The 43,790-nt window shown below is 73.6% G+C and carries 40 protein-coding genes; 20 read left to right on the plus strand and 20 right to left on the minus strand.

Annotation, left to right across the window (positions count from 1 at the left end; genetic code table 11):
- The first annotated feature begins 113 nt into the window (after nucleotides 1–113).
- Both AB0F62_RS33715 and AB0F62_RS33720 read left to right on the plus strand, forming a co-directional pair.
- Nucleotides 114–2,678, plus strand: a complete 2,565-nt coding sequence (locus AB0F62_RS33715) for an ATP-binding protein (RefSeq protein WP_361808247.1) — start codon at nucleotides 114–116, stop codon at nucleotides 2,676–2,678.
- A complete protein-coding gene (locus tag AB0F62_RS33720; protein WP_361808250.1) occupies nucleotides 2,675–3,358 on the plus strand; it encodes a response regulator transcription factor in 684 nt (227 codons plus the stop codon). Before AB0F62_RS33715 ends, AB0F62_RS33720 begins: the two co-directional genes overlap by 4 nt.
- 235 nt (nucleotides 3,359–3,593) lie before the next feature.
- On the opposite strand, the gene AB0F62_RS33725 is transcribed toward AB0F62_RS33720, so the two are convergent.
- The 9 genes from AB0F62_RS33725 to AB0F62_RS33765 form a co-directional block, all read right to left on the minus strand.
- A complete protein-coding gene (locus AB0F62_RS33725) occupies nucleotides 3,594–4,376 on the minus strand; it encodes a GNAT family N-acetyltransferase (RefSeq protein ID WP_361808253.1) in 783 nt (260 codons plus the stop codon).
- 189 nt (nucleotides 4,377–4,565) lie between these two features.
- Nucleotides 4,566–5,384, minus strand: coding sequence for an SDR family NAD(P)-dependent oxidoreductase (locus AB0F62_RS33730; protein ID WP_361808256.1), 819 nt, complete (start codon nucleotides 5,382–5,384; stop codon nucleotides 4,566–4,568).
- 407 nt (nucleotides 5,385–5,791) lie between these two features.
- A complete protein-coding gene (locus AB0F62_RS33735; RefSeq protein WP_361808259.1) occupies nucleotides 5,792–7,063 on the minus strand; it encodes an MFS transporter in 1,272 nt (423 codons plus the stop codon).
- On the minus strand, nucleotides 7,060–8,181 hold the full coding sequence (locus AB0F62_RS33740; RefSeq protein WP_361808361.1) for a PLP-dependent cysteine synthase family protein: 1,122 nt from the start codon (nucleotides 8,179–8,181) through the stop codon (nucleotides 7,060–7,062). The genes AB0F62_RS33735 and AB0F62_RS33740 overlap by 4 nt, the downstream gene beginning before the upstream one ends.
- A gap of 135 nt (nucleotides 8,182–8,316) precedes the next feature.
- Entirely contained in the window at nucleotides 8,317–8,757 is a 441-nt protein-coding gene (locus AB0F62_RS33745; protein WP_361808262.1) for a hypothetical protein, read from the minus strand.
- Between the two features lie 155 nt (nucleotides 8,758–8,912).
- Nucleotides 8,913–9,929 carry a cation diffusion facilitator family transporter gene (locus tag AB0F62_RS33750; protein WP_361808265.1) on the minus strand — a complete coding sequence of 339 codons (1,017 nt, stop codon included), beginning with the start codon at nucleotides 9,927–9,929 and terminating at the stop codon, nucleotides 8,913–8,915.
- Between the two features lie 230 nt (nucleotides 9,930–10,159).
- Nucleotides 10,160–10,792, minus strand: coding sequence for a DUF305 domain-containing protein (locus AB0F62_RS33755; protein ID WP_361808268.1), 633 nt, complete (start codon nucleotides 10,790–10,792; stop codon nucleotides 10,160–10,162).
- A complete protein-coding gene (locus tag AB0F62_RS33760; protein ID WP_361808271.1) occupies nucleotides 10,789–11,433 on the minus strand; it encodes a DUF3105 domain-containing protein in 645 nt (214 codons plus the stop codon). Before AB0F62_RS33760 ends, AB0F62_RS33755 begins: the two co-directional genes overlap by 4 nt.
- A 97-nt stretch (nucleotides 11,434–11,530) precedes the next feature.
- Nucleotides 11,531–11,932 carry a hypothetical protein gene (locus tag AB0F62_RS33765; protein ID WP_361808274.1) on the minus strand — a complete coding sequence of 134 codons (402 nt, stop codon included), beginning with the start codon at nucleotides 11,930–11,932 and terminating at the stop codon, nucleotides 11,531–11,533.
- Nucleotides 11,933–12,075: 143 nt separating this feature from the next.
- On the opposite strand from AB0F62_RS33765, the gene AB0F62_RS33770 reads away from it, so the two are divergent.
- On the plus strand, nucleotides 12,076–12,600 hold the full coding sequence (locus AB0F62_RS33770) for a GNAT family N-acetyltransferase (protein WP_361808277.1): 525 nt from the start codon (nucleotides 12,076–12,078) through the stop codon (nucleotides 12,598–12,600).
- A gap of 80 nt (nucleotides 12,601–12,680) precedes the next feature.
- Here the strand turns inward: AB0F62_RS33770 and AB0F62_RS33775 are convergent, their stop codons facing one another.
- Both AB0F62_RS33775 and AB0F62_RS33780 read right to left on the minus strand, forming a co-directional pair.
- Nucleotides 12,681–12,923: a hypothetical protein gene (locus AB0F62_RS33775; RefSeq protein ID WP_361808280.1), complete on the minus strand. Its 243-nt coding sequence runs from the start codon at nucleotides 12,921–12,923 to the stop codon at nucleotides 12,681–12,683.
- Nucleotides 12,924–13,021: 98 nt separating this feature from the next.
- Entirely contained in the window at nucleotides 13,022–13,687 is a 666-nt protein-coding gene (locus AB0F62_RS33780) for a DUF1707 domain-containing protein (protein ID WP_361808283.1), read from the minus strand.
- A 242-nt stretch (nucleotides 13,688–13,929) separates the two neighbouring features.
- Here AB0F62_RS33780 and AB0F62_RS33785 point away from each other — a divergent pair, with 242 nt between their 5' ends.
- A complete protein-coding gene (locus tag AB0F62_RS33785) occupies nucleotides 13,930–15,501 on the plus strand; it encodes a Na+/H+ antiporter (protein WP_361808286.1) in 1,572 nt (523 codons plus the stop codon).
- Here AB0F62_RS33785 and AB0F62_RS33790 read toward each other — a convergent pair.
- The gene (locus AB0F62_RS33790) at nucleotides 15,491–16,039 is read right to left on the minus strand and encodes a universal stress protein (RefSeq protein WP_361808289.1); all 549 of its coding nucleotides are present in this window, start codon (nucleotides 16,037–16,039) and stop codon (nucleotides 15,491–15,493) included. The genes AB0F62_RS33785 and AB0F62_RS33790 overlap by 11 nt on opposite strands.
- A gap of 236 nt (nucleotides 16,040–16,275) precedes the next feature.
- Between AB0F62_RS33790 and AB0F62_RS33795 the strand changes: the two genes are divergently transcribed.
- From AB0F62_RS33795 to AB0F62_RS33820, 6 genes are all read left to right on the plus strand, one after another.
- The gene (locus AB0F62_RS33795; RefSeq protein WP_361808292.1) at nucleotides 16,276–16,683 is read left to right on the plus strand and encodes an SAV_915 family protein; all 408 of its coding nucleotides are present in this window, start codon (nucleotides 16,276–16,278) and stop codon (nucleotides 16,681–16,683) included.
- 13 nt (nucleotides 16,684–16,696) lie between these two features.
- Nucleotides 16,697–18,034: a diaminopimelate decarboxylase gene (gene lysA / locus AB0F62_RS33800; RefSeq protein WP_361808295.1), complete on the plus strand. Its 1,338-nt coding sequence runs from the start codon at nucleotides 16,697–16,699 to the stop codon at nucleotides 18,032–18,034.
- 213 nt (nucleotides 18,035–18,247) lie between these two features.
- Nucleotides 18,248–20,407 (plus strand): potassium-transporting ATPase subunit KdpB, encoded by a 2,160-nt coding sequence (gene kdpB / locus AB0F62_RS33805; RefSeq protein ID WP_361808298.1) that lies wholly within the window; start codon nucleotides 18,248–18,250, stop codon nucleotides 20,405–20,407.
- 2 nt (nucleotides 20,408–20,409) lie between these two features.
- The gene (locus AB0F62_RS33810) at nucleotides 20,410–21,252 is read left to right on the plus strand and encodes a potassium-transporting ATPase subunit C (RefSeq protein ID WP_361808301.1); all 843 of its coding nucleotides are present in this window, start codon (nucleotides 20,410–20,412) and stop codon (nucleotides 21,250–21,252) included.
- Nucleotides 21,253–21,260: 8 nt separating this feature from the next.
- The gene (gene kdpA / locus AB0F62_RS33815) at nucleotides 21,261–22,877 is read left to right on the plus strand and encodes a potassium-transporting ATPase subunit KdpA (protein ID WP_361808304.1); all 1,617 of its coding nucleotides are present in this window, start codon (nucleotides 21,261–21,263) and stop codon (nucleotides 22,875–22,877) included.
- Nucleotides 22,878–23,260: 383 nt separating this feature from the next.
- Nucleotides 23,261–23,413, plus strand: coding sequence for a hypothetical protein (locus AB0F62_RS33820; RefSeq protein ID WP_361808307.1), 153 nt, complete (start codon nucleotides 23,261–23,263; stop codon nucleotides 23,411–23,413).
- 70 nt (nucleotides 23,414–23,483) lie between these two features.
- Here the strand turns inward: AB0F62_RS33820 and AB0F62_RS33825 are convergent, their stop codons facing one another.
- Complete coding sequence (locus AB0F62_RS33825) at nucleotides 23,484–24,491, minus strand: CU044_5270 family protein (protein ID WP_361808310.1); 1,008 nt, start codon at nucleotides 24,489–24,491, stop codon at nucleotides 23,484–23,486.
- Nucleotides 24,484–25,053 carry a sigma-70 family RNA polymerase sigma factor gene (locus tag AB0F62_RS33830; RefSeq protein ID WP_361808313.1) on the minus strand — a complete coding sequence of 190 codons (570 nt, stop codon included), beginning with the start codon at nucleotides 25,051–25,053 and terminating at the stop codon, nucleotides 24,484–24,486. Before AB0F62_RS33830 ends, AB0F62_RS33825 begins: the two co-directional genes overlap by 8 nt.
- 371 nt (nucleotides 25,054–25,424) lie before the next feature.
- Here AB0F62_RS33830 and AB0F62_RS33835 point away from each other — a divergent pair, with 371 nt between their 5' ends.
- Nucleotides 25,425–25,868, plus strand: coding sequence for a VOC family protein (locus AB0F62_RS33835; protein ID WP_361808316.1), 444 nt, complete (start codon nucleotides 25,425–25,427; stop codon nucleotides 25,866–25,868).
- 100 nt (nucleotides 25,869–25,968) lie between these two features.
- On the opposite strand, the gene AB0F62_RS33840 is transcribed toward AB0F62_RS33835, so the two are convergent.
- A complete protein-coding gene (locus AB0F62_RS33840) occupies nucleotides 25,969–26,589 on the minus strand; it encodes a TetR/AcrR family transcriptional regulator (RefSeq protein WP_361808320.1) in 621 nt (206 codons plus the stop codon).
- Between the two features lie 272 nt (nucleotides 26,590–26,861).
- Between AB0F62_RS33840 and AB0F62_RS33845 the strand changes: the two genes are divergently transcribed.
- The 3 genes from AB0F62_RS33845 to AB0F62_RS33855 all read left to right on the plus strand — a co-directional run bounded on the left by AB0F62_RS33845 (nucleotide 26,862) and on the right by AB0F62_RS33855 (nucleotide 29,441).
- A complete protein-coding gene (locus AB0F62_RS33845) occupies nucleotides 26,862–27,785 on the plus strand; it encodes a LysR family transcriptional regulator (protein WP_361808323.1) in 924 nt (307 codons plus the stop codon).
- Between the two features lie 105 nt (nucleotides 27,786–27,890).
- The gene (locus tag AB0F62_RS33850) at nucleotides 27,891–28,604 is read left to right on the plus strand and encodes an SDR family oxidoreductase (RefSeq protein WP_361808326.1); all 714 of its coding nucleotides are present in this window, start codon (nucleotides 27,891–27,893) and stop codon (nucleotides 28,602–28,604) included.
- 201 nt (nucleotides 28,605–28,805) lie between these two features.
- On the plus strand, nucleotides 28,806–29,441 hold the full coding sequence (locus AB0F62_RS33855) for an ATP-binding protein (protein WP_361808329.1): 636 nt from the start codon (nucleotides 28,806–28,808) through the stop codon (nucleotides 29,439–29,441).
- Nucleotides 29,442–29,580: 139 nt separating this feature from the next.
- Here the strand turns inward: AB0F62_RS33855 and AB0F62_RS33860 are convergent, their stop codons facing one another.
- The 3 genes from AB0F62_RS33860 to AB0F62_RS33870 all read right to left on the minus strand — a co-directional run bounded on the left by AB0F62_RS33860 (nucleotide 29,581) and on the right by AB0F62_RS33870 (nucleotide 32,394).
- Nucleotides 29,581–30,117: a hypothetical protein gene (locus AB0F62_RS33860; protein WP_361808332.1), complete on the minus strand. Its 537-nt coding sequence runs from the start codon at nucleotides 30,115–30,117 to the stop codon at nucleotides 29,581–29,583.
- Between the two features lie 5 nt (nucleotides 30,118–30,122).
- A complete protein-coding gene (locus tag AB0F62_RS33865) occupies nucleotides 30,123–30,866 on the minus strand; it encodes a hypothetical protein (protein WP_361808335.1) in 744 nt (247 codons plus the stop codon).
- Between the two features lie 259 nt (nucleotides 30,867–31,125).
- Nucleotides 31,126–32,394: an MFS transporter gene (locus AB0F62_RS33870; RefSeq protein ID WP_361808338.1), complete on the minus strand. Its 1,269-nt coding sequence runs from the start codon at nucleotides 32,392–32,394 to the stop codon at nucleotides 31,126–31,128.
- Between the two features lie 181 nt (nucleotides 32,395–32,575).
- Here AB0F62_RS33870 and AB0F62_RS33875 point away from each other — a divergent pair, with 181 nt between their 5' ends.
- On the plus strand, nucleotides 32,576–33,334 hold the full coding sequence (locus AB0F62_RS33875) for a hypothetical protein (RefSeq protein ID WP_361808341.1): 759 nt from the start codon (nucleotides 32,576–32,578) through the stop codon (nucleotides 33,332–33,334).
- A 19-nt stretch (nucleotides 33,335–33,353) separates the two neighbouring features.
- Here AB0F62_RS33875 and AB0F62_RS33880 read toward each other — a convergent pair whose 3' ends face one another.
- Complete coding sequence (locus tag AB0F62_RS33880; protein WP_361808343.1) at nucleotides 33,354–34,187, minus strand: class II fructose-bisphosphate aldolase; 834 nt, start codon at nucleotides 34,185–34,187, stop codon at nucleotides 33,354–33,356.
- Between the two features lie 125 nt (nucleotides 34,188–34,312).
- Between AB0F62_RS33880 and AB0F62_RS33885 the strand changes: the two genes are divergently transcribed.
- Both AB0F62_RS33885 and AB0F62_RS33890 read left to right on the plus strand, forming a co-directional pair.
- Nucleotides 34,313–35,101, plus strand: coding sequence for a DeoR/GlpR family DNA-binding transcription regulator (locus AB0F62_RS33885; RefSeq protein WP_361808346.1), 789 nt, complete (start codon nucleotides 34,313–34,315; stop codon nucleotides 35,099–35,101).
- Nucleotides 35,102–35,332: 231 nt separating this feature from the next.
- Entirely contained in the window at nucleotides 35,333–36,247 is a 915-nt protein-coding gene (locus AB0F62_RS33890) for a sugar isomerase (protein WP_361808364.1), read from the plus strand.
- Nucleotides 36,248–36,330: 83 nt separating this feature from the next.
- Here the strand turns inward: AB0F62_RS33890 and AB0F62_RS33895 are convergent, their stop codons facing one another.
- Complete coding sequence (locus tag AB0F62_RS33895; RefSeq protein ID WP_361808349.1) at nucleotides 36,331–37,299, minus strand: RICIN domain-containing protein; 969 nt, start codon at nucleotides 37,297–37,299, stop codon at nucleotides 36,331–36,333.
- 173 nt (nucleotides 37,300–37,472) lie between these two features.
- Here AB0F62_RS33895 and AB0F62_RS33900 point away from each other — a divergent pair, with 173 nt between their 5' ends.
- The 3 genes from AB0F62_RS33900 to AB0F62_RS33910 are packed head-to-tail and all read left to right on the plus strand — an operon-like array spanning nucleotide 37,473 to nucleotide 43,757.
- Nucleotides 37,473–38,066, plus strand: a complete 594-nt coding sequence (locus tag AB0F62_RS33900) for a sigma-70 family RNA polymerase sigma factor (RefSeq protein ID WP_361808352.1) — start codon at nucleotides 37,473–37,475, stop codon at nucleotides 38,064–38,066.
- A complete protein-coding gene (locus tag AB0F62_RS33905; RefSeq protein WP_361808355.1) occupies nucleotides 38,063–39,238 on the plus strand; it encodes a hypothetical protein in 1,176 nt (391 codons plus the stop codon). The genes AB0F62_RS33900 and AB0F62_RS33905 overlap by 4 nt, the downstream gene beginning before the upstream one ends.
- 19 nt (nucleotides 39,239–39,257) lie before the next feature.
- Nucleotides 39,258–43,757, plus strand: a complete 4,500-nt coding sequence (locus tag AB0F62_RS33910) for an FtsK/SpoIIIE domain-containing protein (protein WP_361808358.1) — start codon at nucleotides 39,258–39,260, stop codon at nucleotides 43,755–43,757.
- The last annotated feature ends 33 nt before the right edge of the window (nucleotides 43,758–43,790 follow it).

Below are 43,790 nucleotides of genomic sequence, written 5' to 3' on the forward strand. Positions count from 1 at the left end.
GGCGAGGAGACCACCCCCGCCGCGACCGAGACCCCCTCGGCCACCGCCCCGGCCTCGGAGTCGGCCTCCGGCGCCGCCGGGCGGCGTGACACCCGCACAAGGAAGGACTCCCGGTGACGCAGCCAGTCGTCCCGGCCCCGGCCGGCACCCCCCACGGACGGCCCGGCAGACTCAAGGTCTTCCTCGGGGCGGCCCCCGGAGTCGGCAAGACCTACCGCATGCTCGACGAGGCCCGACGCAGAGCCGCCCGCGGTACCGACGTCGTCGTGGGGTACGTCGAGTGCCACAAAAGGCCGCGCACCGAGGAGATGCTCGACGGCCTGGAGGCCGTCCCGCGCGCCGAACGCGACTACCGCGGCACCGCCTTCACCGAGATGGACCTCGACGCCGTCCTCGCCCGCGCGCCGCAGGTGGCACTCGTCGACGAGATGGCCCACACCAACATCCCCGGCGGGCGCCACGCCAAGCGCTGGCAGGACATCGAGGTGCTGCTCAAGGCCGGCATCGACGTCATCACCGCCGTCAACATCCAGCACCTGGAGTCGCTCAACGACGTCGTCGAGAAGATAACGGGCGTACCGCAGCGGGAGACCGTCCCCGACGAGGTGGTCCGGCGCGCCGACCAGATCGAGCTGGTCGACATGCCCGCCGAGGCGCTGCGCCGCCGCATGGCCCACGGCAACGTCTACGCGCCGGAGAAGGTCGACGCGGCCCTGTCCAACTACTTCCGCGTCGGCAACCTCACCGCGCTGCGCGAACTGGCGTTGCTCTGGGTCGCCGGGCGGGTGGACGAGGCACTGCAGAAGTACCGCTCCGAGCACGGCATCGGGCGCGTCTGGGAGACCCGCGAGCGCGTCGTGGTCGCCGTGACCGGCGGCCCCGAGGGCGAGACCCTCATCCGCCGGGCCGCCCGGATCGCCGCCCGGTCCGCCGGTGGCGACCTGCTCGCCGTCCACATCGTGCGCAGCGACGGGCTGGCCGACACCTCACCCGCCGCCCTGGCCAAGCAGCGGGCGCTCGTGGAGAGCCTCGGCGGCAGCTTCCACTCCGTCGTCGGCGACCATGTCCCCGTCGCCCTGCTGGACTTCGCACGGGCCGAGAGCGCCACCCAGCTGGTGATGGGCACCAGCCGGCGCGGCCGGCTCGCGCAGTTCCTGACCGGGCGGGGCGTCGGCGAGACCATCGTGGAACGCTCCGGCGACATCGACGTCCACATGGTCACCCACGAGCGCGCGGGACGCGGGCGGCTCCTGCCCGCCACCGGCAGCTCGCTGCCCAGGGCGCGCAAGGTGGCGGGCCCCGTCGCCGGATTCGTCCTGCCCGTGCTGCTCACGACGTTCCTCGCCAACACCCGGGGCCATCTGAACCTCACCAGCGAGGCACTGCTCTTCCTGCTGACCGTCGTCGGCGTCGCCTGCATCGGCGGCGTCGCCTCCGCGATCCTGGCGTCCGTCACCGCGTCCCTGCTGCTGAACTACTACTTCATCCCGCCCATCGGCCGGTTCACCATCGGCGAGACCAACAACGTCCTGGCGCTCGCCGTCTTCGCGCTCGTCGCCGCCACGGTGGCGACGATCGTGGACCGCTCGCTGCGGCTGTCCAGACGCGCCGCCAACGCCACCGCCGAGGCCGAGACGCTGTCCTCCCTCGCCGGGAGCATCCTCCGCGGCGACCAGGCCGTCGAGGTCCTGCTGCACCGCACGCGGGAGGCCTTCGGCATGGAGTCGGCCGAGCTCCACCACCGTTCCGACGCGGCCGCGGCGACGGCGGACGACCCCGCCGACGGCGTGGTGGCCGTACCCGTCGGCCCGGACGACGTCCTCGTGCTGCGCGGGCGTCGCCTGGCGGCCTCGGAACGGCGGGTCCTCATCGCCTTCGCCGGGCACGTGGCCTCCGCGCTGGAACACGCCAGGCTGGCCGAGGCCGCGGCGGAGGTGGAGCCCGTCAAGGCGGCCGACCGCATGCGGACGGCACTGCTCGCGGCCGTCAGCCACGACCTGCGCACCCCGCTGGCCGGCGCCTGGGCGGCCGTCAGCTCGCTGCGCAGCCGGGAGGTGGAATTCTCCGCGGAGGACCAGGAGGAACTGCTGGCCACCGCGGAGGAGTCTCTCGACCGGCTGAACCGTCTGGTGGACAACCTGCTCGACATGAGCAGGCTGCAGGCCGGTGCGCTCAGCCTGGTCCTCGAACCGGCGTCCGTGGCCGAAGTGGCCTCGCTCGCCCTGGACAGCCTGGGGGAGAGCCCCGTCCGCGTGACCACCCGAGGTCTCGACGACATCCCGAATGCCCTGGCCGACCCGCCGCTCCTGGAGCGCGTCATCGCCAACCTGGTGACCAACGCCCAGCGTCACGCCCCCGAGGGAACCGACGTCCTGCTCAGCGCCAGCGCTCTCGGCCCGCGCATCGAGCTGCGTGTCGCGGACCGCGGCCCCGGCCTGCGTCCGGCCGACCGGGAAAGGGTCTTCGAACCCTTCCAGCGGCTCGGCGACACCGACAACACCACCGGCCTCGGTCTCGGACTCGCCCTCTCCCGCGGCCTGACCGAGGCGATGGGCGGCACCCTCACCCCCGAGGACACCCCCGGCGGAGGTCTCACCATGGTCCTGTCCCTGCCCACCGCCGGTGGTCCGGCCGAAGCCCCCGCCGCCCCCATCGGAGAGGAGCAGGCGCTGACATGAGGCGGGTCCTGGTCGTCGACGACGAACCGCAGATCCTCAAGGCGCTGGACATCAGCCTGTCCGCGCGTCACTACGCCGTCGCCACCGCCCCCGACGGCGCCACGGCGCTGCTCCTGGTCTCCCGCCAACCGCCCGACGCGCTCATTCTCGACCTCGGCCTGCCCGACATGGCCGGCACCGACATCATCCACGGCGTGCGCGCCTGGAGTCCGCTGCCCATCATCGTGCTCTCCGGGCGCACCGGCCTGGCCGACAAGGTGGAGGCCCTGGACGCGGGGGCCGACGACTTCGTCACCAAGCCGTTCTCCATGGACGAGCTGGCGGCCCGGCTGCGCGCCGTATTGCGCCGCCCGCCCGTCCTGGAAGAGCCGGAGAGGATCGCCATCGCGGACTACGTGGTCGATCTGGGCGCGTTCACCGTCGAGCGCCGCTCCGGCAAGGGGGCGGTCCCGCGGCTGACGCCCACCGAATGGCGGTTGCTCGCCCCGCTGCTGCGCAACCCCGGGCGCCTGATCACCGGGCGCGGGCTGCTGCGCGACGTGTGGGGTCCGGGCAACGAGAAGCGCACCAACTACCTGCGCGTCTACCTGGCCACCCTCCGGCACAAGCTGGAGCCGGACCCGGCCAACCCGCGGCACCTGATCACCGTGCCCGGCATGGGCTACCGCTTCGAGCCCTGAACGAACGCACGCGCCCCGCCCGGTCACCTCTCCGGGCGGGGCACACGGGCCGGTCCAGGCGGCGCGAAGCGGGGGCGGATGCCATCGGCTCCGCCGGCCACGGGGGCGATCGCCTCACCCCGGGTCGCCCGGACACCGCGGACCGTGGCGGCCGCCGTGCCGGCCGGGCCAGGGGATGCCGCGGCACGGGCGCGGGGCAGGCCGCCGGCCCGCGCGGAGCGCGCCCGGTCGGCGCTCACCGCGCCCTGAGGGCGGGCGTCATCCCGCCCGGGTGACCCCACCCGGCGGGGCGGCCGACGCCGTAGTGGACGTACTCGCCGAACAGCCGGAAACCCGCCGTCCAGGCCAGCCGCCGGCTGGGCCGGTTCCCGCGCGAGCACGTCCAGCCGGGAGTGCGGCCGCGGGCCGCGACGTCGCCGCACAGGCCCGACAGGCAGGCGAGCGCGAGGCCCTCGCGGCGATGGCCGCGGAGCGTGACGACCGCGAGGTCCTCGTAAGCGCCGCCGAGGAAGTAAGTGCACGCCAGGGAGACGACGCGGCCGGCGCGGAACGCGCCCCACGCGTGACCCGACGCGGCGAGGCCGTACGCGTCCCCCCAACTACGGGTGATCCACACGGCGTCGTCGCCCATGGCGGCCACGGCCGCGCCGTCACCGGGCGTCAGCCGGCGCACCACCACGTCCCCCGGCGGCCGCCTCCGCGGCACCGGTCGCGACTGCACCCAGATCATCCGCTCCCAGGGCACGATCCGGTCGAACGCCGCGCCCAGGACCGGCAGGAAACGGGTACGGGCCAGGACGTAGCCGTTGCCGAAGGGGGCAAGGGCGTCCGGGTCGACGTACCGGGGATCGCCCTCCAGCAGCACATGGTCGGCGCACGCCACGGCGACCGCCCGGGGCTCCACGGCCCGGTCGGCCCACCACTGCCCGTGCCCGGTGGCCCTGACGTGCTCCGCCAGCGCGGCGGGCCCCGGCACGCCGGAGGGGAACCAGCCGTCCAGGGAGGGGATTTCGATCACCGGTGACCACACTTTCCGCGTACGCCGTGGTACGCCGGGAGAACGGACGGCGGTGCGGACCCGGGCTCGTCCCGGTGGTCCGCACCGCCGTGGGGGATTCAGCGCTGGCCGGCCTTCTTGCCGTGGTTGGCGGCCTTCTTGCGCCTGGCCTTCTTCTTGCGGGAGCGCTTCGACATGGGGTCCCTCCCTTCAGGCGGTGACGAGCAGGTCGGCGACCTTGCACAGACGGCGTACGGTGCGGTCCTCGGCGGCCACCGGCGCGACCGGGGAGAGCGCGGTGCGGTCGTAGTAGCCGCCGGGGACCAGCTCGGTTCCGGGCTCGCACAGCCGTACGACGCGCGCGGCGCCGTCGGCGGCGGGCTCGCCCTCGTGCCCGTAGAGCGCGAGCAGCGGGGTCTCGCAGACCCCCGGGTGCACACTGACGGCCGTGGCGCCGGCCGGAGCGGCGGCCCGCGCGAAGACGGTGAGGGCGAGCTGCGACTGCGCGTACGCGGCGTGCCGCGAGTAGCGGCGCGCCCGGTTGAGGTCGCTCCAGGAGATCGAGGCGGTGCGGTGCATCGCCGACGACACGTTGATCACCCTGGCACCGGGGCGGGCCGACAGCGGCCCCGCGAGCTCGCGGGTGAGCAGGTAGGCCGCCAGGAAGTTGACCTGGAGCGAGAGTTCGTGGCCGTCCCCGGTGATCGTGTGCCTCTCGGGAGCGGCGACCGCGGCGTTGTTGACGAGGATGTCCAGCGCGGGGTGCAGGCCGCGCACTTCGGCCGCCAGCTCGCGGACCTCGGAGAGCCGGCTGAAGTCGGCCACCGCGAGCCGCAGGCGCGCGCGGTCCACGCCCGCCGCGACCAGGCGCTCCACCGCGTGGTGCGCCGACTCCGTGTCCGGGCCGTGGACGATGACGGTGCAGCCCCGCTCGGCGAGCAGCCGGGCGGTCTCCCACCCGATGCCGGAGGTGGCCCCGGTGACGAGGGCGGTGCGCGGGGGAAGCGCGGGGACGGTGGACTCGGACATGGTTCACTCCGGAAATCGGTACGCCGAAGCGCGCCTGCCACAAAGGTGGGGGCGCGCGCGTACGGGAGGACAAGCGGCCGCCCAGAGCGGGGGCCGCGAGACGCCGGTGTCTCAGAACACCGGCGGGTGGACAGCGCGCGGAACCGGCGACACCCGATGAGGTGGCCGGTCGTCATGGCGCGGACCGCTGTTCACACCCCTCATCCAAAACGGCCGCGGATCCGCGGGCAAGGACCCGCCGTGATTCCTGACGGCACTCTGACGCGCGGTCCCGGGCCGCCGCCCGGCAGGTCGACGGGGGTGTCAAGGCGTGCCGCAGCGTCAGGCGGGGCCCGGGCAGGCGGGGTCCTGGACGAGCTCGGGGGAGGGGCGGCCCCGGCAGGCTGCCGGGGTCGCCCCCCGGGGGTTCAGGCGAGGGCGGGTTCGCGTTGGACGGCGGGGAGTCCCCCGGCCCGGGACAGCAGGTGGACGCAGCCGGCGCACAGCAGGCCGGTCGCCGTCAGGGTCAGCCAGGGCAGCCAGGACACGCGGTGGTGGTCGGCGACGTCCCAGATGACGCCGGTGGCGAGGTTGCCCAGGGTGATGCCCAGTCCGGAGACGGTGTTGTACCAGCCGTAGTGCGTGGCCACGAGGCGTTCCCGGGAGAGGGTGACGATGGTGTCCATCTCGAACGGGTAGACCACCGCGGTGCCCACGGCCAGGAGCACCACGGCGACCACGAGCAGGGCCACCGCGACGACGGCCTCGAACGTCCCGCCGGAGGCGTCGGGGCTCAGGGCCAGGGGCGTGAAGGCCAGGCCCATCAGGAGGATTCCGCCGACGATGGCCTGGGGGCCGGTCCGCCGGGCGCGGACCCAGCCGGTGATGCGGAGCTGGCCGAGCACCGCGACCACGGCCGAGACGATGAACAGGCCGCTGGTCACGGCCTGCCCTCCGGTGCCGAGCAGTTTGTGGGCTTGCAGGGGCAGCGCCAGGTAGACCTGGAAGGACAGCACATACGAGCCGATCATGGCCAGGGAGAACAGCATGAACGGCCGGTTGCCCAGCACCTCCCGCCAGGAGCCCAGGATTCCCGTCGCCTTGCCGGATCCGGTGCCGCGTTCGGGCCGCCGGTCGGGCAGGGCCCGGCACTGCAGCACGGTGAGCACGGCGAAGACGGCCGCCGCCGTCATGCACACGGCGCGGAAGTCCAGCGCGAGGAGGGCCAGGCCCACCAGTGGCCCGATGAGGACTCCCGCCTGGTAGAAGACGTTGAACAGGGCGAAGCCCTCCACCCTCCGCTCGCCGGTCTCGACGGCCAGGTACGCGCGGACCGCCGGGTTGAACAGGGCGCCGGCGAACCCTGTGGCGGCCGAGGCCGCGATGAGCGCCGGCAGGGAGTCGACCAGGCCGAGCAGCGCGAATCCGAAGGTGCGCAGCGTGCAGCCGATGACGATGGGCGTCTTGTAGCCGAAGCGGTCGGCGATGGTGCCGCCGAGCACGAACATGCCCTGCTGGGAGAAGTTCCGTACCCCCAGGACGAGGCCGACGGCCCAGGCGGCCAGTCCCAGGCCGCCGGCGAGGTGGTCGGCGAGGTACGGCATGAGCATGTAGAAGCCCAGGTTGATGGCGAACTGATTGGCCATCAGCAGCCGGGCCGGGGTGTCGAAGGAGCGGACCTGCCGCCACAGCCCCCTCATCGGGCTGCCTCGAAGGACCGGCCGCCGTGCTCGCCGTCGGGCGTCCGGGCCAGTGGGTCCCGCACGGTGGTGCAGCGGGTCCACCGCTCGACGACGGCCTCACCGGGGTGGGCGATCACCTCGGGGTCGGCGGACGGTTCGTGGTGCAGCAGTCCGTGATCCCGGCAGTAGGCGTCGTCGAAGACGGTGCCGACGTAGCGCTGCGGGCCGTCGGGAAAGATCGTCACGATGCGGGTCTCGGCGGGCAGCGTCCGGGCCAGCCAGCGGGAGACCAGAGCGACCGAGCCGACACTCCAGCCGCCGCTGGCGTAGTGGTCGCGGGCCAGGCGCCGGCAGGCCCACACCGCCTCTCGGGCGGCGACCCAGTGCACCTCGTCGAAGGCCGGGTAGTCCACGTTGCGGGGGTGGATGCTGCTGCCCAGGCCGCGCATGAGCCGCGTCGCGGGCGGCTGGCCGAAGATCGTGGAGCCGGTGGTGTCGACGCCGACCAGCCGCAAGTGGGGGAAGAACCGCCGCAGCGGGCCGCTGACGCCGGCCGAGTGCCCTCCGGTGCCGACGCTGGCGACCAGGACGTCGATGCGGCCGAGCTGGGCGACGAGTTCGTGGGCGAGCGCGGCGTAGGCGGCCACGTTGTCGGGATTGTGGTACTGGTCGGGGCACCAGGCCGTGGGGTCCGCGGCGAGGAGTTCCCGCACCCTGTCGCGGCGGGCCTGCTGCCAGCCGCCGACCGGGTGCGCTTCGGCCACGATGTCGACGGTCGCGCCGTGGGCGGTCAGCAGGGCGGCCATGGGCGGTTCCATGCCGGGGTCGGTGACCACGGTGACGGGGTGCCCGTGTACGGCTCCGGCGAGGGCGAGCCCGAGGCCGAGCGTGCCACTGCTGGACTCCACGACGCGGGCGCCGGGCAGGAGTTCACCGCGGGCGCGGGCGGCCTCGATCATGTAGAGGGCGGAGCGGTCCTTGATGCCGCCGGGGTTGAAGCCCTCCAGCTTGGCCCAGAAGCCGCGGCCGTCGGGGACGAAGGGCGATCCCACCCAGAGGACGGGCGTGTTGCCGACCAGACCGGCCGGAGTGCGGCGTGGCGGTGCGGTGCCGGCCGGGAGTTCGGCCGGGGACATGGGCGTGCCGGGGTAGGGAAGTGTGCTCATGCGGGTTCTCCTGCGGCCGTGGTCATGGGCGGCCGTTGCTCGTACGGGTCCGGGGCGCGTTCAGCCGTGCCCGTCGCGTGGGGCGCCGGGCGGGCTGGGGCCCCGTCAGGTCCGGGAGACGCAGAGCAGGCTCAGGGTGGCGGCGCGGGAACCGGCGGGGTCGCAGCGATGCCCGGACGGACCGGGCCAGGCTCTCGGCGCGTGGAGCGTGGGTCCCGGGACGGAGAGCGGCGCCGGGCCGCCGGGAGAAGCGGAGGTGTCGGCCAGGCGAGGGCGGGGATCGGGGAGCCGGTCGAGTGCGACACCGCACAGTGCGTGGTGGCCGTCCGGCGATCCGCCGTCGCGGGCGATGTCCTGGTCCGCCGCGAGGCCGGTGCCGCCTGGTTGGCACAGAGCCGACGGGACGGGCGCCGCGGCGAGGGTGTCACCGCCCGCGCGGTCCGGGCCGTGCGCGCAGGCCACCAGGTGGATGCCCGTGAACACGAGCATGCCCAGGAGCAGGAGCACTCCGCGCAGGGAGATCCGCTGACCCGCCCACACCGTCATGGCACGCATCGTAGTCGATCAATGGCGTTGCGTGATCGCCCGACGTGGGCCCGGGCCGGTCGGCCGACACCGCCGCGGTACGGCTCCCGCCCGGCATCGGCCAAAGGTCCTGCGGCCCAACGGCCCAACGGCCCAACGGCCCAACGGCCCGGCGGTCAGTGTCCGTGCGGTCCGGCGTGGTGGACGGGACCGTGGGACTCGCCGCAATGGCCCGCGGCCGTGTCGCCCCGGTCCCCTGGACCGCCGCCGACGACGAGGAGTTCGGCGGGCACGTGGTCGACCTGCAGCGTGGTGTGCGTGAGTCCGTAGTCCGAGGCGAGCAGGTGCTCCAGGTCGCGGCGGACCGCGTGGCAGTCCCCGCCCGGTTCGACCAGCACATGTGCCGAGAGCGCCGGCTGGCCGGAGGTGATGGCCCAGATGTGCAGGTCGTGGACCTCGGTGACGGCGTCGTGCGCGGCCAGCCGGTCGCCCACCTCGTCCGGGTCGAGGCCCGCCGGGGCCGCCTCCAGGAAGATCCGCCCGGAGTCGCGGACCAGCCCGCAGCCCGCCTTGAGCATCAGCCCGACCACGACCAGCGTGGCGATGGCGTCCGCGCGCGCGAAGCCGGTGAGCAGGACCACCAGTCCCGCGACGGCGGTGCCGATGAAGGCGTACAGGTCGTTGAGGACGTGCTGGAAGGCGCCCTCGACATTGAGGGATGTGCGGTTGGCCCGGGACAGGCACCAAGCCGCACCGATGTTGACGACCACTCCGGCGAGCGCGGTGACCAGGACCGGGCCGCCCTCCACCTCGGGCGGCGAGACAAGCCGCCGCACCGCCTCGTAGGCCAGCCACGCCGCGAGCAGCAGCAGGGTGATGCCGTTCGCCTGCGCCGAGAGGATCTCGGCCCGCTTGAGCCCGTAGGTGAACCCGCCCCGCGCGGGCCGTGCCGCGAGCCGCATGGCCACGAGCGCCAGCACGATCGAGGCGGCGTCGGTGAGCATGTGCGCGGCGTCGGAGAGCAGCGCGAGGGACCCCACCAGCAGCCCGACGACGACCTCTACGGCCATGAAGCCGGCGATCAGCCCCAACGCGATCCCGAGCCACCGCCGATCGGCGTCCTCGGCCACCCCGTGCGCATGACCATGGTGTTGCCCGTGTCCCTGCGCGTGTCCGTGCCCGTGCCCGTTCATGGTGCGGCGACCTCCCCGTTCCAGGTGCGACACCGGCAGGGAAACACATGGGCGGGCCGATCGGCAAAGACTGCACCGGTGACCGTTGTCAGCTTCGATAAGACGCCGTTGACCTGCGTCGACGCGAGGCGGACCAAGGGCCTTACGCCCCTGGTGGATTCCGGCGCCCGCACCGCGGGCGGTCGCCCGCGGGAGTGCCGGGAGGCGGGCGGCCTCCCGGCACCGCGGCGTCAGGTGCTCGCGCCGCGTGCCGCGAGCATGTCGGCCATGAGGCCGATCTCCGCCTCCTGGCCCCGGACCATGCCCGCCGCGAGGCGTTTCACCTGCTCGGTCCGTGCGAGGTCGGCGGCCGCGGCCGCCATCTCCACGCCGCCCTGGTGATGGGCGGTCATCAACCGGAGGTAGAGGACCTCGGCGGCCTTGCCGTCGGCCGCGTTCAGGCGCCGCAGTTCCGCGTTCGTCGCCATGCCCGGCATCAGCGCCCCGTCGTGCGGCGTGTAGGCCATGCCGTGGCCCATCCACGTCATGGGCGGCTCGGACGACGACTTGGGCAGCCCCCAGACCTCCAGCCAGCCGAGCAGCATGCCGCGCTGGTTGGCCTGGGTGTTGATCACGTCGTAGGCGAGCCTGCGGACGTCCTCGTCGTCCGTGCGGTCCCGCACGATGAGGGACATCTCCACCGCCTGCTGGTGATGGATCGCCATGTCGCGTGCGAAGCCGGCGTCCGGCGAGTCCTTGCCCGGGGTGCCGGCGCTGCCGGGCCCGGCCGTCAGCAGGGCGAAGGCGAGGGCGGAGAGGACGACCAGCACCATGGCGCCGCCGAGCGCGAGCAGCGGCCTGCCCGTGCCCCGGACGGCGGTCACGATGCCTTGCCCCCCGTGCAGGGCGCGCCGGGCTCCGGGGTCTGGTCGCCCTGCACATAGGTGTCGAAGAACGTGGCCACGCGGGGATCGTCGGCCTTGGTGACGCCCAGTTGGTGGCCCCACGCCGTGAGCGTGATCGGTGACGCCTGGTCCGTGTAGGGGCTCATCAGGGAGTACGGGGTCTTCGCGACGCGGTCGCGCAGCGCCTTGACGTCGGCGTCCGCCGCCTTGGAGGTGTACGTGACCCACACGGCGCCGTGCTCCAGGGAGTGCACGGCGTTCTCGTCCGTGAGGGGCTTGTCGTAGACGTCGCCGTTGCAGTTCTGCCACACGGGGTTGTGGTCGCCGCCGGCGGGCGGGCTCATGGGGTAGTCGACGTCCTTGGTGACGTGGTTCTGGGTGAGGCCCGACCAGGACTTCTCGCCGCTGATGGAAGCGGCGGCCTTGCCCTTGTCGTCCCCGCCGCCTCCGGCGGAGTTGACGAGGTAGAAGCCGCCACCGACCAGTCCGGCGAGGATCGCGGTGCAGGCGGTGATGGTGATGATGCGGTTGCGGCGTTCGCGGGCCTGCTCCTGGCGGCGTATCTCCTCGACGCGCGCCCGGCGGTCGTTCGCCTTGGCCTTGGAATTGGCGGAACCCATGGCATGTCCTGATTCCCCGCCGGCTCGGCGGCGGTGCTGGTGAAGGGTGGGGAGACGGCACGGCGCGCACCGGCGTTCGCGGCGCGCGGGCATCCTTCTACGTGCGCTGGATCTGGAGCATGTGCAGGTCGAGGGCGCGTACGGTGCCGGGGGGCGGCGCGGTCAGTCCCGCGGCGGCCGCGGCGGCGGGCCACACCGACGGCAGTTCCGCACCCGCGAGGTGGGGCGGGGGAGCGGAGCCCAGGGTCACCGGCGTGTGCTCTACGGGGGAGCACCCGTTGCCCTGCGGGCCGGGACCGTGGGCGTCCGTGCAGACTTCGTCGGCGGCGGACGCGACCAGGGTGGAGACGACGGCCCGGACCGGTCCGTGCCCCATGTCCGGCGATCCGGTGTGGCCGCAGACCCCGAGGGCGGCGAGCAGCCCGCACAGGACGAGGACAACGCCGCTCAGGCGGGCGGGTATCCCTCCGCCTCGGCCGGCTCGTCCGTCACTGCGCATCGCGGCAGATCGTACCCGCCGGCGGGACGGGCATCCGCGGTGGGTGCCCGGGCCGGGCGACCGCGGTCCTGGCGCGGCTGCGCGCGGGCGGTCGGCGGGAAAAGGGGATGCCCGTGCCGCGAGGCCCTGTCAGGCTGCGCCGTGTGGACGTACGACTGGAGCCCTGGTCGGAGGGGTCGCTCGCCCTCCTCCGGCGGATCAACACCCCCGAGATGCGCCGGCACGTCGGGGGGCCGGAGCCGGAGGAGGCGTTGCTCGCCCGTCACGACCGCTATCTGGCCATGCCGGCGGCCGGAGGGGGCCGGATGTTCGCCGTACTGCTCGGCGACGAGCCGGTCGGCAGCATCGCCTACCACCCGCGTGACTGGAGGGGCGAGCGGATCTACGAGACCGGGTGGAACGTCCTGCCGCCGTACCAGGGCAGGGGCGTCGCGGCCGCGGCCGGTGCCGCGCTGATCGGCATCGTGCGCGACGTCGCGCGGGAACCGGGCAGCCCGCGCACCCTGCACGCGTTTCCGTCCGTCGGCAACGCCCCGTCGAACGCCCTGTGCCGGCGCCTCGGCTTCGATCTGCTCGGCGCCTGCGACTTCGAGTACCCGAGGGGCAGCGGCACGCTGATGCGCAGCAACGACTGGTGCCTCGGCCTGGGGACGCCGAGCGGCGCCTGACGGGCCGCCGCGGGGGCCGCGAACCGCCGGGCGAGGACCGGCACGCCCTGGCTCATGAGTGCCGCGTGCCGGGTACGGCGTCAGCGACGGTGCCGCGGGCGCCGCCTGGGGGGCCGCCGGTCGGTCACCAGGAAGACGACGAGCAGAGCGACGACGAGGCAGATCACCACGGCCTCGGCCGAGGAGAGCAGTTCCGCGAGCCCGTCGTCCCGGAGCCTGTCGTCCCCGGGCTCCGAGGGCGGGACGTAGACCTCCCGCGAGGGACCGGCGGACGGCGCGCCGAGCGGCACGGGGGAACGCGGTGGCGGCATGAGGAGGCTCATCGCCGGTCAGTATCGCGGGCGCGGCCCCGGCACGGGACGAGTCGGCCCGGTAGGGGGCGCACGGCAGGGGGCGCGCCCGCCCCGTCCCGTGCGCCGGGTCAGCCCGCGGGCGCCGGGAGCGCGGCGGGGCGGCGGAGCAGCCACTGCCGGAACGTCCGCCGCGGCGGACGCGCCCTCACCTGGCCGAACTCCAGCTCTCCCACCAGTTCCACGCGGAGCGTCACCGGTGCCCCCGGGCCGGCGGCGGGCCGGATGTCGACCTTGCCGAAACTCACCGCCAGCTCGTCGGCGTCCACCACGACGCCCGGCCGGGTCACCAGCACCAGGGAGCCGCCGCGCACGTCCACATCGATGCGCAGGGTGTCCTGCGTGATCACGGCACGGGTGAAGTCGAGCACCACCTCGCCCCACTCCGACCGGACCTCCATGCGCCGCGGGACGATCCACCGGTCGACGCGGCGGAACGAGCCCCCGCGATGGTCGACCCGGACCACGTCCTTGACGTCCGCGGCGGCCATGCCCGGCGTCCCCGAGCCCGCCGGCAGGTCGGCGGTGAGGGGCGCCAGTTCGTCGAGCGTGCGGGCCGACAGGGCGGCCTCCACGCGCTCGTCCAGCTCGTCGGCGGACAGCCGCCCGTCCCCCGCGGCCACGGACAGGATGTCCACCACCCGGTCCCGGTCCGCGTGCGAGGCCCGCAACGCGGGCGCCACGAGCGGCGCGCCCGTGGCGGACCGCCCACCCGCGGGCGGGATCTCCTCCGGCATGTCCTCACCCCGTTCCGGTCGGCGGCTGCGGCGAGACGCGATATACGCGTCGCGAACTAACGTTATATCGCGTCATGGTCGTGCGCCAGGCCCGCATCCCCGGCAAGCCGGACCGTTTCCCGACGGGGCCTGCCGGAGTGCCGTCAGAATCGTGTAAATTCTCAAGCGGAGTGCCGGGAAGTCTGGTCGGCGGCAAGTGTTGACCGTCAGCCGTACGCGGCTCCTCCCGTGGGGACTCTCACATGACCGTCCTGACCGCCGTCCTCCTCCTCGTGGCACTGGCCACCGTGGTGGCCACGGGCGCCAGGCACTGGCGGGTCCCCGCCCCCTCCCTGCTCGTCGTCGCCGGGCTCGCCGTCGGACTCCTGCCGTGGGTGCCCGCGGTGCATGTGGCGCCCGAGGTGATCAGTGTCGTGGTCCTGCCGCCGCTGCTGTACGCCTCGGCCGAGGAGATCTCCTGGCGCGAGCTGCGGCCGGTGTGGCGCCCCGTGACCGTCCTCGCCTTCGGCCTCGTCGTGGCGTCGGCCGCCGCCGTGGCGGCCGTCGCGGCCCGGCTGACACCCCTGGGCGCGCCCATGGCCCTGGTCCTGGGAGCCGTCCTGGCCAGTACGGACCCCGTCGCGGTGACGGCGCTCGGGCGCCGGCTGGCGCTTCCGCCCCGGGTGCGCGTCCTGGTGCAGTCGGAGAGCCTCTTCAACGACGCGACGAGCCTGGTGCTGTTCAAGGTCGCCGTCGGGACCGCGGTCGCCTCCGGGGCGTTCGCCCTGCCCGCCGCCGCGGGCCGCTTCGTCGAACTCGGTGGCGGGGGCGCGCTCATCGGCGCCGCGGTCGCCGGGGTCGTCGCGTTCATCCGCAGGAAGACCGAGGACCCGGTCCTGGAGACGGTCGTCTCTCTCGTCACCCCGTACGCCGCCTATGTGCTCGCCGAGGACCTCCACACCTCGGGAGTCACCGCCGTGGTCGTGGCGGGAGTGGTGATGGGCAGCACCGGTCACCGGCTGACCAACGCGCCGATCAGGCTGCAGGTGCACGCCGTCTACGCGACGGTCGTCTTCCTCCTGGAAAGCGTCGTGTTCGCCCTGATCGGGTTGCAACTTCCCACACTCGTACGCGAACTCGACCCGGCCGAGCGCGGGTGGCCGCTGGCGGCCGGTGTCGTGGCGGTCGCGGCGACGGTCGTCGTCGTACGGCTGCTGTGGGTCTTCCCGCTGTCCGCGGTGATGCAGTTCCGACGCAAGGACGGGCCCGTCTCCTGGCGGGTGCCTCTCGTGGCGTCGTGGGCGGGGACCCGCGGGGTCATGCCGTTGGCCGCGGCACTCTCCATCCCGCTGGCCACCCAGGGGGGCGAACCGCTTCCGCACCGCTCCCTGGTGCTGAGCCTCACCACGGGTGTGGTGGTACTGACCCTGGTGGTGCAGGGCTTCTCCCTGGCCCCGGTGGTCCGGCGCTCCGGCATCGCCCTCGAACCGGAGCACACCGCGCGCGAGGAGGCGCGGGCCCGGGACGCGCTCTCCCGCGCCGGCCTGCGCTACCTGGAGCAACTCGACGATCTCGAAGTCGTGCCCGAGTCCGTGATCGTGCAGATGCGCCGTCACCTCAAGGCCGATCTCGCCCCCGAAGACGGCGACGCGGGGCCGGAGCGGCCCGCGGACCCGTCCGGGCTCGTCGCCGCCCACCGGGAACTGCGACGCGCCCTGATAGGCGTGCAGAGCCGCGAACTGCGCAGGCTCTACGAGGCCAACGAGGTCGGCGACGCCACGCGGCGCACCATCCAGCGGGCCCTGGACCTGGAGGAGGCCGGGCTCATCGGGTGACGGAACCGTACCGCCGCCACCTGGTGCCGAACCGACGGCCGCCACCTCCGGCGCCCCGCTCGTCCGGCGCACCGGGCGCGGACGGCACGGCCAGCACGGGGCAGCGGGCGTGGGCGAAGCAGTAGGCGGCGGCGGACGGCGCGAAGAGCCGCCGCCAGGGGCCGTGGGTACCGGCGCCGACCACCAGCAGCGCCGCTTCGCCGGCCACCTCCACCAGCGCCGGTCCCGGCCGGCCCAGCGCGAGGACCGGCCGCAGTGGCGGGGACAGCGGCAGATCACCGTCGAAGGCGGCGTCCAGGGCCGTGAGCAGCCGGCGCCGCGCCAGACGGCGCCACCGGTCCGGCTCGGGCGGGAGCGACGGCCGGCGGCTCCGCGGCGCACCGGCATCCGCGCCGTCCCAGGCCGTGTCCCAGACCGTGACGACCGTCAGCACCGTCGCCCGGCGCAGGGCCTCCGCGGCGGCCCTGCGCAGCGCCACCAGGCTCTCCGGCGAGCCGCTGACACCCACCACGACGCACTCTTCGCGGACCTCGTTCATGGCTCCATGAAACGCCCGGCAGGGCGCGGACCAGGGGTCCTTGTCGCGATCCTGACGCGGTTCGCACCACCCTCGCGATCCGCGCCGTTAACGTTCGCCCGCTCGCCGTCAACGTCGCATCAGGGATCGCGGTCACCCCCCGGACGCCGGGCATAGCGTCCCTGGTGCGTCCCGGACCGCCGGCCCCGGCCGGGGCGCCCCATCCTCAGCACCAGGTGCCGCACCAGGAGGAAGCCATGACAGAGCTCATGTACGGGGACGACCCGGAACCTTCGGATCCGTCCCCGGCCGGACGCCGGGAGACGTTGTACGTCCCCGTCCGGTCGGGACCCGCGGGATGCGTCGCGCGCATGTTCCGCACGCCCCTGGGCGGCCGTACGGCCGTCGGCTTCACCACCCCCGAGCGGCTCGCCGAGACGCTCGGCGCCGACCAGCGGTGGATCACCCTGTCGGAACACGCGCTGCGGGCGCTGGCCCGCCCGCTCGGTGTCACCGCGCTGACGGTGGACCCGCAATTCGCGGCACCCGCCGTGTCGGACGTGCCGGAGGAGACCGGCCGCCGGATCGACCCCCAGACTCTCGGGGTTCTCAGGGTCACCGGCGCGGTCGCGCTGGTCGACGCCCTGGCCCTGTGGATCGGCTGAAAGGAGCGCTGTCATGACTCTCGTCACCGAGCACTTGGAGACCGCGTACCCCGACGCCGACCTGTCGGTGTGGCCCGCCTCCGCCTCCGCCGCCCCCCATGGTGATGTCACCGTGGGCGGGGTCGCCCTGACCGAGATCGCCGAACGCTTCGGCACCCCCGCCTACGTCCTGGACGAGGGCGAGGTCCGCGACCGCTGCCGCGCCTACCGCGCGGCCTTCCCCGACGGCGACGTGCTCTACGCCGCCAAGGCGTTCCTGTGCCGCGCCATGGCGCACTGGGTGGACGAGGAGGGCCTCGGCCTCGACGTCTGCTCGGCCGGGGAGCTCGAACTCGCGGTCGTCACCGGCTTCCCGCCGGAGCGCATCCTGCTCCATGGCAACGCCAAGAGCCCCGACGACCTGGCCACCGCGCTGCGCCTGGGCGTCGGCCGGATCGTGATCGACAGCACCGGCGAGATCGCCCGGCTGGCGGCCCATGTGCCGCCCGGCGACCGCCAGAAGGTACTGCTGCGCGTCGTGCCGGGCATCGCCGCCGGGCACCACAACGCGGTGCGCACCGGGACCGACGACCAGAAGTTCGGGCTGTCGCTCGCCGACGGCTCGGCGCAGCACGCCATCGCGCGGGTGCTGGACCAGCCGCGGCTGGAACTCGTCGGCCTCCACTGCCACCTGGGCTCGCAGATCAGCAGCGTCAAGCCGTACCTCTCGGCCGTCCGCCGGCTGGTGGGTCTGCTGGCCGCCGTTCGCAGGCAGCACGGTGTCACGTTGCCGGAGCTGGACCTCGGCGGGGGCCACGGAGTGGCGTACCGCCCGGGCGAGGCGGCGATGGACCTGACCACGCTCGCCGCCCGGATACGTTCCGAACTCGCCGAGGGCTGCGCGGCCGCGGGTCTGCCGGTGCCGCGGCTCACGGTCGAACCGGGCCGCGCGATCGTGGGCCCGGCGGGTGTCGCGCTGTACCACGTGCTGTCGGTCAAGCGCACCGGCGGCCAGACCTTCGTCGCGGTCGACGGCGGCATGAGCGACAACCCGCGCCCCGCGCTGTACGGGGTCCGCTACACGCCGCGGCTGATCGGCCGTCACTCCACCGAGGAACCGGTCCTGGTGACCGTGGTCGGCCGGCACTGCGAGGCCGGCGACATCCTCGCCTCGGCGGTGCCGCTGCCCGCCGACATCCGCCCCGGGGACCTCCTGGCCGTGCCCGTCGCGGGCGCCTACCACCTGTCGATGGCGTCCACGTACAACCTCGTCGGCCGTCCTCCCGTCGTCGCCGTGCACGAGGGCCGCGCCCGGCTGCTGGTCCGCCGTGAGTCGCTCGCCGACTTCCGCAACCGCGACATCGGGCTCTGAGCCCGGGGCCCCTGAGGCCCGATGACCTCGGCGCCGTCCCCGGCGCCGCTGAACGCCCTCCGGGCAGGTGATGTCCCCGCGTCCCCCTGCCCGGAGGTGCGCCATGCCCGTTTCCGTTTCAAGAGGCCCGGTCCACGGGTCCCGATCCACAAGAAGAGAGAGTCCGGTGAGTGTGGAGTACACCGTCCGCCTGATCGTCGCGGAGGGCATCAGATGACCATCGCACCCGCACCCGTCAGACCGGACAGTGACAGCCCCGTCCTTCCCGCACAGGCAGCCGGAAAGCGCCGTGTCGGCGCCGGACTGCTCGACCCCGGGCAGCTGTGGCTCGCCCTCCCCGCGGCGCTGCGCAAGCTCAACCCCGTGACGCTGGTCCGCAACCCGGTCATGTTCGTCACCGAGATCGGTGCCGTCCTCACCACCGGGCTGGCCCTCGCCCACCCGACCGTGTTCGGCTGGCTGATCACGGTGTGGCTCTGGCTGACCGTCGTCTTCGGCAACCTCGCCGAGGCCGTCGCCGAGAGCCGCGGCAAGGCACAAGCCGACTCATTGCGCAGCATGCGCAAGCTGACCACCGCCCGCCGGCTGACGGAGGACGGCGAGAAGGTCGTGCACGCCATCGCGCTGCGCCGCGGCGACACGGTCGTCGTGGAGGCCGGGGAGACCATCCCCGGCGACGGCGACGTCATCGAGGGCGTCGCCAGCGTCGACGAGTCCGCGATCACCGGCGAGTCGGCACCTGTCATCCGCGAGGCCGGCGGCGACCGTTCGGCCGTCACGGGTGGCACCGTGGTGCTGTCCGACCGCGTCGTCGTGCGCATCACCCAGGAGCCGGGACACAGCTTCCTGGACCGCATGATCGGTCTGGTGGAGGGCGCCAACCGGCAGAAGACGCCCAACGAGCTCGCCCTGAACCTGCTGCTCGTCATGCTGACCTTCGTCTTCCTGGTCGCCGTCGTGACCCTCCAGCCCATGGCGATCTTCTCCAAGGGCTTCATGAGCGCCGCCCCCGACAGCGCCGCGATGACCGCCGACGGCGTCACCGGCATCGTCCTGGTGTCGCTGCTGGTCTGCCTCATCCCGACGACGATCGGCGCCCTGCTGTCCGCCATCGGCATCGCGGGCATGGACCGCCTGGTGCAGCGCAACGTCCTGGCCTCCTCCGGCCGCGCCGTCGAAGCCGCGGGCGACGTGAACACGCTGCTGCTCGACAAGACCGGCACCATCACCTACGGCAACCGGCAGGCGAGCGCCTTCCTGCCCGTCGGGGACGTCGAGCCCGAGCGGTTCGCCCAGTCGGCCCTGCTGTCGAGCCTCGCCGACGAGACCCCCGAGGGACGCTCGATCGTCTCCCACGCCCGCGAGCACTACGAGCTCTCCCACCACAAGGCGGACGAGATCGATCTGCCGGACGCCCGGTGGGTGGCCTTCAGCGCCACCACCCGCATGTCCGGGGTGGACCTCCCCGGCGGCAGGAAGCTGCGCAAGGGCGCCGCCGCCGCGGTCGCCGCCTGGGTCCGCGACGAGGGCGGCACTGTTCCGGCCGGCATGGACGTATACGTCGAGCAGGTGTCGTCCGCGGGCGGCACGCCCCTCGTCGTCGCCGAACGTCCCGCCGACGGGAGTCCCGCCCGCGTCCTGGGCGTCGTCCACCTCAAGGACGTCGTCAAGCCCGGCCTGCGCGAACGCTTCGACGAGATGCGCCGCATGGGCATCCGCACCGTCATGATCACCGGCGACAACCCGGTGACCGCCCGCGCCATCGCCGAGGAGGCGGGCGTGGACGACTTCCTCGCCGAGGCGACCCCCGAGGACAAGCTCGCCCTGATCAAGCACGAGCAGGCCGGCGGTCATCTCGTCGCCATGACCGGCGACGGCACCAACGACGCCCCCGCCCTCGCCCAGGCGGACGTCGGCGTCGCCATGAACACCGGCACGTCGGCCGCCAAGGAGGCCGGCAACATGGTCGACCTCGACTCCGACCCCACGAAGATCGTCGAGATCGTGGAGATCGGCAAGCAACTCCTCATCACCCGCGGCGCCCTGACGGCCTTCTCCATCGCCAACGACATCGCGAAGTACTTCGCGATCCTTCCCGCGATGTTCGGCGGCGTCTACCCCGCGCTCGACGCCGTGAACGTCATGCGGCTGCACTCACCCGCCTCGGCGATCCTGTCGGCCGTCATCTTCAACGCCGTCGTCATCGTCGCGCTGATCCCGCTCGCCCTGCGCGGAGTCCGCTACCGGCCCGGCAGCGCCGCCGCACTCCTCACCCGCAACCTGTGGGTCTACGGCCTCGGCGGCGTCATCGTGCCGTTCCTCGCGATCAAGCTGATCGACCTCGCCCTCGTCCAGTTCATCCCCGGGATCTGACCATGTCTCGCACCTCCACTCTGCCCCGCTGGGCGGCGCATCATCTCGCGGCCGTCCGCGTGGTGCTCGCGCTGACCCTGCTCGTCGGCCTGGCCTACCCCCTGGGCATGACACTGCTCGCCCAGGCGCCGGGCCTGCGTGACGCCTCGTCACGCGACACGCTCATCGGCAAGGCCTACACCGACTCCAAGGGCAACCCGGTGCCCGGCTACTTCCAGTCGCGCCCCTCCAACGCCGGCGACGGCTACGACACCGCGGCCTCCGGCGCCGGCAACCAGGGTGCCGAGAGCGTCGTCGACACCCCCGACAAGCTCAGCCTGCTCACCCAGGTCTGCGCGCGCAGCAAGGCCGTCGGCGAACTCGAAGACGTCGACGGCTCCCGCCCCTACTGCACCCCCGACGGCGTCGGAGCCGTGCTCGGCGTCTTCCGCGACGGTGGCACCACGGGCCGGGTGACCCGCGTGGTCAGCCTCAACCAGGCCTGCCCGGCCCGGCCGTTCGTCGGTTCCTATGAGCACGTCGCGGTCGGCTGTGCCGAACCCGGCGCCGACTACTCCCGCGCCGTCGTCACCCCCGTGCGCGGTGACGCCCCGGCCCGCCCCGAGGTTCCCGCCGACGCGGTGACCGCGAGCGGCAGCGGTCTCGACCCCGACATCAGCCCCGCGTACGCGGGCCTCCAGGCACCCCGGATCGCCCGCGAGCGGGGGATCGGCGAGGACACCGTGCGCGCGCTGATCGCGCGGTACACCACCGGCCGCGCCCTCGGCGTACTCGGCGAGCCCGCCGTCAACGTCGTCGAGCTCAACGCCGCCCTGGACCGCACCCACCCGACGCGCGGAGCGTGAGAGCAGACATGTACGGATGGATCCAGGCCTCCCTCGTCATCGCCGTCGTGGTCGGCCTCCACGTCCCCCTCGGCGACTACATGGCACGCGCCTTCGAAGGCGGCCGCCACCTCAGACCCGAACGCACCCTCTACCGCCTGTGCGGCGTCGACCCCGACAAGGAACAGAACTGGCGGCACTACCTGGGTGCCCTGCTCGCCTTCTCGGCCGTGAGCATCGCCGCGCTGTTCGCCCTGTTCACCCTGCAGGACAAGCTGCCGTGGTCGCTCGGCCGCGACGGCATGTCCTGGCGGCTCGCCCTCCACACCGCCGTCAGCTTCACCACCAACACCAGCTGGCAGAACTACGCGGGCGAGTCCACCACCGGCCACCTGGCCGTCATGGCGGGCCTGGGCACCCAGGCCTTCGCCTCCGGCGCGGTCGGCATCTGCGTCGCGCTCGCCCTCGTGCGCGGCCTTGTCCGACGCGACACCGACCGGCTGGGCAACTTCTGGGTCGACCTGGTACGCAGCACCTTCCGCGTCTTCCTGCCCCTCGCCGTCGTCTCGGGCATCGTCCTGATCGCCCTCGGCGTGCCGCAGCACCTGTCGGGGAGCGACCAGCTCGCCGCCCCCGTCGGCTCCTGGGAGTCCGTCAAGCTGATGTCGGGCGACGGCGGCGGTGTCTTCAACGCCAACAGCGCCCACCCGCTGGAGAACCCCTCGGCCTGGAGCAACACGCTCGAGATCGTGCTCATGCTGCTGATCCCGACCGCGCTGATCCGCACCTACGGCCGTCTCGTCGGCAGCCTCAGGCAGAGCTGGACGCTCCTCGCGGTCGTCGGCATCCTCTTCGGCCTGCTGCTGGCCGCCGCCAACCTCGCCCAGAGCGCCCACACCGGCACCGTCAGCGCCGCGGTGGGCGGACACACCGAAGGGACCGAGACCCGCTTCGGCGTCCCGGCGAGCACCCTGTTCGGGGTGTCCGCGACCGCCTCCGCGGACGGCGCTGCCAACGCCTCTTACGACAGCTTCTCCAGCCTCGGCGGCGGGGTCCTGCTGGCCGGCATGATGCTCGGCGAGATCGCGCCCGGCGGCACCGGGAGCGGACTGTACGGGCTGCTCATGGCGGTGCTCGTCGCCGTCTTCGTCGGCGGCCTGATGGTCGGCCGCACGCCGGAGTACCTGCGCAAGCGCATCGGCGCCGGCGAGATGCGCTACGTCGTGCTCTACGCGCTCGTCGCGCCCACCGCGATCCTGGTGTGCTCCGCCCTCGCGGTCGCCCTGCCCGGGGGACGTTCCTCGATGGGCAACCCGGGGCCGCACGGCCTGACCGAGCTGATCTACGCGTACACCAGCAACACGGCGAGCAACGGCAGCGCGATGGCGGGCTTCAACGGCGCCACCGACCTCCACAACCTGCTGATGACCGCCGCCATGCTGATCGGCCGCTACCTCCCGATGGTGTTCGTGCTCGCGCTCGCCGGGCGTCTGGCCCGGCAGCGGCCGGGCGTGGTCACGGTCGGCACCCTGCGCCCGCACGGCGTCAACTTCGTCGTCCTGGCCACCGGCGCCGCCCTCGTCCTCGCCCTGCTGAACTTCCTGCCCGCCCTGTCCCTGGGGCCGGTGGCGGAGGGACTGCTGTAGCGCCCACCGCTGGAGTGCCGACGGCGAGCCGTCCCGGGGTGTCAGGCTGAGCAGGTCACGAGGACCCAGTACTTCACCGTGACCAGCCTCGACGGCTTCATCGCCGACCGGGACAGCTCTCTCGACCGGCTCTTCGAGGTGGAGGGGGGAGGGCGTCGCGCGGTTCAGGTCCTTCTTCGCGGGTGTCGGCGCCTTCGCGATGGGCGCCACCACCTACGAGTGGATCCTGGAGCACGACCGGCTGCTCGAGCGGCCCGGCACGTGGACCGGGTACTACGGCACCATCCCGGCCTGGGTCTTCACCCACCGGGACCTGCCGGCGGTCCCCGGGGCGGACCTCACCTTCGTCCGCGGCGACGTCCGCCCCGTCCACGAACGAGGCCATGACCGCCGCCGCCCGGGGCCGGAACATCCGGCTCGTGGGCGGCGGCGAACTCGTCGGCGCCTTCGCCGACCGGGGACTCCTGGACGAGCTCGTCCTCGCGTTGCACCGGTCACCCTCGGCGCGGGCGCGCCGCTGCCGCCGAGACGGCTGACCTCGGCGCGGCTGCGGCTGACCGGCGTCGAGCAGGTCGGCCGGTTCGCGTATCCGACGTACGCCGCCGGTCACCCGGCGGAGAGGTAGTCGATGTAGAGGACGACGGCGGGGACCCTCACATTGAGCGCGCCGGCATCGGTGGTCAGCTGTTCGTCGTACGAGAGGAGGTCACCGCCGTGGGGATCGAACACGAGCGTCTGCACCTTCGGGAGACCTCCATACGACGAGGCCACCGAGAAGGCGTGCCCGGAGCGGCCCGCGCGGTCGGTCACCATGCCGCGGTACTCGACACCCCGCACCGCGGCCAGGGCCCGGAGCAGCGCGGCCCGCTGCACCGGGGAGAAGTGGTTGTCGATGTGCCGCTCGGCCACCGAGTCGAAGAACTCGCCCGCGCCGCGGGTCTCGTACCCGGCACGCAGCCAGCGCCCCATTCCCGCGGGATCGGCGGGAGGCTCCTGATTCCGGGGGTCGGCGGGGTCGGCCGGTCCGGTGGAATCCGAGGACTCCCGTGGTTCACCGCCGAGGGACCCGGCGTCCTCCCATGTCCTGCGTTGCTCCGCGGTCGCGAACCGCGGGGCGAGTGAACGGACGCGCCAGGTCTCCGATCCGTCCGGCCTCTTCCACGTCACCCTTCGCTCGGGAACGATCGCGGACGTGACCTGGATGCCGTCGACTCGGGTCGACAGTGACCAACTGTCCTGTACGAAGCGCTCCGTGCCGCCATTCGGCGAGTCGTCCGGCAGCTTCTCGACCTGGCGGGCGAGCGCCTCGAGCACGTCGCCGGCGGGCCCGCCGGGCCGGTGCAGCGCCAAGGGCTCCGGTGTCACCGCGTACGCCGGCTGGGCCGCCGGCCCCAGCAGTTCCGGAACCGCCAGGGCGGCGGCCGTCGCGGCCGCCGCGACGGCCAGGGCGAGTCCCCACCGCCGCGTCCCGGATCCCCCGGGCCGTGCCGTGCGATGCTCGCGCGGTGTCGTGAGGACCCTGTCCAGCAGGGCCCGGCGCTCGGGCGCGCTCAGCAACCCCGTTCGTCCCCGCGCCGGATCCATGGCCCGGAAGCCGCCGTCGACGTCACGCATCGGAACCACCCCATGTCATCCGCGGCCTCCCGGCCTCCCGCGCGCCCGGCGAAGGCAGCCCGGAGTCGGCGGTCTCCGCGACGCGTTGCCGCAGACGCTTGCGCGCCCGGTGCAAACGGACCTGGAACGTGGCCGACGAGCACCCCAGGGCGCGCGCCGCGTCCCTCGGCGCCAGTTCCTCCCAGAAGGCCAGCCGCAGCACCTCTTGGTCGGTAGCGCTCAGGCCGTCGAACGCCTCCGCCAGGTGCAGCCGGTCGGCGACACCACCCGCGTGATCGTCGACGTCGTGACGTGGCTGGGCGGCGAGGACCTCCGCCAACCCGGCACGCCGGCGGTCGGCGCGGCGCGTGTTGGCCAGAGTGCGCCGCGCCACGCCGTACAGCCACGGGAGCGGGCTCGCGGCGGGGGCTTCGCCGAATCTGCGCCACGCGACGAGGAACACCTCCGCGACGACGTCGCGTGCCTGGTCGGGGTGGATGCGACGGCGCACGTAGGCCTCGACCGCGTCGTACGTCTCCTGGTACACGCGGGCGAAGCGCTGCTCATCGGTTGTTGTGTCCACATCCCCTCCACCCTGTCCATGTCCGGAAGCGCGACCTTCTTACCGGGCGAGCCGAGATTTTCCGGGCGGGGTCGGATCTCCTCGCCGCTCGCCGCTCGCCGCTCGCCGCTCGCCGCTCGCCGCCCGTTGCGTGGCCGAGGCCCGGCTCGTCCCTTTTGACGTGCGGCCGACCGGTCGTCTAGGTTTTAGATGACCGGTCGGCTTATCGGGGGAGTCCGTCTCGGCCGGCCGGGAGCCGACACCGCCAACGCGGTGGCGGTGCCGCATGGTGCCGACCGCCCGGGAACCTGCGGGGTAGGGATCACCCGCGGACCAAGGCCGTCCGGCGTGCCCCCGCATGCCGACCGGGGCAAGGGAAAGGAGCAACCGCTGTGGACATGAGACTCGAGGTCGTGGTGGTGCCCGTCGCCGACGTCGACCGGGCGAAGGCCTTCTACGAAGGGCTGGGCTGGCGGCTGGACGCCGATTTCGCCACCGGCGAGGACTTCCGGGTCGTCCAGCTCACTCCGCCCGGCTCCCCGGGCTCGATCATCTTCGGCACCGGCGTCAGCTCGGCCGCGCCGGGCTCCGTCCAGGGCCTCTACCTGATCGTCTCGGACATCGAGGCGGCCCGCGAGGAGCTGGCCGGACGCGGAGTCGACATCAGCGAGGTGTTCCACGACGCCGGCGGGGTCTTCCACCGCGCCGGAACGGAAGGGCGGGTGCCCGGCGCCGACCCGGAGCGGCGCAGCTACTCCTCGTTCGCCTCGTTCAGCGACCCGGACGGCAACGGCTGGGTACTGCAGGAGATCACCGAGCGGCTCCCCGGCCGCTGACGGGTGTGCCTCCGGCGTCGAAGGACCCCGCGCCGCGGCCGGCCGGTCCGCGGCGCGAGGCCCTGCCGCGCTCGTGCCCTCACCCGGGGCGGTCGGCCCCTCAGGCGGAGGCGACGGCCTCCAGCGGGGCCTGTGCGCCCAGGATGGCGAGGCAGTTCGTCCAGAGCGGGCTGAGCCGTCCGGTGTCGTTGTAGAGCTTCGCGAAGAGCACCTGCCCCTCGAGCTGCGCGACGACGGACGCGGCGGCGGCATGCGCGTCCGTGACGGTGACCTCGCCGCGCTCACGCGCCTCGAGCACGACCGCCTCGACCATGTCCACCTGGGCGTCGAAGATCTCCTGCAGGCGCGCGCGGATGGACTCCGTCTGGTTGCTCATCTCCAAGGTGAGGTTGCCGAACATGCAGCCCGAGACGGTGCCGCAGGTCTGCTGGCCCGCGTGCTGGGCGGCCTCCGTGGCCTCGAACAGCCGGCGCATCCGCTCCAGCGGGGGTGCGTCGTCGCCGAGGATCCGGGTCCAGTCGCGCTTCTGCGCCGCCCAGTGCTCGTCGATGACGGCCAGGGCGAGGGCTTCCTTGGACTCGAAGAAGTAGTAGAAGCTGCCCTTGGGTACTCCGGCCGCCTTGCAGATCTCGGCCACACCCAAAGCGGAGTAGCCGCGCAGCTCGATGAGCGTCTGCGCGGCAGTGATGATCTTCTCCCTGGCGTCACTGGTGCGTCCCATGGCATCAGTATATGACCGATCGACTATTTCATGTCGAGCGGTCGGCTCAGGTCTCTTCGTCCGGTCGTACTCCCACCGTGAGAGCGGGGGAGCGCGATGCGCACCCGCCGGCGCGCCGTCCCCGGGCATGCGGCCTCCCACGCCCGCGGAACGGTACGGCGGAGCACCGCGGCGTGTCCGTGTCCCCATGCTGTCCGGTCGGCGCGCGGCGGGCCAGGACCGCTTTGCTCCCAGCTGGGAGGCGCAGGCTCCCACATGCGCCAGGCTCTAGCATGGCGGGCGTGGAGCTGCGTCAGTTGAGATATTTCGTGGCGGTGGCCGAGGAGCTGAACTTCGGGCGGGCGGCCGAACGGCTCCTGATCGCCGGGCCCTCCCTGTCCCAGCAGATCAAGGCCCTCGAACGCGACCTGGGGGTGCGGCTGTTCGACCGCGACCGCCGGTCCGTGTCGCTCACCCCCGCCGGCTCGTCACTGCTCCCGCACGTCCGCGCGCTGCTGGAGCGCTCCGACGACCTGGGGCGCCGCGCGAGGCAACTTGCCGGCTCCGAGGCGGTTCGGCTCGGGTACGTCAACTGGATCCCCGCCGATCTCGTGGCCCGGGCGTCGGCGGTCGCGCAACTGCACGTCGACGCGTGGATCGCGCCCTCCCACACGCAGGCCGCACGGGTCGCGGACGGCAGCCTCGACCTGGCGATCTGCTGGGTACGGACACAGGACCTGGAGCGGTACGGCCTGCGGGCCCGGCTCCTGGGCGCGGACCTGCTCTACGCCGTCTCCTCGGGCGCCGACGCCGGGCCCGTCCGGGCCCAGGACACCACCGTCCTCCTGGACGACGACACCACCTCCTGGCTGTCGTGGAACCTCTACGCGGAGGAACTCGCCCGCGACACGGGAGCGCACACGGTCCGCATCTCCGACGGCGGGGTCACCGGGACCGGCTTCTACGACCACGTCCGCCGCTGCGGCGGACCGGTGGTCAACTCCCCCAAGGGCCAGACCGCCCCGTTGCCGCCCGACCTGGTCAAGCGGCCGGTGCTGGCTCCCGAGGTCTACTGGACCTGGTCGCTGGTGTGGCGGAGCGACGAGGTGAGCGGCACGGTGCTCGCCGTGGTCGACGCCCTGACCGAGGGCGTGGGGGATTGCGGCATCCACGGCCCGGACGCCTGGCTCCCCGGCGGCGATCCTCACAGGCGGTAGATTTTTCCCTGATTAGCCGGAATTGTCGTCCGGTCCTTCGGGTTATAGGTGACCGGTCGGCTACTTCGCCGGCGCAACCCACCCCCCATTCATCGGGAGCAGGTCATGAGCGTTCAGGGTCAGAAGGTCGCGGTCGTCACGGGTGCGTCGCAGGGTATCGGTGCGGGTCTGGTGGCCGCGTACCGGAAGTTGGGTTACGGCGTGGTGGCCACGTCCCGGAACATCGCGCCGTCGGCGGACCCCGAGGTGGTGACGGTGCAGGGTGACATCGCGGACTGGGACACGGCGGAGCGGGTGATCGCGGCCGGTGTGGAGCGGTTCGGGCGGATCGACACGCTGGTGAACAACGCGGGGATCTTCGTGGCGAAGCCGTTCACCGAGTTCACCGAGGCGGACTACCGCGCGGTGCTGGGCGTGAACGTGGACGGCTTCTTCCGGATCACGCAGCTGGCGGTGGAGCGGATGCTGGAGCAGGGCGGCGGCCACATCGTGCAGATCAGCAGCGCTCTGGGCGATCAGCCGAGCGCCGCGGTCACGTCGGTGCTGGCCTCGCTGACGAAGGGCGGTCTGCAGTCGGCGACGAAGGCGCTGGCGATCGAGTACGCGACCCGGGGGATCCGGTCGAACGCGGTGGCGCTGGGCACGATCAAGACGCCGATGCACCCGGTGGAGTACCACGAGACGCTGGCCGGCCTGCACCCGATGGGGCGGATGGGCGAGATCGACGACATCGTCGACGCCGTCGTCTACCTGGAGAACGCGCCCTTCGTGACCGGCGTGATCCTGCCCGTCGACGGCGGCCAGAGCGCCGGCCGCTGATCCGCCCCGACTCCTGCCGTGGTGGAAGGCCCGGCCTCCCACCACGGAGGACGCCGGTCGTGGCGTCTCCCGGACCGGGGGCACACCGTGGAGTCAACGGAGGAACCCGCGCCGAGGGGCGTGGTGGATCCCGCGCCCCTGGCCGGATCCCGCGCCCCGGCGTTCCGCGAGCCGTCCGTCCCGCACCCGAACGAGGTCCACATGAGGACGCATGCATCACTCCCGCGCTCCGGCTGTCCGTTCCGGGACCGCCTGGGCCGATGGCGCGACGCCCTGTCCGGAGCGCCCCGCCCGTGCTCCGGCCGATGGGGGGAGCAGGGCGCCGTCCTGTGCTTCCCCGTCCCGGGCGACCCCCGCGAGGTGGGCATCCTGCGCCGGAAGGTGCGGTACGTCCTGGGTGGTCTGGGGGTGCCGGGGGAGGCGGCGGACGATGTCCTGCTGGCCGTCTCGGAGTTGGTCACCAACGCCGTCGTGCACGGCATGCCGCCGGCCGTGCTGCGGCTCGCCGTCGGCCGTGGGAGCCGCTGCCTGCGGATCGAGGTCACGGACGCGGGACCGTCCCGGAACGACCCCACCGCGAATGAGGCCCGGGACGAACACGGCCGGGGCCTGCAGATCGTCGCCGCACTGGCGTCGGGCCACGGCGTGACCGTCCGCCCCGACGGAACCACCTACTGGGCGGACATGGCCGCCGGACCACCGCGGCGCCGGAACGACGAACGGGAGCCCGTGAGGCCCGTCGCGGTGCTGGGGACGCTGGCCGCCGCGATGGCCGTGGCGGCCGTCGCGGTCGACGGCCTCCTGGAGTTCTTCGGAGGTCCTGAATCTGCGGCGTGACGTTGCCGGAGGCCGCCTTGCCGGGAGCCGCGGGCTGGTTCTCGGGGGGTGCGGTCCAGTGGCCGGTCGTCGCACAGGTCTCAGGGCAAAGGCGATCAGAGCGAGAGGTCAGGAGGGAGGGCCGCCGACCGCCGGCTGATCAGCCGACTCGACACGAGCCGCTGACTCCGGACGCGGGGGCGGCGGGACGGTGATCACTCCCCACCGCCCCCGCGGCGACGAGCTGGAACGCCTGCATGCCGTCCATGGGGGTGCCATCGGGATTCAGCCCGAACGCGGCCGCGACAACGGTGGGGAGATCGGCCTCGGGGACAGCGACGCGCAGCTCCGCGAGGACGTCGGCAAAGTCGGCGTCATCGATGGCGCCCAGGTACTCCTGGCGCAAGCGGTGGACGACCTCCACCAGCTCGGGCCGCAGCCGCATCCAGGCGCGGGACGTCCGGATCTCCTCCGCGACCTGGTCCATGAACCAGCGCATCACCTCGTACGGGATGTCCAGGTGCCGTCCTCGGGGATCGAAGCACACCGTCGGCTCGCGCGCCGGGTCCTCGTCGGGGATGACCGCGGTCACCACGGCCCGTTGCTCCCGGACGAGGTCCAGTTCCAGGTACCAGGCGTCGTCGGGCACGGAGTACATCGCAGTGATCGCGTAGTCGCGGCCGGGGTGCGTGACCATCGTTCTCAGGCTTTCAGGTCGATCGGCGGTGTGGTGTGGACCTCGGCGTCCGGGGCCAGTTGCAGGCCGGCCATGGCGAGGAAATCGGTGAGCTCGATCCAGCCGCCGTTGGTTCCGTCGTCCCAGCCGGTCCAGAGCCCCGACTCCTCGCCATCCCAGGTGTCGACGTCCTCGCTCGGATGCTGCTCGACCGTCCCCTCGCCGTGCCGGTACCGCAGGTACAGGTACTGACCCGTGGTCGTCCAGGCGTCCCACTGCGACGGGCAGCCCCCGCAGGTCTGCACCACCCGTGCGAGGGTCACATCCTCGTGCAGGTGGGCCTCGACAGCGTCCGGATACCGGTCGTGGGCGATGAGGAGGTCGTCCCCGAGGCCGAGCAGGCGGATGCGGCCGCTGGGGAACCGGAGCGTGAGGCCGGCCGTGAAGGCGACATGGCCGTCGTCGTAGTCGATCCGCCGAACCGACCGGATCGTCTGTCCGACAAACCGGGTCACCGGAACATCCGGCGCGTCGTCGATCACGGAGACGCTTCCCTGCTCCTCCACCGAGTACGGTCCGTGCGGCTGGTCGGCTCGCAGAGACACGCCGGTCGAGGGAGTGTGGAACAGCACCGGGCCCAGACCCTCCAGGTGAAGCCACAGGTGCACCAGCGACGGATCGTCGTCAGCGTGGTGATGCCGAGCCGTGGTCACCTTCAGCAGTCGCCTTCCGATCAGGTCGGCGGCGGACAGCTCCTCGTCGTCGATCACCCGCCGATGCTCGCACGGCTCCACCCGATGGACACGCGAATTCCCGACCGGCCGCCGTCGCCGGGACCCGTCCCGCCGACCGTTGCCGGCGACCCCGGTCGAGTGAAGCCGGCCGATATGCCTCGCGCCACACCTGTCGTGATGGCCACGGTGCCGACTCATGGCCACTGGGCTGCGAAGACTCCGTCGTGAGTCCGCCTCGGGATCGGCGGACTCCCGAGCACCGGACGTCCGCCCGCGCCACGACGGCGCGCGCCGGTCAGGCCGTGGGCCGGCTCGGGTCCCTGTCCTCGCTGAGGCCCGGCACCGTCGCGCCGGACCGGGGAAGCGCGCTCCGCACGGCGGGCAGCGTCAGGACCACGGCCGCCGCCGAGAGTTGCCAGACCGCGCCGAACCCCAGGACCCCCGCGGCGCCGAACAGCACGGACAGGGGACCGGCCGCGGCGAGCCCCACCGGGCCGAGGGCGAAGGCTCCGAAGGTCCCGTAGGCGCTGACCCGGGCGAGCGAGCCGGGCGGCACCTGGGACTGGGTGACCGTCGCATAGAGGGTGCCGCACACGGACGAACCGACGCCGGCCACCAGTGCGGCGGCGCAGATCCACGGCAACGGCCGCCCCGTGGCCAGGGCGGCCGACGGCATGGCCCAGCCCAGCGTGGCCGCCGTTCCGACGAGCAGTGGCCGGCGCGGCCGGCGGCCGAGCATCGCCGTGCCGCCCGCCACCGCCCCCGCCCCGTACAGGGCCATGACCAGCCCCCACGAGGTCGCCCCGCCGAGCCGGCGTTCGGCGACCAGCGGGCCGAGCACGAGGAACGGCGCCCACACGAACAGGTTGAACAGGCACACGTGCACCGAGGTGACCCACAGCCAGGTGCGGGAACGGAACTCGGTCCAGCCCTCCCGGAGTTCCGTGACGAAGGACGACTGGGTCCCGGACGGCCGGACGGCCCGGGGCAGCAGGAGCAGCGCCATCACGCTCACCCCGTAGCTGACGGCGTCCACGGCCAGGACGGCGGAGGCGCCCGCGGCCGCCGTCAGGAGGCCGGCGACCGCGGGACCCGCGATCGAGGCGGCCGAACGGGCGACGCCGAGCAGCGCGTTGCCGTCGGACAGGGCGTCGGCCCGCACGATGCGGGGGACGAGTGCGTCGAGTGCGGGGGTGAACAGGGCCTCGGCCGCGCCCCAGACGACGACCAGTGCGATCAGCGTCCCCATGTGCGGATCGCCGCCGAGCAGGACCAGGGCGAGACCGGCCTGGGTGAGGCAGCGGGTCACGTCCGCGGCGAGCATCACCTGCCGGCTGCCCCAGCGGTCGGAGAGGACGCCGCCGGCGAGCAGCACCAGCACGAGCGGCAGGATCCGGGCGGCGAGGACGAAGCCGAGTTCGGTTCCCCCGCCGCCGGTCTCCAGGACCGCGAAGGCCAGGGCGACGGACGCCATCGACGATCCGAACAGGGACGTGGCGTAGCCGATGAAGAAGCGGCGGAAGTCGCGTTCGCGCAGGACCGCGGGGCGGAGATCGAGAGCCATGAGCGCAGCGTGCAAGGCGCACACGGCGACACGCCAGGCCCTCGAAAAGAATTATTGAGTCTGGTCGCATCAACTTAGACTGCTTGCGGGTCGCGACGAAGCGCGATTTACTGCGGTCGATCTCGTCGATCGAATTATCGACGACAGTCAAGGTCGACGGGTGAAGGGGAGGGGGAGTGCCGTGAGCCGGCCGGTCGAGTACGCCGTCGCGGTGGACCGCTTCCTCGCCTCCGGTGGGCTGAGCGCCGCGTCGCGCCGGATCTACCGGATCGCCCTCACCACCTGGGCCTGGGCGCTGGTCGACCGGGAACCGCCCGTCGGTGAGGGACGCCGCAACGCCGTGCCGCCCGCGGTTCCGCTCGTCCTGCTCGACGCACCGCACACCGCGCTCCGGCTCCGGGACGCCTTCGCGGCGCGGTCCGCGGCCGTCGGGGCCCGCACCGCCAACCGGGAACTGTCCGTCCTCGGCAGTGCCGTGACGTGGTGGCGCGCGCAGGGCTGGCTGTGCCAGGACCCCACGGACGGCCTGCGGGCCGTGCCCGTCCCCGCGGCGGGCGGCGCGGCGGCCGGACTCGACGGCGGCCTGGTGCGCGACGTCCTCCGGCTGCCGGCCCCGCTGCGCGAGCAGACGTTCTGGCATCTGCTCCACGACACGGGAGCGCCCATCGAACGGCTTCTCGCGCTCGACGTCGACGACCTCGATCTGCCCGGCCGCCGTACGCGCGAGCGCGGGGAGACGCCGTTGCGCTGGGGCGGGGAAACGGCCGGGCTGCTCCCCCTGCTGACCCTCGGCCGCGTCGACGGGCCCGTGTTCCGCACCGGGCGCGGACGGCTCTCGTACCGCCGTGCGGCCGAGCTGTTCACCGCCGCCACGCGCCCCCTCGACCCGCGCGGGCGCGGCTGGACGCTGCGGCAGTTGCGGGCCGCGGGGCGGCACTGACCCGTTCGGGCGGGCGGTGTCAGCCCAGGACGCGCAGGGCGCTCTCGACCGCCGCGGCCATGTGGGTGCGCGCGGTGGACAGGTAGCGGCGCGGATCGACGGTGGCGGAGTCCGTCGCGAGGAAGTCGCGGACCGCTCCGGTGAAGGCGATGTTCAGGGCCGTGCCGATGTTGATCTTGACCATGCCTCCGGCGACGGCGCGGCGCAGTTCCCCGTCGGGGACGCCGGTGGAGCCGTGCAGGACGAGTGGGACGGGAACCGCCCGGCGCAGCCGTGCGATCAGCTCGTGGTCGAGCCGCGCCGTACGGGTGGTCATGGCGTGTGAACTGCCGACGGCGACGGCGAGGGCGTCGATCCCGGTCGCGGCCACGAAGGCGGCGGCCTCCCCGGGGTCGGTGCGGGCGCCCGGGGCGTGCACACCGTCCTTGCCGCCGATCTCGCCGAGTTCGGCCTCCAGCCACAGGCCCTGGTCGTGCGCCCACTGCGCGGCGGCCCGGGTGGCGGCGATGTTGCGGTCGTGGGGCAGTGCCGAAGCGTCGTACATCACCGAGCCGAAACCGCAGTCCGCGGCGCGGCGCAGCAGGGCGTCGTCGGTGACATGGTCGAGGTGGAGCCCCAGCGGGACCGCCGCCGAGTCGGCGACCGCGGCTGTCGCGCGTGCGATCGGGGCGAGGGAACCGCCGTGGAAGCGGACGGCGTTCTCGCTGATCTGGCATATCGCCGGCCGCCCTGCGGCCTCCGCCCCGGCGGCGACCGCCTCGGCGTGCTCCAGGGTGATGACGTTGAACGCTCCTACGCCGCGCCCGTCGGAGTGCGCCGCCCGGACGAGTTCGGCGGTGGGGACCAGCGGCATGACGTGGCGACCTCTCGGTAGAGTGACGTTGCGCGAAGATGATGATTCGACCTGGAAAAAGCGCAGAAAACAGCGCCGCATGCGTGGCGCCCAGGTCGGTGCACCCACACACAGGAGGCGAAGAGATGGCGGGACCCCAGGCCCGATGGAGCGCGCTGCTGGAGATGCTCACCCGGGACGGACGCGTCGAGGTCGAGCCCGCCGCGGCCGAACTGGCCGTCTCCGCCGCCACGATCCGCCGCGACCTCGACGAGCTGGCCCGGCAGAACATGGTCACGCGCACCCACGGCGGCGCGGTGATCAACGCGATCGCCTACGACCTGCCCCTGCGCTACAAGGCCGCCCGCCATGCGCCGGAGAAGGAGCGCATCGCCCAGGCCGCGGCCGCCCTGGCGAAGCCGGGCACCGTGGTGGGGCTCAACGGCGGCACCACGACCACCGAGGTCGCCCGGGCGCTCGCCGCGCGCGTCGACCTCGCCGACAGCGGTGCCGAGACCGCCCTGACGGTCGTCACGAACGCCCTCAACATCGCCGGTGAGCTGGCGGTCCGGCGCCACGTCAAGCTGGTGGTGACCGGCGGCGTCGCCCGCCCCGCCTCGTACGAGCTCATCGGGCCGCTGGCCACGGAACTGCTTGCGGAGATCACCCTCGACCTGGTCTTTCTCGGTGTGGACGCCTTCGACGCCACCCATGGAGCGGCGGCCCAGCACGAGGGGGAGGCGAGCATCAACCGGGCGCTCGCCCGGCGCGCCCAGCGGGTCGTGGTGGTGGCCGACGCGTCCAAGCTGGGGAAACGGGCCTTCGCGCGGATCTGCCCGGTGGAGGACGTGGACGTCCTGGTCACCGACGGGAACGCAGCGGCCGAGCTCATCGATCCCTTCGCGGCGGCCGGCGTGGAGATCGTCCGCGCCTGACCGTGGCTGCCGTCCCATGGGCCACCCCCTTCCTCGGCCGTCCGTCATGAAGCAGCGTGCAATTTTCTGCAGGAAAATTGCTAGAGTCGAGCAACTTCACACATGATGCTCGACGGGGCGTGCCGGGTGTCAAGGGCCGCCGGACAGGGACGGAGTCCATCCATGAGCCAGAGCCAGAGCGAGAGCCGGTCCGAGACGGGGAACGGGACCGGGGTGGGGAGCCGGTCCGCGATGGGCAGCCGGACCGAGATCGAGACGGCGACCCAGCCCGACTGCTGGCGCCGCGCCATCGCCCTCGCGGCCGACGGGGAGGCCCCGTGGCGGGCCGCGGTGCCCCGGCCCGGGGAGCGGGTGGCCGTCGTGGGCTGCGGCACGTCCTGGTTCATGGCCCACGCCTACGCCGTGCTCCGCGAGACCGCCGGCCAGGGGGAGACCGACGCCTTCGCCGCTTCGGAGACGCCCACCGGACGCCGCTACGACCGGGTCGTCGCCCTCACCCGTTCCGGCACCACGACCGAGGTGTTGGAGGTGCTCACCCGGCTGCGCGGCACGACGCCCACGGTGGCCGTCACCGCCGATCCGGCGACGCCCGTCATGGAGCTGGCCGACGCCGCGGTGGTCCTGGACTTCGCCGACGAGGCATCGGTCGTCCAGACCCGCTTCGCGACCACCGAACTCGTGCTGCTGCGCGCCCTGCTGGGCGAGGACCTCGACGGTCTGCCGGGCGAGGCGGAGGCGGCGCTCGCCGCCCCGCTCCCCGCAGGGCTGCTCGAGACCGAGCAGTTCACCTTCCTCGGCCGCGGCTGGGCCTTCGGCGTCGCGCAGGAGGCGGCGCTCAAGATGCGGGAGGCGGCGGGCGCCTGGACCGAGGCATACCCGGTCATGGAGTACCGGCACGGCCCGATCAGCGTCACCGGGCCCGGACGGGTGGCATGGTGGTTCGGCGACCCCGCGGACCTCCCGGCGGGGCTGGCGGGGGAGATCGCCCGCACCGGCGGACGCCTCGTGGCCCTGGGCCGCGACCCGCTCGCCGACCTGGTCGTCGTCCAGCGACTGGCCGCCGCGCTCGGCGCCGCGCGCGGCCTCGACCCTGACGCGCCCCGCCACCTGACGCGCTCGGTGGTCCTCGCGGACGGCCGGGGCTGACGGCCGGGCCGGCGCCCGTGCGCCGGAACGCGAATGCCGTCCCCGCCCCGAGGAGGGGCGGGGACGGCATCACGTGAGGACCGTCAGAACTTGGCCCACTTCTGGTTCGGCGTCCCGGAGCACGTCCACAGCTGGAGCGGGGTGCCGCTGGACGTGCCCTTGTCGAGCACGTCGACGCACTTGTCCTTGACGGTCAGGTCGTTCGAGGTGTTGAGCCTGAACTGCTGGGCCCAGCCGCCGTTGCAGCGGGCCAGCTGTATGACCGCACCGTTTGTGAACGAGGCGCCGGCCAGGTCCATGCACATCCCGAAGGAGCGGATGGTCCCGTCGGAGCGGAAGTCCCACTTCTGCCAGGCACCGCCGTCGCAGTTCTGGATCTGCAGGCGGGCGCCGTCGCGACCCGTGCTGCTCTTCGCGCCGCTGACCGCGATGCAGCGGCCGCTCTGCACGCTGCGGATCCGCACGCCGGGCACGGTGGCGGTCTGCTGCGTCTTGGTGGGCGTCGGCTGGCCGGCCGACGAACCGGAACCAGAACCGGAACCGGAACCAGAGCCCGACGAACCGGAACCGGAACCGCCGGAACCCCCGGTGGCGGAACCGCCGCCGCCGGTCGCGCTGCCGCCGGAGCCGCCGGTGCCCAGGTTCGGCAGACCCCCACCGGTGCTGCCGGCACCGCCCGCGGAACCGCCGGCGTTGGGCCGTCCCTGGGACCCTCCGGCCGGAACGTTGCCACCGGCGGCGGGCGAGCCCTTGGAGCCCGTCGTACCGGGCGAGGCCGGCAGGACACCGCTCTGGGAAGCGCTCGGCGAACCGGCCGCCACGGGGTTGCCCTTGCCGCCCTTGTCGGGCAGGAGATCGATTCCCGCCATCAAGGGAACGACCAGCACCGCGCAGCCGACGACGGCCGTCGTGGTCGCGAGGACGCTCCACGCCCGCCGGTCCGGGAGGAGCCTGCGCCGGGGAAGGGCGGGGCGTCGGGCGAATGTGTCCGCGAAACGGGGCGATGCCCCGTCGAGAACCTCGGGGTCCCGTGGTTCGGGATGGGGAGGCACGTGGTCTCCTGTCGGCTCGGTTAATCTGCCGGGAAGCGTAGGGCGCGCGTCCGCCCTTCGATTTCGGCAAGGTGAACAGTAGTTTAAAATTTCACCAAGTATGTCGTCGAATGATCGAATATGCGCCAACACTGTGGTCGGAGCATCTCGTTCAGCAGCTTAATCTTTGCTCCATGTGTGTGAACGAGTCCGAGTGCCGTGAGGACGAGGCCGCGGCCCTCGCGGGGCACGACACCGGCGGCGCCGACGAGCGCAGTGCTGTCGCCAGCCTGATCATTGCCGAGCGGGACAGCCTGCGGCGGTTCGTCACCGGTCTCATGGGGCGTGACGTCCATGCCGCGGAGGACGTCCTGCAGGAGACCCTGCTGCGCGCGCTCCAGCGGGCCGGACGGCTGGACGTGCACGAGCGGCCGGTCCGCATGTGGCTCTTCCGCGTGGCCCGCAACCTCGTGGTCGACCACCGCCGCCGCGACCGCGCGGTGCCCGTCGGCATCACCGCCGCGGACTTCGCGGGGACGGCGCTCGAGCACTCCGGCGACCACGCCGGTCTCGTCGAGGACCGCTCGGTCCTGCTCGCCGCGCTGAGCGCCCTGCCGCCCGCCCACCGCGAGGCGGTGGTCCGGGTGCACGTGCTGGACCAGACCGGAGCGGACGCCGCCGCCGAGATGGGCGTGCCGCGGGGCACCGTCAAGTCGCGCACGCACCACGGCGTGCGCGCGCTGCGCGCGGAGCTGGAGCGGCGCGGACTGAACGGGGCCGCCGCGTGAGCGCCGCCGCCGGGTGGTTCCGGCTGATCGGCCTCGTCGGACTTCTGATCCTCGTCGTCGTCGTGGCGCACTGGCTCGTCCGCCGCAAGGGCGGCTGGGGCGCGCTGCGCCGCCGGGTCGTGCGCGAGCTGACGACGGCCGCCCGCGCCTTCGCCGCGCCCGTCCGCACGCAACTGCGACACCGCAGCGGCCTGCGGGTGCTCGCCCGCCTGCTCCGCGACACCTCCGGCTGGACGGACGCCGCGACCGCGCTGCGCCGCGCCGCCGCCGAACGTCCCGGCGCCCGGCCGTACGCGGTGCTGCTCGGCACCGACGTCGTCGGCGTCTACGTCGCCCACGGCCACGGCGAGGGCGCGTTGCCCGAACCGTGGGCCCGCGACGCCGCCGAACCGCGACTGTGGTGGATCGGCCGCGCCGACCTCGGCACCGAACCCGGGACCGGGCACGGCGGCGAGGCCCCCGTGCTGGTCTGCCTCGGCAGGGCCGGCGCCGACGCGGTGCTCCTCGACCTGACGGCGGTTCCCCCGGCGGTCTCCGTCACCGGTGAACGCCGCACCGCCCGCGCCGTCCTCCAGGCCCTCGCCGCCCAGCTCGACGCCCGCCTCCCCGCCGGTCGCGTGGTGGTCGGCGCCGGGGTGCACCCCCGGCACGACGGCCCCACCGACGTCTACGAGGGTCCCGGCACCGGCTACGCCGTCAGCGCCGAGGCACCGGAACGCAACCGGCCGGCCGGCGTGCGCCTGCTCACCCTGGGCGTGGCCCACCACACCACCCTGATCCTGGAAGCGGACCGGGACGGCCACCTGCGCCTGCACGGCGGCCCGCCCGCCCTCACCGTCGACGCGCTGCCCCTGGCCCGCGCCGTCGCCCGGCTGGTACGCACCCTGCCTCCCGTCCCCGGGGACGACGGTGGCGCCGGTCCGCGTCCGCCGAAGTCCCTCGGCACGCCGTCGGCCGACGACGACCTCGTCGAGACCGGGCTCTCGCCCACCGCCATGGCCGTCTCCGCGACCGCCCCCCGTCCCGAGCCCACCCCGGCCCCGACCGCCACCGTCCCGGCCCCCGCCCCCGCCGCCACCGAACACGGCGACGAGGACGGCGACCTCGCCGAGCCGACCGCATTCGGACCGGCGGGCGTCTCCGCCGCCACCGCACGCTCCTCGTCCTCGTGACGCCCGAACTGGGAAGACCGTGAACCTCACCATCACCACCGTCGACGGCGCGGACGGTGCGCGCCGCGACCACCTCGTAGGGTTGCCCCCGCGCACTACCGTCGCGGACCTCGCCGAGGCCGTGGACGGGACGCGCGCCCGCGACCTCTACCTCGACGGCCGCCGGCTCGACCCGGACGCGCCCGTGACCGCGGCGGGACTGCGCGAAGGCGGCGTCCTGGGCCTCGGCGCCGCCGGCACGGACCCCGACCGGGTACGGGCCGGCGCCGACACCGACGCCGGCCCGGTGCTCGCCGAGGTCCACGTGGTCTCCGGGCCGCAGGCCGGGCGCACCTGGCTGCTCGGGTTCGGCAGTCACGAGATCGGCTCCGGACCGCTGTGCGCGATCCGCGTCGAGGGCCAGGGCGTCCCCGAGGGCGGGCTGTGGGTGACGGTCGGCGCCGACGGCTCCGCCCACTGGCACCGCACCCGCACCTCGCCCGGCGACGAGGTGCGCGGCCGGGTCGCCGCGCCCCCGCCGGACGACGCGGTCACCGCGCTGCGCCGCACCCGCCCGCAGCGGGTCACCACCGAGCGGACCGCCGCCCCGGGCCAGCAGCCGGTCCCGTGGGGGCCCGGCGAGGACCTCACCGTGGGCTCCGTGCTGCTGCGGATGAGCGCGCCGGTCGAGCCGGACGCCGCCGTCACCGAGTCCGCGGACGGCTTCGGCATCGACTACAACCGCCCGCCGCGGATCGCCCCGCACCTGGACGGCGAGCGCGTCCGGCTGCCCTCGCCGCCCTCGGCCCCGGCCAAGCGGCCCTTCCCCGCGGCGATGATGATCGCCCCGGTGATCATGGGCTTTCTCATGGTCGCCATCTTCAAGTCGTACTACTTCGTGGCCTTCATCGCCCTCGGCCCGATGATGATGGTCTCCAACTGGGTCACCGGCCGCCGCACCGCCCGCAAGGACTACGAAGAGGCGGACCGGCAGTACAACCGGCGGCGCGTCGTGGTCGAGGACGGGGTCCGCGAGGCCGTCGCCCGCGAGCGCCGGGTACGCCACGTCACCGGCCCCGACCCCGCCGCCGTCGCCCTGATGGCCACCGGGCCGGGCAGCCGGCTGTGGGAGCGGCGCCGCCACGACCCCGACCACCTCGTCCTGCGCCTCGGCACCGCCGACCAGCCCTCGCTGCGCGAACTCGAGGACCCCGCGCGCGACGAGAACCACCGCACCATCCGCTGGAACATCCCCGACGCGCCGATCGGCGTGGACCTCACCGGCCACGGCGTGGTGGGCGTGGCGGGCCCCGCGGCCGAGGTGCAGCCGCTCGCCCGCTGGATGGCGGTGCAGGCGGCCGTCCTGCACAGCCCCCGCGACCTGCGGATCGTGCTGCTCACCGAGCCGGGGCGCGCCGACGACTGGGCCTGGGTGCGCTGGCTCCCGCACGTGCGGCCCGCGGCGCCCGGCGGCCCGCTCGTCCTCATCGGCAACGACCCCGAGTCCACCGCGGCCCGCGTCTCGGAACTGGTCGCGCAGATCCAGGTGCGCAAGCGGGCCTCGAACCACGACCGCAACGCCGCCCTCATCGGCCCCGACATCCTGGTGATCGCCGACGGAGCCCGGCGGCTGCGCGACGTCCCCGGCATGGTCCAGGTCCTCACCGAGGGCCCGGCCGCGCGTGTCTTCAGCGTCTGCCTCGACGAACAGGAGCGGCTGCTGCCCGAGGAGAGCACCGGAGTGGTGCTCGCCGAGGCCGGCCGGCTCACCGTCAAGCGCCCCGGCACGCCCGACGTCCCGGCGGTCCGCGCCGACCAGGTCACGCCCGAGTGGTGCGAGCAGGTCGCGCGCGCCGTGGCGCCGGTCCGCGACGTCAGCCCCGAGCACGACGCGGGACTGCCGCAGCGCGTGAAGCTGCTCGACCTGCTCGGCCAGGAACCGCCCAGCGCCGACACGATCCTGGAGGGCTGGCGGTCCCGCCCCTCCACCACGTCGTTCGTGCTCGGCAGCGGCTTCGAGGGCCCGTTCTCCCTCGACCTCGTCCAGGACGGCCCGCACGGACTGGTCGCCGGCACCACCGGCTCCGGCAAGTCCGAACTGCTGCAGACCTTCGTCGCCTCCCTCGCCGCCGCCAACCGGCCCGACGAGCTGACCTTCGTCCTCGTCGACTACAAGGGCGGCAGCGCCTTCAAGGAGTGCGCGCAGCTCCCGCACACCCTCGGCATGGTCACGGACCTCGACGCGCACCTGGTCGAACGTGCCCTGGAGTCGCTGGGCGCCGAGCTGATGCGCCGCGAGCACGTGCTCGCCGCCGCCAACGCCAAGGACCTCCCCGAGTACCAGGCCAAGCGCGCGGCCGACCCCTCGCTCGCGCCGCTTCCCCGGCTCCTGCTGGTCATCGACGAGTTCGCCACCCTGGTGCGCGAGGTACCGGACTTCGTGCCCGGCCTCATCAGCATCGCCCAGCGCGGCCGGTCGCTCGGCATCCACCTGGTCCTGGCCACCCAGCGTCCCGCCGGTGTGGTGACCGCCGACATCCGGGCCAACACCAACCTCCGGATCGCGCTGCGGGTCACCGACCAGTCCGAGAGCCAGGACGTCATCGACGTCACGGACGCCGTCGACATCTCCGCCACCACCCCCGGCCGCGCCCTGGTGCGGCGCGGCCCGAAGTCCGCGGAGCCCTTCCAGACCGCCTGGGTCGGCGCCGAGCGGCCGCGGCCGCGGACCGAGGAGGAGACCGAGGCCGACAGCGGCGCCCGCAAGCCCGTCGTCGCGTCGGCGCTGTCCTGGGACGCGCTCGGGCGGGCCGCGGCCCCGGTGGCGTCCGAAACCGTCCTCACCCAGAGCGCCCAGGCGCCCGCCCCCACCGATCTGCAGGTCCTGGTCGACGAGATCCGCACGGCCGTGGACCGGCTGGAGGACTACACCCCCCAGCCCAGCCCCTGGCTGCCCGCGCTGGAGCGCCGGGTCCTGCTCGACGACCTCGACGCGATGAACCCCGTCCGCGAGGGACGCCTGCTCATCCCGTACGCCCTGGAGGACGTGCCGCAGCTGCAGCAGCGCCACGTCGCCGCCGCGGACCTCAGCAGCTTCGGCCACCTGTACGTGATCGGCGCGCCCCGGTCCGGCCGCACCCAGGTGCTGCGCACCCTGGCCGGCTCCGCCGCCCGCCACCAGAGCACCGCCGACGTGCACCTCTACGGCATCGACGCGGCCGGCGGCGGCCTGGCCGCGCTCACCACGCTCCCGCACACCGGTGCCGTCGTCCCCCGGCACGACACCGAACGGCTGGAGCGGCTGCTGCGCCGCCTCAACCAGGAGCTCGTCAACCGCCAGGAACTCGCGCAGCAGCACAACGCCACCGGGATCGGCGAACTGCGCAAGGCGCTGCCGAAGGCGGAGCGCCCCGCGCACATCCTGCTGCTGGTCGACGGCTGGGACGCCCTGTCGGCCATGCTCGACGAGCACGAGTACACCCACATGTACCAGGACATGGTCCGCCTGGTCCGCGAGGGTGCCGGTGCGGGCATCCACTTCGTCGGCACCTCGGAACGCTCCCTGCTGGGCGGCCGCATGGCGGCCCACAACGACCACCGGCTGCTGCTGCGGCCCGGCGACCGCTCCGACGTCCAGACCATCGGCATGAAGCCCGGCAAACTGCCCGCGGACATCCCGCCGGGCCGCGGTTGGCACGTCCTGACCGGTACCGAGACCCAGGTCGCGCTGCTCGCCCCGGGTGGTGGCACCGAGCAGGTCGAGGCGCTCCGCAAGATCGGCGCCGCCGCGCTCAAGCGCGACGCGCGGGTGCCGCAGGCACGGCGCCCCTTCTCGGTGGCCTCGCTGCCGCGGTCGGCGGAGTTCGCCGACGTCTACGACAAGGTGCCCGCCGAGCAGCGGCGCCCCCTGTGGGGCCTGCTGGGCATCGGCGGCGACGAGGCGGAGCCGGTCGGTGTGGACCTCGCGGGGGCGTCCGCGGTGTTCGGCGTCATCGGCCCCACCGGCTCAGGACGGAGCAACACGCTCGCCTCGCTGGCGGTCTCGCTGCTCGCGGGCGGCACCTCACTGGTCGTCCTCACCCCGCGCGAGTCCCCGCTGCGCGGGCTCAGCCGGCACACCACGGTCCGCGTCATCACCGACACCGAGCCGACCGAGGAGGCGGTGCGCTCGGCGCTCGCCGCGCTGCCCGGACCCCGGGTGGTGATGGTCGACGACGCCGACCTGCTGTCGATGTCCGGCGCCGACAAACTCCTCAAGGAGATCACGGTGTCCGGCCGCGACCAGGGCCTCGGCCTCGTCTACGCCGCGACCGCCGACGGTATCCAGGGCGGTATGAGCGGCTGGATGTCCAGCGCCCGCAAGGCCCGCCGCGGGCTGCTGCTGGGGCCGAAGAGCATCACCGAGGGGGATTTGATCGGCGTACGGCTCCCGCACGCCATCACACGGGTCGCACCCCACGCGGGCCGCGGCTGGACCGCCGGGCGGGGCAGCGAGGTGATGGCGCTGCAGGTGCCGCTGACCTCGCTCCGTACGGAGTGACGCCCGTGCCGTGGTCCGCACCGGAGTGCGGAC

The sequence above is a fragment of the Streptomyces sp. NPDC026673 genome, assembly GCF_040638135.1.
Lineage (GTDB): Bacteria > Actinomycetota > Actinomycetes > Streptomycetales > Streptomycetaceae > Actinacidiphila.

Bases quoted from the DNA above. Each gene is read 5' to 3' on its own strand.
- AB0F62_RS33740 (WP_361808361.1), bottom strand. From the start codon at position 8,181: ATGTCCCCGGCCGAACTCCCGGCCGGCACCGCACCGCCACGCCGCACT.
- AB0F62_RS33735 (WP_361808259.1), bottom strand. From the start codon at position 7,063: ATGAGGGGGCTGTGGCGGCAGGTCCGCTCCTTCGACACCCCGGCCCGG.
- kdpB (WP_361808298.1), top strand. From the start codon at position 18,248: ATGACCATCGCACCCGCACCCGTCAGACCGGACAGTGACAGCCCCGTC.
- AB0F62_RS33890 (WP_361808364.1), top strand. From the start codon at position 35,333: ATGGGCAGCCGGACCGAGATCGAGACGGCGACCCAGCCCGACTGCTGG.
- AB0F62_RS33825 (WP_361808310.1), bottom strand. From the start codon at position 24,491: ATGCGTGACGTCGACGGCGGCTTCCGGGCCATGGATCCGGCGCGGGGA.
- AB0F62_RS33850 (WP_361808326.1), top strand. From the start codon at position 27,891: ATGAGCGTTCAGGGTCAGAAGGTCGCGGTCGTCACGGGTGCGTCGCAG.
- AB0F62_RS33745 (WP_361808262.1), bottom strand. From the start codon at position 8,757: ATGACGGTGTGGGCGGGTCAGCGGATCTCCCTGCGCGGAGTGCTCCTG.
- AB0F62_RS33795 (WP_361808292.1), top strand. From the start codon at position 16,276: ATGACAGAGCTCATGTACGGGGACGACCCGGAACCTTCGGATCCGTCC.
- AB0F62_RS33780 (WP_361808283.1), bottom strand. From the start codon at position 13,687: ATGCCGGAGGAGATCCCGCCCGCGGGTGGGCGGTCCGCCACGGGCGCG.
- AB0F62_RS33765 (WP_361808274.1), bottom strand. From the start codon at position 11,932: ATGCGCAGTGACGGACGAGCCGGCCGAGGCGGAGGGATACCCGCCCGC.
- AB0F62_RS33845 (WP_361808323.1), top strand. From the start codon at position 26,862: ATGGCGGGCGTGGAGCTGCGTCAGTTGAGATATTTCGTGGCGGTGGCC.
- AB0F62_RS33810 (WP_361808301.1), top strand. From the start codon at position 20,410: ATGTCTCGCACCTCCACTCTGCCCCGCTGGGCGGCGCATCATCTCGCG.
- AB0F62_RS33860 (WP_361808332.1), bottom strand. From the start codon at position 30,117: ATGGTCACGCACCCCGGCCGCGACTACGCGATCACTGCGATGTACTCC.
- AB0F62_RS33775 (WP_361808280.1), bottom strand. From the start codon at position 12,923: ATGAGCCTCCTCATGCCGCCACCGCGTTCCCCCGTGCCGCTCGGCGCG.
- AB0F62_RS33750 (WP_361808265.1), bottom strand. From the start codon at position 9,929: ATGAACGGGCACGGGCACGGACACGCGCAGGGACACGGGCAACACCAT.
- AB0F62_RS33785 (WP_361808286.1), top strand. From the start codon at position 13,930: ATGACCGTCCTGACCGCCGTCCTCCTCCTCGTGGCACTGGCCACCGTG.
- AB0F62_RS33760 (WP_361808271.1), bottom strand. From the start codon at position 11,433: ATGGGTTCCGCCAATTCCAAGGCCAAGGCGAACGACCGCCGGGCGCGC.
- AB0F62_RS33885 (WP_361808346.1), top strand. From the start codon at position 34,313: ATGGCGGGACCCCAGGCCCGATGGAGCGCGCTGCTGGAGATGCTCACC.
- kdpA (WP_361808304.1), top strand. From the start codon at position 21,261: ATGTACGGATGGATCCAGGCCTCCCTCGTCATCGCCGTCGTGGTCGGC.
- AB0F62_RS33855 (WP_361808329.1), top strand. From the start codon at position 28,806: ATGAGGACGCATGCATCACTCCCGCGCTCCGGCTGTCCGTTCCGGGAC.
- lysA (WP_361808295.1), top strand. From the start codon at position 16,697: ATGACTCTCGTCACCGAGCACTTGGAGACCGCGTACCCCGACGCCGAC.
- AB0F62_RS33720 (WP_361808250.1), top strand. From the start codon at position 2,675: ATGAGGCGGGTCCTGGTCGTCGACGACGAACCGCAGATCCTCAAGGCG.
- AB0F62_RS33790 (WP_361808289.1), bottom strand. From the start codon at position 16,039: ATGAACGAGGTCCGCGAAGAGTGCGTCGTGGTGGGTGTCAGCGGCTCG.
- AB0F62_RS33870 (WP_361808338.1), bottom strand. From the start codon at position 32,394: ATGGCTCTCGATCTCCGCCCCGCGGTCCTGCGCGAACGCGACTTCCGC.
- AB0F62_RS33730 (WP_361808256.1), bottom strand. From the start codon at position 5,384: ATGTCCGAGTCCACCGTCCCCGCGCTTCCCCCGCGCACCGCCCTCGTC.
- AB0F62_RS33900 (WP_361808352.1), top strand. From the start codon at position 37,473: ATGTGTGTGAACGAGTCCGAGTGCCGTGAGGACGAGGCCGCGGCCCTC.
- AB0F62_RS33880 (WP_361808343.1), bottom strand. From the start codon at position 34,187: ATGCCGCTGGTCCCCACCGCCGAACTCGTCCGGGCGGCGCACTCCGAC.
- AB0F62_RS33820 (WP_361808307.1), top strand. From the start codon at position 23,261: ATGACCGCCGCCGCCCGGGGCCGGAACATCCGGCTCGTGGGCGGCGGC.
- AB0F62_RS33840 (WP_361808320.1), bottom strand. From the start codon at position 26,589: ATGGGACGCACCAGTGACGCCAGGGAGAAGATCATCACTGCCGCGCAG.